Annotated in this window: 40 protein-coding genes and 1 pseudogene; 15 read left to right on the forward strand and 26 right to left on the reverse strand. The window is 68.8% G+C overall.

From position 1 onward, the window contains the following. Positions 1–72: 72 nt before the first annotated feature. The 4 genes from IRZ30_RS02675 to IRZ30_RS02690 form a co-directional block, all read right to left on the reverse strand. On the reverse strand, positions 73–1,011 hold the full coding sequence (locus tag IRZ30_RS02675) for an ABC transporter permease (protein WP_294082647.1): 939 nt from the start codon (positions 1,009–1,011) through the stop codon (positions 73–75). After that, entirely contained in the window at positions 998–1,948 is a 951-nt protein-coding gene (locus tag IRZ30_RS02680) for an ABC transporter permease (RefSeq protein ID WP_294082648.1), read from the reverse strand. The genes IRZ30_RS02675 and IRZ30_RS02680 overlap by 14 nt, the downstream gene beginning before the upstream one ends. Next, positions 1,945–3,594, reverse strand: coding sequence for an ABC transporter substrate-binding protein (locus tag IRZ30_RS02685; RefSeq protein WP_294082649.1), 1,650 nt, complete (start codon positions 3,592–3,594; stop codon positions 1,945–1,947). Before IRZ30_RS02685 ends, IRZ30_RS02680 begins: the two co-directional genes overlap by 4 nt. Positions 3,595–3,732: 138 nt before the next feature. Next, positions 3,733–4,587 (reverse strand): DinB family protein, encoded by an 855-nt coding sequence (locus tag IRZ30_RS02690; RefSeq protein ID WP_294082650.1) that lies wholly within the window; start codon positions 4,585–4,587, stop codon positions 3,733–3,735. A 360-nt stretch (positions 4,588–4,947) separates the two neighbouring features. Between IRZ30_RS02690 and IRZ30_RS02695 the strand changes: the two genes are divergently transcribed. Continuing rightward, a complete protein-coding gene (locus IRZ30_RS02695; protein ID WP_294082651.1) occupies positions 4,948–6,222 on the forward strand; it encodes an MFS transporter in 1,275 nt (424 codons plus the stop codon). Between the two features lie 342 nt (positions 6,223–6,564). On the opposite strand, the gene IRZ30_RS02700 is transcribed toward IRZ30_RS02695, so the two are convergent. Continuing rightward, positions 6,565–7,509 (reverse strand): universal stress protein, encoded by a 945-nt coding sequence (locus IRZ30_RS02700; protein WP_294082653.1) that lies wholly within the window; start codon positions 7,507–7,509, stop codon positions 6,565–6,567. A 184-nt stretch (positions 7,510–7,693) separates the two neighbouring features. Here IRZ30_RS02700 and IRZ30_RS02705 point away from each other — a divergent pair, with 184 nt between their 5' ends. From IRZ30_RS02705 to cofE, 5 genes are all read left to right on the forward strand, one after another. Beyond that, positions 7,694–8,080, forward strand: coding sequence for a spore germination protein GerW family protein (locus IRZ30_RS02705; RefSeq protein WP_294082655.1), 387 nt, complete (start codon positions 7,694–7,696; stop codon positions 8,078–8,080). Between the two features lie 30 nt (positions 8,081–8,110). Then, positions 8,111–8,779, forward strand: coding sequence for a flavin reductase family protein (locus IRZ30_RS02710; RefSeq protein ID WP_294082656.1), 669 nt, complete (start codon positions 8,111–8,113; stop codon positions 8,777–8,779). Positions 8,780–8,923: 144 nt separating this feature from the next. Further along, positions 8,924–11,035: an APC family permease gene (locus tag IRZ30_RS02715; RefSeq protein WP_294082658.1), complete on the forward strand. Its 2,112-nt coding sequence runs from the start codon at positions 8,924–8,926 to the stop codon at positions 11,033–11,035. 127 nt (positions 11,036–11,162) lie between these two features. Next, the gene (locus tag IRZ30_RS02720) at positions 11,163–11,558 is read left to right on the forward strand and encodes a PPOX class F420-dependent oxidoreductase (RefSeq protein ID WP_294082660.1); all 396 of its coding nucleotides are present in this window, start codon (positions 11,163–11,165) and stop codon (positions 11,556–11,558) included. A gap of 52 nt (positions 11,559–11,610) precedes the next feature. Then, the gene (gene cofE / locus IRZ30_RS02725; protein WP_294082662.1) at positions 11,611–12,366 is read left to right on the forward strand and encodes a coenzyme F420-0:L-glutamate ligase; all 756 of its coding nucleotides are present in this window, start codon (positions 11,611–11,613) and stop codon (positions 12,364–12,366) included. A 286-nt stretch (positions 12,367–12,652) separates the two neighbouring features. Here cofE and IRZ30_RS02730 read toward each other — a convergent pair whose 3' ends face one another. From IRZ30_RS02730 to IRZ30_RS02790, 13 genes are all read right to left on the reverse strand, one after another. Beyond that, complete coding sequence (locus IRZ30_RS02730; RefSeq protein ID WP_294082664.1) at positions 12,653–13,426, reverse strand: DUF6390 family protein; 774 nt, start codon at positions 13,424–13,426, stop codon at positions 12,653–12,655. After that, complete coding sequence (locus tag IRZ30_RS02735; protein ID WP_294082666.1) at positions 13,419–13,661, reverse strand: HypC/HybG/HupF family hydrogenase formation chaperone; 243 nt, start codon at positions 13,659–13,661, stop codon at positions 13,419–13,421. Before IRZ30_RS02735 ends, IRZ30_RS02730 begins: the two co-directional genes overlap by 8 nt. A 1-nt stretch (position 13,662) precedes the next feature. Further along, positions 13,663–14,346, reverse strand: coding sequence for a hydrogenase nickel incorporation protein HypB (hypB, locus tag IRZ30_RS02740; RefSeq protein ID WP_294082668.1), 684 nt, complete (start codon positions 14,344–14,346; stop codon positions 13,663–13,665). Beyond that, the gene (hypA, locus tag IRZ30_RS02745; RefSeq protein ID WP_294082669.1) at positions 14,343–14,687 is read right to left on the reverse strand and encodes a hydrogenase maturation nickel metallochaperone HypA; all 345 of its coding nucleotides are present in this window, start codon (positions 14,685–14,687) and stop codon (positions 14,343–14,345) included. Before hypA ends, hypB begins: the two co-directional genes overlap by 4 nt. A gap of 10 nt (positions 14,688–14,697) precedes the next feature. Beyond that, entirely contained in the window at positions 14,698–14,826 is a 129-nt protein-coding gene (locus tag IRZ30_RS02750; protein WP_294082670.1) for a hypothetical protein, read from the reverse strand. Between the two features lie 24 nt (positions 14,827–14,850). Continuing rightward, positions 14,851–15,369, reverse strand: coding sequence for a hydrogenase maturation protease (locus IRZ30_RS02755; RefSeq protein WP_294082672.1), 519 nt, complete (start codon positions 15,367–15,369; stop codon positions 14,851–14,853). Next, the gene (locus tag IRZ30_RS02760) at positions 15,366–16,691 is read right to left on the reverse strand and encodes a hypothetical protein (protein ID WP_294082674.1); all 1,326 of its coding nucleotides are present in this window, start codon (positions 16,689–16,691) and stop codon (positions 15,366–15,368) included. Before IRZ30_RS02760 ends, IRZ30_RS02755 begins: the two co-directional genes overlap by 4 nt. A 35-nt stretch (positions 16,692–16,726) precedes the next feature. Next, positions 16,727–16,954, reverse strand: a complete 228-nt coding sequence (locus IRZ30_RS02765) for a hypothetical protein (protein ID WP_294082676.1) — start codon at positions 16,952–16,954, stop codon at positions 16,727–16,729. A gap of 28 nt (positions 16,955–16,982) precedes the next feature. After that, entirely contained in the window at positions 16,983–17,624 is a 642-nt protein-coding gene (locus tag IRZ30_RS02770; RefSeq protein ID WP_294082678.1) for a DUF5947 family protein, read from the reverse strand. Then, entirely contained in the window at positions 17,621–18,493 is an 873-nt protein-coding gene (locus IRZ30_RS02775; protein ID WP_294082679.1) for a NifU family protein, read from the reverse strand. The genes IRZ30_RS02770 and IRZ30_RS02775 overlap by 4 nt, the downstream gene beginning before the upstream one ends. A gap of 33 nt (positions 18,494–18,526) precedes the next feature. After that, positions 18,527–20,266 (reverse strand): nickel-dependent hydrogenase large subunit, encoded by a 1,740-nt coding sequence (locus IRZ30_RS02780; RefSeq protein WP_366945314.1) that lies wholly within the window; start codon positions 20,264–20,266, stop codon positions 18,527–18,529. 65 nt (positions 20,267–20,331) lie between these two features. Next, positions 20,332–21,399: a hydrogenase expression protein HypE gene (locus IRZ30_RS02785; RefSeq protein WP_294082683.1), complete on the reverse strand. Its 1,068-nt coding sequence runs from the start codon at positions 21,397–21,399 to the stop codon at positions 20,332–20,334. Between the two features lie 197 nt (positions 21,400–21,596). Further along, positions 21,597–22,721, reverse strand: coding sequence for an acetamidase/formamidase family protein (locus IRZ30_RS02790; RefSeq protein WP_294082684.1), 1,125 nt, complete (start codon positions 22,719–22,721; stop codon positions 21,597–21,599). A gap of 226 nt (positions 22,722–22,947) precedes the next feature. Between IRZ30_RS02790 and IRZ30_RS02795 the strand changes: the two genes are divergently transcribed. The 4 genes and pseudogenes from IRZ30_RS02795 (at position 22,948) to IRZ30_RS02810 (ending at position 25,493) form a co-directional block, all read left to right on the forward strand. Continuing rightward, a complete protein-coding gene (locus IRZ30_RS02795) occupies positions 22,948–23,946 on the forward strand; it encodes an alpha/beta hydrolase (protein ID WP_294082686.1) in 999 nt (332 codons plus the stop codon). Next, complete coding sequence (locus tag IRZ30_RS02800) at positions 23,943–24,074, forward strand: redoxin domain-containing protein (protein ID WP_294082687.1); 132 nt, start codon at positions 23,943–23,945, stop codon at positions 24,072–24,074. Before IRZ30_RS02795 ends, IRZ30_RS02800 begins: the two co-directional genes overlap by 4 nt. A 12-nt stretch (positions 24,075–24,086) precedes the next feature. Then, positions 24,087–24,410 (forward strand): annotated as a pseudogene (locus IRZ30_RS02805) (redoxin domain-containing protein); the annotation flags it as partial. Between the two features lie 111 nt (positions 24,411–24,521). After that, positions 24,522–25,493 (forward strand): N(4)-(beta-N-acetylglucosaminyl)-L-asparaginase, encoded by a 972-nt coding sequence (locus tag IRZ30_RS02810; RefSeq protein ID WP_294082689.1) that lies wholly within the window; start codon positions 24,522–24,524, stop codon positions 25,491–25,493. Between the two features lie 96 nt (positions 25,494–25,589). Here the strand turns inward: IRZ30_RS02810 and IRZ30_RS02815 are convergent, their stop codons facing one another. From IRZ30_RS02815 to IRZ30_RS02825, 3 genes are all read right to left on the reverse strand, one after another. Further along, a complete protein-coding gene (locus tag IRZ30_RS02815) occupies positions 25,590–26,717 on the reverse strand; it encodes a VIT1/CCC1 transporter family protein (RefSeq protein ID WP_294082691.1) in 1,128 nt (375 codons plus the stop codon). A gap of 364 nt (positions 26,718–27,081) precedes the next feature. After that, complete coding sequence (locus tag IRZ30_RS02820) at positions 27,082–28,701, reverse strand: hydantoinase B/oxoprolinase family protein (protein WP_294082693.1); 1,620 nt, start codon at positions 28,699–28,701, stop codon at positions 27,082–27,084. Further along, the gene (locus IRZ30_RS02825) at positions 28,691–30,715 is read right to left on the reverse strand and encodes a hydantoinase/oxoprolinase family protein (protein ID WP_294082695.1); all 2,025 of its coding nucleotides are present in this window, start codon (positions 30,713–30,715) and stop codon (positions 28,691–28,693) included. The genes IRZ30_RS02820 and IRZ30_RS02825 overlap by 11 nt, the downstream gene beginning before the upstream one ends. A 464-nt stretch (positions 30,716–31,179) precedes the next feature. Between IRZ30_RS02825 and IRZ30_RS02830 the strand changes: the two genes are divergently transcribed. Next, complete coding sequence (locus IRZ30_RS02830; protein WP_294082697.1) at positions 31,180–33,675, forward strand: M14 family metallopeptidase; 2,496 nt, start codon at positions 31,180–31,182, stop codon at positions 33,673–33,675. Between the two features lie 44 nt (positions 33,676–33,719). Here the strand turns inward: IRZ30_RS02830 and nrfD are convergent, their stop codons facing one another. The 3 genes from nrfD to fdh are packed head-to-tail and all read right to left on the reverse strand — an operon-like array spanning position 33,720 to position 38,749. Further along, entirely contained in the window at positions 33,720–34,751 is a 1,032-nt protein-coding gene (nrfD, locus tag IRZ30_RS02835; RefSeq protein ID WP_294082698.1) for an NrfD/PsrC family molybdoenzyme membrane anchor subunit, read from the reverse strand. A 24-nt stretch (positions 34,752–34,775) separates the two neighbouring features. Further along, positions 34,776–35,648 (reverse strand): 4Fe-4S dicluster domain-containing protein, encoded by an 873-nt coding sequence (locus IRZ30_RS02840; protein WP_294082700.1) that lies wholly within the window; start codon positions 35,646–35,648, stop codon positions 34,776–34,778. Further along, positions 35,645–38,749 (reverse strand): formate dehydrogenase, encoded by a 3,105-nt coding sequence (fdh, locus tag IRZ30_RS02845; protein WP_294082723.1) that lies wholly within the window; start codon positions 38,747–38,749, stop codon positions 35,645–35,647. Before fdh ends, IRZ30_RS02840 begins: the two co-directional genes overlap by 4 nt. A gap of 403 nt (positions 38,750–39,152) precedes the next feature. Between fdh and IRZ30_RS17135 the strand changes: the two genes are divergently transcribed. The 4 genes from IRZ30_RS17135 (at position 39,153) to IRZ30_RS02860 (ending at position 42,961) form a co-directional block, all read left to right on the forward strand. Then, positions 39,153–39,512 (forward strand): peptidase inhibitor family I36 protein, encoded by a 360-nt coding sequence (locus tag IRZ30_RS17135; RefSeq protein ID WP_148220080.1) that lies wholly within the window; start codon positions 39,153–39,155, stop codon positions 39,510–39,512. Beyond that, positions 39,488–40,222, forward strand: coding sequence for an ABC transporter ATP-binding protein (locus IRZ30_RS02850; protein ID WP_012872927.1), 735 nt, complete (start codon positions 39,488–39,490; stop codon positions 40,220–40,222). The genes IRZ30_RS17135 and IRZ30_RS02850 overlap by 25 nt, the downstream gene beginning before the upstream one ends. Next, positions 40,219–42,717 (forward strand): hypothetical protein, encoded by a 2,499-nt coding sequence (locus tag IRZ30_RS02855; RefSeq protein WP_012872926.1) that lies wholly within the window; start codon positions 40,219–40,221, stop codon positions 42,715–42,717. The genes IRZ30_RS02850 and IRZ30_RS02855 overlap by 4 nt, the downstream gene beginning before the upstream one ends. A 64-nt stretch (positions 42,718–42,781) precedes the next feature. After that, positions 42,782–42,961 (forward strand): hypothetical protein, encoded by a 180-nt coding sequence (locus tag IRZ30_RS02860; RefSeq protein ID WP_294082716.1) that lies wholly within the window; start codon positions 42,782–42,784, stop codon positions 42,959–42,961. 297 nt (positions 42,962–43,258) lie between these two features. Here the strand turns inward: IRZ30_RS02860 and IRZ30_RS02865 are convergent, their stop codons facing one another. Then, positions 43,259–43,774: an AmiS/UreI family transporter gene (locus tag IRZ30_RS02865; protein WP_294082719.1), complete on the reverse strand. Its 516-nt coding sequence runs from the start codon at positions 43,772–43,774 to the stop codon at positions 43,259–43,261. Positions 43,775–43,874: 100 nt separating this feature from the next. Next, positions 43,875–44,259: acetamidase/formamidase family protein (locus tag IRZ30_RS02870; protein ID WP_294082721.1), on the reverse strand; the 385-nt coding region annotated here is incomplete at its 5' end.

Below are 44,259 nucleotides of genomic sequence, written 5' to 3' on the forward strand. Positions count from 1 at the left end.
GGGTAGGGGTGAGGGGTGTCGCCCCCTCTCCCCTTGTGGGAGAGGGGGTTGGGGGTGAGGGGTAGAAACCCCCTACTTCACCACCGCATCCTCCCGGCGCTCCTGCGACCGGGGATCAAGCGCGTCACGGAGCAGGTCGCCCAGGAGGTTGAGCGCGAAGACGGTGACGAACAGCATCGTCCCGGGGACGACCGCCACCCACCAGGCGCGCGAGAGGAGCCGCTGACCATCGCGCAGCATGTTCCCCCAGGTCGGCGCTTCCGGGTTGACGCTCGCGCCAAGGAACGAGAGTGACGCCTCGGCCAGGATGGCGTAGGCGACGATGAAGGTGGCCTGCACGATCAGCGGGGACACCGAATTGGCCAGGACATAGCGCCACAGGATCGCCCCGTTCGACAGCCCGACGCAGCGGGCCGCCTCCACGTAGGGCATCCGCTTGATGACGAGCGTCGTGCTGCGGATCAGGCGGGCCACCACCGGGGTGTACACCAGTGCCAGGGCGATGACCACGCTGTCGACGCCCGGCCCGAGGCTTACGACGATAGCGATGGCGAGCAAGACCCCAGGGAAGGCCATGACCCCGTCCAGCACCCGCATCAGGAGCCCGTCGAGCCACGAGAAATACCCCGCCAGCAGGCCGATCGCGGCACCGGCGACCACCGCGACCGCAGTGACGCTGGCGCCGACCAGGAGAGAGATCCGCCCACCGTAGAGCAGGCGGCTGAAGACGTCGCGCCCCAGATCGTCGGTCCCGAGCCAGTGCTCCGACGACGGCCCTCGCAGTCGCACGGCCGGGTTGGCCACCTCGGGATCGGCCGGCGCCACATAGGGCGCCAACACCGCCAACAGCACGACGCCGATGAGAAAGGCCAGTGCCAGCACGGCCACCCGTGAGGAGAGCAGCACACGGTACCAGGAGCGCCGCCGGTCTCGGACGTAGGTCGCGCGCCAGCCGCGCGGGCGCGAGCGCAGCCTGGCCCGGGCGACCGCGCCCGCTCTACCCGCCGGCATAGCGCACCCTCGGGTCGAGGTAGACGTAGAGCACGTCGACCAGGAGGTTGCACAGGAGGTAGATCCCGGCGAAGACCATGACGACCCCCTGGATCACCGGGAAATCGCGCCGGGCGATGCTGTTGACCACCAGTTGTCCCATGCCCGGCAGCCCGAAGACCGTCTCCACCACCACCGCACCGCCGAGCAGGTCGCCGAGCACGTAGCCCAGGACCGTGACCGTTGGCAGCAGCGCGTTGCGCAGCGCATGACGGAAGGCGACCGCCTCCAGGTCGAGCCCCTTGGCGGTCGCGGTCCGGATGTAGTCCTCTCGCAACACTTCCAGCAGTGTTGATCGCACCAGTCGCGCCGGGAGGCCGGCGATCGACAGCCCGAGTGCCATGGCCGGGAGCACCATCGACCGGAAGTGCCCCACTGGGTCGGCGCTGAACTCGACGTAGCCGCCGGACGGCAGCCAGCGCAAGGTCACCGAGAAGAGCAGGATCAGCAGGATTGCCAGGAAGAAGTCGGCGATCGCGGTGCCGCTGATGGCGAAGAGCATCAGCGCACGATCGAGCAGCCGATCCTGGTGCAGCGCGGCGACGACCCCGGCCGGGATGCCGACGGCGACCGCGATCAGGAGGGCGTACAGCGCCAGTTGCGTCGTCGGCGCGACGCGCTCCCGAATCGCCTCGGTCACCGGCTTATCGAGGAAGATTGAGGTGCCGAAGTCGAGCCGGGCGAGGCGCGCCAGCCAGCGCGGGTACTGCACCGCCAGCGGCTCGTCCAGCCCCATCCGCTCGCGCAGTGCCGCCACCTGCTCCGGCGTCGCCTCGGGGCCGAGCATGACCGCAGCCGGGTCGCCCGGGATGACGTGCAACAACAGGAAGGCGACGGTGCCGACCACGAGCGCGATCGGCACCAGCAAGAGGATACGCCGGAGCACGTAGGCGATCATGTCTCCAGCCAGGCGTTGGAGAAGTCAGGCTGCAACTCGGTCGGACCGATGCCCTGGAGCTGCGGCGAGCGCACGAGGATCCGGCGGCTGTCACCGATCTTCAGCCGCGGCACCTCCTCGTAGAAGCGCTGCTGCACCTGCGCCCAGATCTCGACCCGCTTCTCGAAGTCCGACTCGGTCTGCAATTGCGCCAGCAGCTCGTCTTTCTCCGGCGTGCACCACCACCCGGTCGCCGAGCAGGTCAGGTTGCGCAGCACCGGGTCCGGCCGGAAGCTCGCGAGCGCCGTGTACGCCTCCCACGCCTCCTCGTCGTTGCGCCGGTCGCTCAGGGTGGCGCCGTCGTAGACCTGGAGATCGACGGTGAAGCCGACTTGCTCCAGTTGCTGCTTGAAGACGACGGTGGCGTTGTACTCCTGCTGGATCTCCTGGGTCGTCAGCACCCGCAGCGGGGATCCGTCGTAGCTGGAGGACTCCAGCAGCCGCCGCGCCTCGTCCGGCTTCCGCGGGTTGAACCGGTCGGCCCCGGCGTCGGAGTACCAGGCGGCCGCGCCGGGCAGCAGCGTCGGAGTCAGCTCGTAAAAGCCCTCACCGAACGCGGCCTGGAGGATCGGCTCGTGGTCGAGCGCGAGCTGGATCGCGCGCCGGATCTGGAGGTCGCTGGTGATCGGCGAACGCAGGTTGAGCACGATGTTGAGCCAGGTATCGGGCGGCAGCATATCCACCGCGACGGCCGGGTCGTCCTTCAGCGTGGGGTAATGGTCGGTGCTGATCGTCTCCAGGTAGTGATAGTCCCCCGAGCGCAGCCCGGCGACGCGCGACGCCTCGTTCGGCACCGGAATGAACTCGATCTCGTCGAGGTACTGCCCCTTGTGGCCCGCATAGCCGTTCGTCTCACCCGGCGGGTTGGCGTAGCCGTCGAAGCGCTCCAGGAGGATGTGCCGGTCGGGCTGCCACTCGACGAAGCGGTACGGCCCGGTGCCCACGAACTCCGCCAGCTTGGTGTCGTCCGACCGTTCCAGCACCGACTTCGGGTAGATCGCGCAGCCCTGGAGCGCCCGCGAGAGCGCCGTCGGGAAGGTGCCGAACGGCTCGCGCAGCCGGAATTCAACGGCGTAGGGGTCGACCGCCGTCAGTGACTCGGTCACGGCCATCAGGCCCTGACCCAGGCCGACGATGCGTCCCCAGCGCTCGATCGACGCGATCACATCCTCGGCCCGCATCTCCTCGCCGTTGTGGAACGGAACGCCCTGGCGCAGGCGAACCAGGATCCGACGCCCGCCGTCGGTCACCTCGTGCGACTCGGCCAGCATCGGGACCGGCTCGTAGCGCTCGTCCCAGGTGAAGAGCGTCTCGTAGACGTGCCCGGTCACGAGGAGGACGATCGAATCGGTGGTCTGGTGCAGGTCGAGGTTCGGTGGCTCACCAGTCAGGGCCACGCGCAGGGTTCCGCCCCGACGTGGTTCCGCCCCCGTGGACTGGGTGGCCTGGTCCGGAGTCGAGGTCACCGACGTCCCGCCGCCGCCGTCCGATCCCGCACCGCAGCCGGCGAGCAGCGACGCAGCCGGCACCGCCAGCACCGCACCGCCAGCCAGCCTCAGCAGTGTCCGGCGATCGAGTCGTCTCCCGAACCATTGATCATGCCGCACTGGACCAGATCCTCCAATCATCTCCACCTCATTGCACCCTGCCCGCCGCGGCAATCGCAGCGGGCACTAGTGTCGTAAACGGCGACGTCTGACGCAACCCGATTATGAAACCGGCGGGCTGACCACTCCGACGACGCGTCAACGGCCGTGTCGCCGCCGCGTCTCGTTGATCTCCTCGATGTGATCCAGCGCGTGGCTGGCGAGCATCCCAAGGATGCGGCCGACCGGCGGCGATGGCCTCCCGGACGCATCGACCGTGTGGCGCTCCAACGCATCCGGCAAGCGGCGCACCAGTTGGAGCATGTGCGCACGGATCGCCGTGAAGAGCGCGACGGACGGGCCGATTTCCCGCCCGGTGTAGTCGAGACACTCAGCCCACACATCCTGGCTGTATCGGTTTCCATGATACACGCGCCCCGGCTCCGCAAGCGCGAACTTCGGTCCCCCCAGCGCCATCGCTTCTGCATCCGCCAGGTGATGCACGATCTGCCGGATCGTCCATGCGCCCGGCTCCCGCGCCAGATCCAGGTCCGCCTCGCTCAGCCCTTCCAGCGCCCGCTCCAGTGCGTCGACACCGGACGCGTAGAGATTCAGCAATTCCTCGGGGGGCCGCTCGACGATGGTCCAGAAGACCACGGTGTACCCGTCGGGATCGGTTACCTGCAGGTGCCGGTCGCCCCAAGGTCGCTCGATGAGCGTCGCCATCACCCCGCGCTCGGCGAGCATCGCCCGGCGGGCATCCAGATCGCCGACGACGAGGTGGACACTCCCGCCGGGTTTCACCACCTCCCCCTCGGGACGCAGCTCATGGGTTATGTCCCCTGCAGCCGGGCCGGCGAGCAAGATCGCGTACCCCGCCGCGTCCACCACCGCTAGGTCCGCCCCGGTGTCGTGCCGCACCAGATCACATCCCAGCGTGTCCACGTAAAAACGGAGGCTCGCGGCCACGTCGGCGACGCGCACCGCGATCATCGGCCGCCTGCGGTCTCGCATGCGATCCTCCCCTCACCTCACGAACCCCTGCGGAGTGCCGCGGTGACCCGCCGCGCAGCGCATAATCCCTGCGCGGTAAGCGCACCGACGGCGTCTGCGAAGGTCGCGCCGATCGAGAGCGCACCGCAGATCACGAGCGCCGGCCAATCGAGCCAGCTCCCACACGCCGATCTCAGCACCCAGTGCGAACCGCAGGGCATCGTGCTACCGGACGCGAATCATGGCAACAACGTCAGGCGCCGAGGCACCGGAAGACGATGTTCAGGTACTGGCGCATCGGTCGCAACTCTGGTACATTGAAAGGTACGCCAGGGGCCGGGCCGAACGCTCGGGCCCCGCGTCACTCGGGAGAGTACACGCTTGGCAGTCAGGAGACACGCGTCCGAGACGATAGCCCCGGCCAGCGACGCCGGGGCTGTGGTCGCGGAGCGTCAGGGACCCTTCGCCGCGTTCCGCGAGCGGCCCTACCGTATCCTCTGGTTGGGCATGCTCCCCTCTATGCTGGCCATGCAGATGGGCCAGGTCGCGGTAGGCTACGTAGCCTACAGCATCTCGGGCGAGGCGACCGCCCTCGGCTGGATCTCAGCCGGTTCTGGGGTTCCGATGCTCGTCTTCGCCCTCATCGGCGGCGTCGTCGCCGACCGGATGCCCAAACGCACCGTCCTCTTCTTCACACAGAGCACGATCGGGCTGGCCGCGGTGATCAACGCGGTCCTTGTTATCACCGGCGCCATTGAGGTCTGGCACTTGATCGCCGTGTCCGCGATCCAGGGCGTCGCGTTCGCCTTCAACATGCCGGCGCGGCAGGCATTCATCGCCGAGCTCGTCTCCCCTGCCCGCCTGATGAACGCGATCGCGCTCAACAACGCCGGGATGAACATGAGCCGCGTGGTGGGCCCGGCCCTGGCCGGGTCCCTGATCGCAGTCCCGTTCATTGGAGCCGGCGGCATCTTCGCCTTGATGGCATCGATGTACGTCATCGTGATCCTGATGCTCCTCATGCTGCCGCCGGGTCGCCCCGCCCGCACCGCGCGTGGGGCCGGCCTATCCGAACTGAAGGCGGGACTCCGCTACGTGTGGCGGCACCCGGTCCTGCGGATGCTGCTCGGGCTCGCCACGGTGCCGGTCCTCCTGGGCTTGCCGTACGTCCAGATCATGCCGGTCTTCGCGATCGACGTGTACAAAGTCGGCTCCGAGGGCCTCGGAATGCTCATGGCCGCCAACGGGCTCGGGGCGCTCGTCGGGTCGCTCGGCGTCGCCAGCGCGACCGGGCTGGGACGGAAAGGCCTCGTGCAGCTCTCGCTCGGCCTGGTATTCGGCCTGGCACTCGCCGTTTTCGCCCTCGGCGGGTCGTTCCCGCTGGCGCTGGCCGCGATCGCGGTCGCCGGAGCGGCGTCGTCAGGCTACTCCACGCTGAATTCGACGCTGATCATGCACCACACCGAGCATGAGTTCCATGGCCGGGTCATGAGCCTCTACATGATGACCTTCGCCATGATGCCGCTCGGCACCGTACCGATCTCGTGGCTGGTCGACCACTTCGGCGGGCCGATCACGATCGGTGTCGCCGGGCTACTCCTCGCCAGCATCATCGGCAGCGTCGCCGTCCTCAGCCCCAGCTACCGGAGGGTGTAGCCCCAGGCAGGGACTGCACGCCGGGAAAAGGTACCCGCCGTTAAAGCGGGCTGGGCTGCGCACGGCTGACACTCAGATGATACGGGTCCGACCATCCCGGCGCGTGCATTTACGCTATTCGTCAAACCCACTCTGTCCCCGCACACGCACCGAGCGGCGAACACCGTATCATGCGAACTTGAGACCAAGTGAGTACCAGCCCGCTTCAGCGGGCGTTCGTTGTCAGCCAGGCGGCTTTAGCCCCGGGCACTGACGACGGCGTGAGGGTCCTCACGTGGGGAACCTCACACCGCTCATACCCCGGGGCACGCATCACGCTGCGGAAACCTTGTCGACACGAGTTCACTGTCGGCCGGGCGCTTGCACGCGAATCATGAGCAGCGGCACGTGGGCATGCGTCAACAGCCGGTCGGCGACGCTGCCGAAGAACCAGCGCGCCACGCCCCCTCGACCGTGGGTGGTCATCACCATCAGGTCCGGCTGAGACGTGCGGGTGTAGTCCAGCAGCTCGTCCCAGGGATCGCCGCTGCGCACCTCGACCGTCACCCGGAACCCTTGCTCGCGAAGTTGCGACGCGGTCGCCTCCAGATACTCACGGGCCTCGGCTTCCAACTGATCGAAGCGCTCCAGGATCGCTTCGTACGAGGGCGTGCGGAGAATGGACCCCGGATCGTCGGGCAATTCGTGCCGGAAGGTCTCGGCCACGCGCACGAGGTGGAGCGTCGCGCCGGTGGCACGCGCGAGATCCCGTGCGATCGGCAAGGCCTGCTCGGCCTCGCGCGACCCGTCGAGCGGCACCGCGATCCGGGCAAAGTCGACGTGAGCCGGCTGCTCGTCCGTCTCACGCGCGCGGACCACGAGGACGGGGCAGGTCGACAGTTGCAGCACCCGGGTCGCGACGCTCCCCAGCAGCACCCGACCCAGCCCGCCGCGCCCGTGGCTCGCCAGCACGATCACCGGGTCCGCGTGCTGCTCGGCCTCGGCCAGGATCTCCTTGCGCGGGTCACCCAGCCGCACGATCGTCTGGGCTTGCAAGCCGAGTCCGGCCAGACGCTGAACCGCGGCCCCCAACAACTCCGGGGACAGGAGCTCCTGGCGCGGGTTCATGGGATCGATCCACACCACTTCCCGCCGCCGTTCGTCGTAGTAGGGCCGCATCTCCTCGATGACCCGCAGCAGCACGATCCCGGCGCCCGTGGCCCGCGCCAGCGCCGCTGCGTAGGGAAGGGCCGCCTCCGCGAGTTGCGAACCGTCGAGAGGAACGACGATCGTGCCGATGGATGTCATGGCCTCTTCCCTCCACTCCGGAACCGCGCCTGTGGCTCCTGTGGCTATTGTAACCGGCCACTCGACACGCGGGCTGCGGCGCGCGGACCAGGGGAGTAAGATGGGTGTCGAACCGGTCACGTACCGCACGCGGCCGGACACGCGGGTTGTCCCTGCATCCAGGGAACGTCGAGGGAGTGGCATCATGGAGATTTCGTCGACGATCAACGACCTCGCCCGCTCGGTGGTCGAACACATCACCAGCTCAGCCGGCTCGCAACTGGTCTTCGGTCCGGCGTACGAAGCCGCGGGACGCACGGTGATTCCGGTGTCGGAGGTACGCTACGGTTTCGGGCTCGGTGCGGGCGCCGGCTCGGGTAGCGCTCCGGACGGCCAGGGCCAGGGGAGCGGCGGTGGCGGTGGTGCCGGGGGCGGCGTGCAGGCACGTCCGGTCGGCTTCATCGACGTTACCGGCGAGCGCGCGGAGTTCTTCCCGATCGTGGACTACACGCGCATCGCGCTCGCCGGTCTGGTGGCGCTGACGACGCTGGTGCTGACCGTCAGCCGCGTATCGCGGCGGATGCGCCGCTAGCCACATCAGCAAGGAGGAGAGTAGCGCAGAATGGACCCCTCAGGACGCATGGAACCGGCCGCGCAGGCTCCGGCCGACCGAGCCGGGAGCGAGGTCGACCAGCTTGCGTTTCGGCGCACGCTGGGCCATCTGGCCACCGGTGTTACGGTCATCTCGCTCTACTGCGACGAGGGCGTCCATGGCATGACGGCCAACGCCGTGATGTCACTCTCGCTCGACCCGCCGTTGATCGTGGTCGCCATCGATCGCCGCGCGCGCACGGCGCGCTACGTTCAGACGGCGCGGGCGTTCTGCGTCAACATCCTGCGCGACACGCAGGAGCCGCTGTCACGCTTTTTCGCGCGCTCCTGGCGCCCGGCTACCCCACCCGAGCACCGCTTCGCGGAGTGGGCGGGCGTTCCCTACCTCGTCGGTTCGCTCGGCGGCATCAGTTGCCGTGTGGCCGAGATCCTGGACGGCGGCGACCACATCATGGTCGTGGGACGGGTGGTCGGCCTGCGGGTGGACGACCCGGAGGGGCGGCCGCTCCTGTTCTACCGGGGCCGCTACGCGAGCCTGGTCAGCCATGACGCCAGCCCGCCGGAGTTGCCCGAACTGACCTCGTCGGAACACATCCACGTCTACTACGGCGAATGGTCCCAGGACGAGAGCGAGCCGGCGGGGCGGCCGATCCCGGCACACCCCTGGACCGGCGACTGAGCCGTCCGGGGCCATCCGCGGGGATGCATTGGGGCACGCCCTCTGCTATCATCTGCCCTCGGTATTGCAGACCGCATGGGGGAGACACGTCCTACGAGCGAGCAGGAGCCGCACGAAACCGGAAACCAGGAACCCGCGTCGGGCGTGCCGGTCAAGAAGACGGTCCGCGGCACGCATCCGGGGGATCGGTACATCCGCGTCGTCCGCTCCACCGACCTGCGCCCCCGCTCGGCCGAGCCGCGCTACGTCGTGGCCGAACCGACCGAGCCCGGCAGCGGCATCGGGCGGTTCTACCGCCAGCTCCGTCGGCTGATCATCGGCCCACCACTGCGCACTGCCCAGGAAGCGCATGAGCGCCTGACCAAGGCAAAGGCGCTGGCGATCCTCAGCTCGGACGCCATCTCCTCAACGGCCTATGCCACCGAGGAGATCCTGCTCATCCTCGTCCTCGCCGGTGCGGCAGCGTACGGCTATGTCATCCCGATCGGACTTGCCATCGCCGCGCTGCTCGTCATCGTCGGCTTTTCGTACCGCCAGACGATCTTCGCCTATCCCCAGGGCGGCGGCTCCTACATCGTGACCAAGGACAACCTCGGCACCGGCCCGGCCCTGGTCGCCGGGACCTCGCTGCTGATCGACTACACCCTGACGGTCGCGGTGAGCATCTCCTCGGGCGTCGCCGCCATCACCTCGGCCGCGCCCGGACTAAAACCGTACCGGGTCGAAATCGCCGTGCTGGCCATCCTGGCTCTGGTGATCGGCAACCTGCGCGGCATCCGGGAGAGCGGCTCGCTCTTCGCCGTGCCTACCTACCTCTTCATCGCCGGCATGGCGATCCTGATCCCGCTGGGCATTGGCGCCGCCTGGTTCGGCCTGTTCGAGCCGCACCCGGCGAGCCATCCTGTCCCACCGGCGCAGCAGGGGATCACCCTCTTCCTCATCCTGCGGGCCTTCTCCTCCGGCTGCACGGCGCTGACCGGCGTTGAGGCGATCTCGGACGGTGTGCCCGTCTTCCAGCCGCCCGAGGCGAAGAACGCCGCACGTACCCTCGGCTGGATGGTGGCGATCCTCGGCTCGCTCTTCCTCGGCATCACCGTGCTCTCCTACCACTTCCACCTCACGCCGAGCGAGGATCAGACCATCCTCTCGCAGCTCGCACGCACCGTCGTCGACGACTCACCCTTCTACCTCTACATCCAGGCAACGACGGCGGGCATTCTGTTCCTGGCCGCGAACACGAGCTTCGCCGACTTCCCCCGCCTCGCCTCGTTCATGGCACGGGACCGCTACCTACCCACCCAGTTCCGTTACCGCGGGGATCGCCTGGCCTTCTCGAACGGCATCATCGCCCTGGGGCTCGCCGCCGCGGTACTGGTGGTGATCTTCCACGCCAACGTCAATGCCCTGATCCCGCTGTACGCGGTCGGTGTCTTCACCGCCTTCACCCTGTCCCAGGCCAGCATGACGTACCGCTGGTGGCGCCGCGAGCCACCCGGCCGTCACCGCACCATCGGTATGCTGATCAACGGGACCGGCGCCGCCGTCACCGGCGTCGTGACCCTCATCATCATCGCGACCAAGTTTCTGTCCGGTGCCTGGATCGTGATCTGCATCCAGCCCCTGCTCATCTGGCTACTGACCAGGATCCACGCCCACTACGAGCGGGTCGCCGCCCAGCTCGCCGTCCCAGCCGAGCCGGCCGCGTCCGAGCGGCCATCCTGGCCAGGACCGCTGGCGGCGGTGGTGCCCATCGCCGGGTACAACCGCGCGACGATCCGCGCGCTCGACTTCGCCCGCGCGATCACCGCGGACGTCACGGCGGTGCATGTCACCAGCGACCCGGTTGAGGCCGAGCAGCTTCGCCAACAGTGGCGCGACGCGGAGATCGACCTCCCCCTCGTCATCGTCGAGTCGCCATACCGCGAACTCGTCGGCCCGCTGGTGACGTTCATTGAGCAACTCCACGCCGAAAAGGGAGACACCCTGATGGTGGTGTTGCCCGAGTTCGTGCCCGCCCACCTCTACGAACTGCCCCTCCACAACCAAACCGCCTGGCGGCTACGCACCGTCCTCTGGACCCACCCCGGCATCATCGTCACGACCGTTCCCTACCACGTCGGGGCCTCGGTCGTCGGTACCGGCGATGCCTCAACCACGTCCACGTCCCCTGCCCGACCGGGCCCGGTTTCTGGTAGAGTGCGTGACCCGGAAGGGCCGGCAGACACCGGCCTGGGCGAGGGTGCCGGTGCGTATTAGTGCTGGCCGGAATGATGCGCAGAGACAATCGGTTGAAATCGGAGGACCCCCGGGGCGTATCGGGGATCGCGCCGTGGTACGCCCGCCGTATCCACGTGACACGAACGACGAGGAGGAGGCTTCCAGGATGATGTCAGAAGCGGTCCGCGCATTCCTCAACGAGCCGCGGTTTGCCGTGCTCGCCACCATCGGCCCCGATGGCATGCCGCACCAGTCGGTGATGTGGTATGAGCTGCGCGGCAACACCATCATGATGAACACCTCGGAGGGGCGGGTAAAACCGGCAAACCTGCGCCGCGACCCCCGCGTGTCGATCTGCGTTGAGGACGGCTACCGCTACGTGACCATCACCGGCCGCGCCGAGTTGATCGACGACCAGGAGATCGCGCAGGCGGACATCGCCGCGCTCGCCCATCGCTACCACGACCCCGAGACGGCCGAGCGGCAGATCGCGGAGTTTCGTCGCCAGCGACGGATCACGCTGCACATCTCCATCGAACGGGTGTCCGCCCACGGATTCTAGGCGCCGCCAGCCCTCGCAGGGGGCGGCGATGCGCTGAGGAGGCATCGCACTGATGAACGCCGAGGTCCGGATCATCGGCGTCGACCACGTGCCGGAGGCGCGTCCCGGCGACGACCTGGCCGACCTGATCGCCCAGGGCATCGAGCGGAGCGGGCTCACGCTCGCGGATGGGGACATCGTGGTCGTGACCCAGAAGCTGGTTTCCAAGGCTGAAGGTCGACTGGTCGACCTCCGCGAGATTGAGCCGTCGGCGCTGGCGCGGGAGTGGGGGGAGCGCTACGGCAAGGATCCGCGCCAGGTGGAGGTGGTGCTGCGCGAGGCGCGGCGGATCGTGCGCATGGCCAACGGCCTCATCATCGCCGAGACGCGACACGGTTTCGTCTGCGCCAACGCCGCGGTGGATGCCTCCAATGTCTCCGCCCCGGATCAGGTCACGCTCCTGCCGGTCGACCCGGACGCCTCGGCCGAGCGCATCCGCCGCGGGCTCGCCGAGCGCGCGGGCGTCGAGATCGCCGTGATCATCACCGACTCATTCGGCCGCCCCTGGCGCAAGGGCATCGTGAACGTCGCGGTGGGCGTGGCCGGGATGGAGCCGCTCGTCGACTACCGGGGACAATTCGACGACCAGGGATACGAACTGCGTGCCACCGTGATCGCCGTCGCCGACGAGATCGCCTCGGCCGCGGAGCTGGTCATGGGTAAGTTGGCGCGCCGGCCGGTGGCCATCGTGCGTGGCTACGCGTACCAGCCCGGCGACGGCGGCGCCCGCGCGCTCGTCATGGAGCCGGAGCGCGACCTGTTCCGCTAGGTGCCCCATCCCTGCCTGACCGAGGGCAGGTGAGGGGTGCAGGCACAGCACGGTGCCGCTGGCCCCAACCCTGTTACCCCGAGGCAGGTGATCGCTTGGGTGTGTCTCGTCCTGATCGCACCCACGTGAGCGATTATGTCACCCTGAGCGCAGCGAAGGATCTCGCGTCGGATCGGCCACGCAGCGAAGGATCACACGGCACTTACGGGCCTTCTGTGATGGCATGGTAGAGCGCCCGGTACGTCAGGTCATGTCGTCTTGATCGGACGCGGGGCCGACACCCTCGCTACAGCGTCTGGCTCGCCAGCGCGAGGTGGTGGGCGGTGTAGCGCGCGAGCGTGGCCTGCTGGCGCGGCGTCAGCACCTCGCACACCCAGCCCCAGTGCAGCGACACCCAGTCGCCCGGCTGGGCCGCGTCGGCGAAGCCCCGGCCGTCGACCTGGCGCGTCACCCGCACCGGCTCGGCCGGTCCAAGCGCCAGCTTTCCGGCCGCCAGGACCAGCGGCTGCCGGTCGACGATCAACTCAGCGCCATCGACCGCGCGCACACGTCCCCAACTGATGCGGCACTGGTCCATCGTCGCCAGCGAGTGCTCCAACTCCCCGACCCGGGCGTGCACGTCGAAGACGTGGAAGGTATGGTGCGGCCGCGCCCCGGCGGGCGCCTTGCCCAGTACCAACGCCCGCAGCCGGGGCGGGAGCTGCTTGCCGAAGCGCTCATCCAGCGCGTCGTACAGTTGCCTTGCCTCGACCCGCTCCAGCAGCTCGTTCCCGATCCAGTACGCCTCCACGACCCGCTCGTCGAAGGGGTCGGGGATACCGTTCTCGCGCGCGATGAGCCGGAGGTACGGCAGCGCGCCGGTGAAGCGCGCCAGCATCTGCTCCAGAGGCGGCTCGCGCACCATCTCCTGCGCGTAGTCGAACAGCGTGCGGTTGTCGTCGCCCCCGCAGTAGCGCAGGCGATTCGGCATGAACGCATAGCGGATGAAGCGCGTCGTCCCGACGATCGCCCGCGCCGGCCCGCCGGGCATCATCTCCACCCGCGGGGTCACGTCAGGCACGGGCGTCCTCCTCTTCCCAGAGCGTCGCAAGGTCGGCGAAGAAGGACAGTACGCGCTCGGCTTCCTCCGGGCTCACCACCTCGATGATCAACCCGCGGTCCAGCAGGACGTGCGCACCCGCCGCAACGTCCGGGAACAGCGCCGTGCTGACCTGGACGACGTCACCCTCGATCAGTTCGACCTCGGCCACGCCATCGCCCACGCTGCGGACGCGCGCCACCAGCGGGATGCACATCTCAGCCAACCTCTCCACCCGCGACCCGCGACGCCAGGCGCGCCCGGAGCCAGTCGACCCAGCCTCCGAGCCCGGCGCCGGTGCGGCATGAGCCCTCGAAGACCGGCGCATCCGGGTTGAGCGCACGAACCGCCTCGTAGAAGCGCGCCCGGTCGAAGTCCACCAGATCGATCAAGTCGATCTTGTTGAGCACAATCGCGTCGCTCCGCGCGAAGACATCCGGGTACTTGACCGGCTTGTCGTCCCCCTCGGCCGCGCTCACGAGGCATACCCGTGCGTGCTCGCCGAGATCCCAGTGCGTGGGGCAGATCAGGTTCCCCACATTCTCAACCATGAGCAGGTCGAACGCCCCCAGGTCCAACTCCTCCAGGGCGCGCGCCAGCATGCCCGCTTCCAGGTGGCACCCCCCGCCGGTGTTGACCTGCACCGCGTCGACCGCTCCCGCTGCCAGCACGCGCTCCGTGTCGACGCTCCCGGCGATGTCCCCCTCGACGACACCGACGCGCGCCGTCCCGGCCAGCGCCGCGATCGTGCGCGTGATGAGACTGGTCTTCCCGGCGCCCGGCCCGGCCAACAGGTTGACCGCGACCACCCCCGCTGCATCGCAGCGCGCGCGGATCGCCTCGGCAGCCCGATCGTTGGCGTGGAAGAGACTGCGCACCACCTTGACCCGCTGCACCGTCATGTTTCGATCTCCAGGCTCTCGATGAGCACGTCCGTGCCGTCGTCCACCACTCCGCCTACCGTCCCGCAGCGGGGGCAGCGGAAGCTCTCGGAGTCCGGCGTGTATGCGGCGGCGCAGGTGTTGCACCAGAAACGCATCGGCACCCGCCACAGCACCAACTGCGCCCCCTCCGCCAGCGTCCCCGGGCTCAGCAGTTCGAAGCAGAATCGCAGCGCCTCATCTTCGACGCACGAGCGCTCCCCCACGACGAGGTTGATCGTGACAACGCTCAGCGCGCCCGCCTCGCGCGCGTGCTCCTCAACCGACTCCAGCAGGTAGGCACTCAGGGCCAATTCATGCATCGCGCTGCCTCTACATCTGTCGCACGCGCAGGTAGCGGCGCACGTCCGCCTGCGACGCCACCAGCGCGATAACCAGCCCGACGAATATCAAGCCGACGATCAAGAGGAGGACATTGCGCAGCGCGCGGAGGACTTCCATCACCACGCTCCTCTCAAGAGCTCCCTACGCCGATGCCGGCGGCGCGACCGCCGGCCGGCCGCTGTGCAGGCGCGCAAGCAGGGACTCGATCATGGTCATTGCCTCGTCGACGGCGGCCCGCACCGGCGGGCTCAAGCCGTCGGGATCATCCGGCGTCGGGACAACCTGGCCCGGCTCGCAGCCCAGCACGAACAGCCGCGACGGGCATCCGCCGAGTGTCCGAGCCAGGGCAAGCACGGCCATCGGATCGACGCTGTGCGCCGCCAGGGCCGGCCCGGCGGCATCGGTGGATTCGGGGGAGTCCGGCTCGACCAGGTACAGCGTGCCGGGCGCGCCCCCGCGCGGCATCGCGTCGACCAGGATGGCGGCGTCGCAGCCGTCGGACAGCGCGTAGGCCAGGTCGAGGCCGCGAATCCCGAAGTCCCGCACCTCCACGCCCGCCGCCAGGGAACGCTGAGCCAGCCGCCGGGCCACCACGACGCCGAAGGCATCGTCGCCCAGGAAGATGTTGCCGATCCCGGCGACGAGGATGCGGGGCGTCATGGCGGCCCCTCCTCCGGCCCAAGCGGCTCCACCTCGTCGAGCCCGAAGTAGAACCGGTGCCCGAGCACGCCCGCCTGAGCCAGGTGGCGACCCGGGTCGTCCTCGATCGTCACCGCGAGATGGATGCGCTCCTCGTAGTCCTGCTCGATGGCCTCCACGATGGCGATCTTGCCGGCCAGCGCGAGGTCGAAGACGTCCCCGCCAGGCCGGGGGCGCAGCCGAACCCGGCTCCCCGACCGTACCTCCACATCCCCGATACGAACGCACTCCGGCGCGGGCGCCTCGAGCGCGGCGAAGGCCGGGCTGACGTCCGGCTCAGGCCGCAGCATCTGGAACTCGCGGATCGCTCCGTGCAGCCGCGCGAAATCGCCGGCCGTCAGCCGCTCGGTCCGCTCCAGGATCTCCCGCGCCCGAGGGTCGGCGGCACGCATCTCTTCCTTTTCCTCATCGGTGAGGCCGAGGATGCTGAGGAGGAGGAGCTGGTCGATCTCCGTCCCGTCGAACAGGTCGCCGGGGCTCTCCGGCGCCAGCCGGGGATAGTCGTAGAGGATGATGGGCGAGGCGAGCATGGTCCGGGCCGTTCCCGGCTCGCCCGCCAGGACCGGCCAGACGCCGGCGTTCTCGCAGGCCGCGCTCGCGGCTGCCAGCTCCGGCGGTGGGTCGAGGAGCGAGACGAACGCGCCGCCGTCGACCTCCAGAATGGCGTGCGCCGCGACGAACGTCCGCGCCAGCGCGCCGGACCGCTCGGTACCGTCCCAGCCCGACGTGTTCGCGAATCGCACGGTCAGCCGGAAGACCTCGGGTTGCACCGGAACGGCCGCGACATCCACGAGCCCATCCAGTGCCTCCCAGCGGCGCACCAGCGCCCCGGCGGCCGCACCGTCCGCGGCCAGCAGCGGCTCCCGATCCGACCCGGCCGGGATGTGTACCGGCACGCGGTACGGCGCCGCGAGCGTGGCGACATCGCGCGGTTCGATGCGGACCGCGTGCTCCCGCGCCTCTTCCCAGGAGACGTAGCGCGCGGCCCCCGCCCGCAATTCGTCGACGTCGGTCAGCGAGCCGTCGGTCTCCAAACGACCAACCTGCCGCGCGACGACCTGGAGGAAGCGGAGCGTGACCGTGACTCGCGGCTTCGCCCCGCGAACCAGGCACTCGGCCTGCACCCACCACCGGTCGGTGCCCCCACCGGCGACGCTGTAGGCGCGTGGGTAGATGCCGCCGATCGTCCAGCGCTGCCGGTTCTTCGTGGTCGAGCGCCGGTAGGGCCACAGGATGTAGCCCTCATAGAGCAGTGTCTCGGCCAGGCGCTGTACGTCGTCCATCACGTTCCCCGCATGACTGGCGCGCTGTCGCCGCACTACGGCGGCGGCAGGTTCGGGCTGCGCGGGTCGATCGGGTTGCGCGCGTGCGGGTTGATCCCGGTCGAGCGACGCGCGGTCACCTTCCCGCCCTCCAGCAGCCCCGGCGTGCTGGCGTAGCTCCCCGGCTCATTTCCCTCCCTCACACCGGGGACGTGCGACGGCAGGTCGGGCCGGACCTTCGTCTTGCCGACCCGGATGTTGGCGATAGTCCGCTCCCTGAACATCGCGGTTCCTCCCTCGGGCACCTGCCCGTCAGTCCACCGGCGGTGCCGGCTTGCTGCGGGAACGCAGCGCGGCGAAGAACCCGTCGATCTCGCGCCACACCTGGCTTCCGCCGCTCAGGCCGCGCCAGTGCTGGCGCACCACCCCGACCAGCGCGAAGCACTGGTCCAGCGGGACGATGAAGGCGTCGCGGGCGCCTCGCGCGCGGTTGACCAGCAGCGCCTCGATATCCGGCGCCAGCGTGCGCAGGATCGGTTGCTGCGCCACCAGCGCCTCCCATTCCGCCTCGTCCACCGCCGACTCAGTCGCGCCCATCGGGCTCGGGTAGTAGGCAAGCATCCGGCCCGCGGGCGAACTGTAGGAGAAGAACGCCATGCCGACCGGGACACCCAGCCGCGTCCACGCCGCGTCGTCGATCTGCAGCCCGCCCAGGTCCAGGTACCGGTCCGAGATGAGGCGGTACTTGCCGTCACTGGCCGCCTCGCGGTCGAACAGCAGGGAGCAGGCATAGCAGACGCAGAGGAACTGCCGCGCGGTGACGTCCAGGAGGTGGCGGTGCTCGGGAGGGATCGGCTCGGCGCAGAGGTCGCATCGCGCCAAGGGCTCCGGCTGGGCGTAGCGGCGCAGTGCGGCGAGACTCCCGCGCGTGATCGGCGTGCCACGGTCGCTCATGACGCCGCCTCCCTCGCCACGCCGGGCAGGGCTACCCGGACGATCCCGGCGTCGACCAGAAGCGGGACCGGCTCCAGGTAGTGCTCGGGTGCATCCAGGCACCGCCCCGCCAGGCGCGCGTCGAAGCGGCTCCCGCAGCCGGGGCAGGCGAGCACCTGGCCCGCGAGCCGCATCCCGGCCAGGGACGCGCCGCAGCGTGGGCAGCCGTCCCGATAGGCGTAGCGTGTGCCGTCGAGGTCGAGGACCAGCAGGCTGACGCCCTCTACCCGGCAGAGCCGCGCCTCGCCCGGGGGCAGCTCCAACCGCCCGACGGTCGTCCAGTCTCCGGCCGCGGCTCCGGCGGCTCCGTTCGCCAGGATCCCCGGCCCACTGGGTACGGGCGTGTCCTCAGTGACGGCTTCGATCCCATCCAGGTCCGGCGCCAGTTCGTGGACCGCGCGCTCGATGGCAAGCTGGAGCGTCACCGCCGAGGCCGGGCAGCCGCGGCAGGTGCCCCGCAGCCGCACCCGCGCCACACCGTCCGCGATCTCGAGCAGCTCCACATCGCCGCCGTGCGAGTGGAGGTAGGGCCGGACCCGGTCCAGCGCCTGTCCCACCCGCTCCTCGACCGGCACCGGGTGGAGCCCGTGCAGCAACAGGATGTGGGCGACCAGCTCATCCCCGGCCAACGCGTCGAGGAGCGCGGGGTCACGGGCAGCGAGGATCGCCAGCGCCCGCTGCAACCCATCACCGTAGAAGGCGAGCAGCGCCTGGATGGCGCCGAGCGCCTGATCGCGCAGCTCCGGCTCCGGGAACGACTCGATCCGGGCCAGCAGCGCATCGAGCCGGGCCGCGCGGTCGTCTGGGCGGGTGCCGGTGCGGCCTACCATGTCCCCGACCCTTCCACGGCGGGCACCGACCCGCTACCGACCGGCACCGAGGAACGGGGAGTGCCGCTGCTCGATCAGCTTGCCGTTTCCCAGGTACATGTGCACCCCGCAGGGCAGGCAGGGATCGAAGCTGCGCACCGTGCGCATGATGTCGATCCCCTTGAAGTTCTCCGGTCCGTTCTCCTCGAAGATCCGCAGCCCCTGCACCGCATCCTCGTAGGGACCGGGCGTGCCGTAGGAGTCCCGCGGGCTGGCGTTCCAGGGCGTCGGCGGGTACGGATGGTAGTTCGCGATCTTGCCGTCCCGGATCACCAGGTGGTGCGAGAGCACCCCGCGCACCGCCTCATGGAAGCCGCAGCCGATCGCCTCGTCCGGCACCTCGAACTCCTGGAAGACCCGAAGGTCGCCCCGACGGACGTGGTCCATCGCCTGCTCCAGGAAGTAGAAGGCGATCGCGGCCGCGTAGGCCACGAAGTAGGCCCGCGCACGGTCGCGCTCGATCGTGTTCGACCACTGGGGGACCTTCCACTCGAACTCCATTTCGGGGAAGGCGGCCGACTTCGGCAGGTTGATCCGGACGCTGTTGCCGGTGGCCTTGACGTAGCCGACATCGACCAACCCGGCCAACGCCGTGACCCAGAGACGGGCCAGCGCGCCACCGCCGGTGTCCAGCGCCAAGTGGTCGCCGGTGCGGCGGTCGTACCAGCGCGGGCTCATCACCCAGCTATAGTTCCCGCCCTCGAGGTCGCGCTTCTGCGGCTTGGGGATCGTCGTCTGGTTCCACGGATGCCGCCGGTCGACCGGGTTGCCGAGCGGGTCGTGGGTGACGAACATCTCCTGCTCGGTCCAGTCCTCATAGTAAGAGCTGCCGAGGAGAATGCGCATGCCGAGGTTGATCTCGACCAGGTCGGTGGTGATCAGTTCGCCGTCCACGATGATGCCGGGCGTCACATACATCGCCCGGCCCCACTGCGTCATGTGGTCGTAGCGGTAGTCGGCGAACTCGGGGTTCATGAAGGAGCCCCAGCAGCCGAGGAGGATGCGGCGTTGGCCCACCTCTTCGTAGCCCGGCATCGCCTCGTAGAAGAAGTCGAAGAGATCGTCGTTCATCGGCACGAGGCGCTTGACGAAGTCGAGGAAGCGCATCAGTCGCACGAGGTAGTCGGAGAAGAGCTGCGGGGATGGCATCGTGCCGACACCGCCCGGGTAGAGCGTCGAGGGATGGACATGACGCCCCTCCATCAGGCAGAACATCTCCCGCGTCAGCCGGCTCATCTGGAGGGCTTCCACGTACATGTCGCCGGTGAAGGGGTTGAAGGCGCGCATGATGTCGGCGATGGTGCGCTTGCCGTGGATGTCGGCGTGCGGCGCGGGGGTGGACTCGGCACGCTCCAGCAGCCGGGGATTCGTCTCCTTCACCATCTGCTCGCAAAAGTCGACGAAGACGAGGTTGTCCTGGAAGATGGTGTGGTCGAACATGTACTCGGCCGCCTCGCCCAGGTTGACGATCAACTCGGCCAGCGGCGGCATCTGGATGCCATAGGCCATGTTCTGGGCGTAAATCGAGCAGGTGGCGTGGTTGTCCCCACAGATGCCGCAGATGCGGCTGGTGATGAAGTGGGCGTCGCGCGGATCCTTCCCCTTCATGAAGACGCTGTAGCCACGGAAGATCGACGACGTGCTCTTGCACTCGACGACCTCACGATTCTCGAAGTCGATCTTGGTGTAGATGCCCAGGTTGCCGATGATGCGGGTGATGGGATCCCAGGCCATGCTGACGAGCTGGCGAGCTTCGGCCGGGGTCTCGCTTCGCGTCGCCACGAGCGCCGCTCCTTCCCCTAGCGTGGCCAGGTCGGGTTGTACCCGCTGGTGAGCGCGGGCCCCCGGCGCCGCCACTGCGGCTCCTTGTTCACCGTGTCGTTCGTGATGCTGCGCAGGCGGCGGATGACGTTGCCGTAGGTGCCGCTCAGCGCGGTCGAGAGGACGCCGCCGGGCGGCTCATCCATGAACGGCATGAACTTGTCAGGGAAGCCCGGCATGGTGCAGGCGATGCAGATGCCGCCCACATTGGGGCAACCGCCGATGCCGGCCATCCAGCCCCGCTTGGGAACGTTGCAGTTGACGACCGGGCCCCAGCAGCCGACCTTGACCTGGCACTTGGGCGAGTTGTAGTCGAGCGCGAAATCGCCCTGCTCGTAGTAGCCGCCCCGGTCGCAGCCCTCGTGGACCGTCTTGCCGAAGAGCCAGGTCGGCCGGAGCTTGTCGTCGAGCGGGATCATCGGCGCCTGCCCCGCGGCCTGATACAGCAGCCAGAGGAGCGTCTCCATGAAGTTGTCGGGCTGCACCGGGCAGCCGGGCACGTTCACGATCGGGATACCCGCCCGCGAGCGGAAGTCCCAGCCGAGGTAGTCGGCCAGGCCCATGCAGCCGGTGGGGTTGCCCGCCATGGCGTGGATCCCGCCGTAGGTGGCGCAGGTCCCGATGGCAACGACGGCCCAGGCGCGCGGCGCCAGGCGGTCGAGCCAGGTGTTCAGGGTGATCGGTTCCCCAGTGGCCGGGTCGTTGCCCATCGAGGTCCAGTAACCGTCGCCGTTGATCTCCTCGTTGGGGATCGAGCCCTCGACGACCAGGATGAAGGGCTCCAGCTCACCGCGCGCCGCCTGATGGAAGGCCTCCATGAAGGCCTCGCCGGTCTCATAGGCGAGCACCTTGTTGTGCAGGTGCACGCGCGGGAGTCCGGGGATGACGCCGAGCAACACGTCCTCGAGACTCGGCTGCATGGCCGCCGTGATCGAGACCGTGTCGCCATCGCAACTCATGCCTTCGGAGGTCCAGAGGATGTGGACGTCAGGCACTGCTGGGGTCGCACCGGTCGGCGTCGGGGAGGTAGCACCGGACGTGGACATGGACGCCGTCCCTTCGTTGTGGCCGGGGACCGAAGGTAGACAGCGCGCCGCCCGGCTGCGGTCGCCGGGAAGCGCGCTGGTGCGACAACCGCCCCTCGATCGCGATAGCTTCGACTACCCTAACCGTATTTCCCAGACTTGTCAAGCATTGGGACAAGGAATTCCGCGAGTAGCAACTCCTCGCCGACAGCCATACGTCAGATGAAGATGTCGAGCGGTAACAGCGCCGAGACGATGAAGTTCGGCACATCGACCACCTGACTCACGTGGAGGTCGACCGCCACGCTACAGAGCGCGTACGCCTGCTGCGGGTCGTAGCCACGCGTGCCCAGGTACTCAATCATTGCCAGTAGCGCGTTCCGCGCCGCCAGGGTGAGGTTCTCCGACTCGTTGACCCCGTCGGTGACCGAGAACCCCGTCGTGGCGTAGAAGCGCCGCGGCACCGCCAGTACTGGGTCGGCGAAGTAGTCGTCCCGGAAGAACTGGGGCGAGCGAATGTTCCGCCGCGCCGCCTCACCCTTATGCACCTTGAACTGGAGGTGCAGCGCCGAGCGGATCTCGATGGCCGTCCCGCACGCCTCACAGTCCCCCTGCGCGAAGTGGACGTCGCCGGTCGAAAAGAGCCCGCCCTCGACGTAGACGGGCAGCAGCATGCTCGCCCCTGGCGTCAGGTGCTTGATGTCGATGTTCCCGCCCGTCTCCCGCGGGGGAATGGTGCGCAGCCCCTGCTCCGCGATCGGCCCGTGTGGCGGCACCGCCCCGGCAGGGTCAGGCAGCAGGGCAAACCCGCCGCGCGCCGCCAGGTCCGCTTCACGCCGGGTGACCTCCCCCCGCAGCGCGGTGGACGGCGCCAGCCCGGCAATGCCCGGGAACGGCGCGGCGTGGATGCGGACACCCGGCAGTTGGGGCGATTCGGCGTAGTCGCCGTAGAGGTTCCAGTGGACGATGTATGGCTCGGGGAAGAGGTCGCGGAGGAAGCCGAAGCCGGGCACCTCGACGGTGTAGCCCCAGGCGTCCCACGGGTCGCACTCAATGTTGAGCAGCTTGATCTCCAGCAAGTCGCCGGGTGCCGCGCCGTTGACGTAGATCGGGCCGGTGAGCGGGTGGACCGGCCCCAGGTCCAGCCGGGCGACGTCGGCAGCGGTGGACTGCGGGCTAAGCTGGCCGTCGAAGGCGTCGCGCGTCTCCACGACCACCGTCCGCCCCGGGTCGACGTGGAGCACCGGGGTGACGTCCTCATGCCAGCGGTTGTGGCCCGTCTCGGCCTGGGCGGCGAGCGGCCGGGTGGGGTCGATCGCGATGCGCTGGATCGTGGCAGGCATGCTCCGCTCCTCTCGCATGGGCGCACCCAACCCGGCGCGTTCCGCCGCTTCGCCCGGCAGGCGAGGGGCCGAGCGTTGCCTGCGATGCGCCTGGCCGGTACGCATGGCCGATGGGTTGTCCATCTCAGCGTAGCGGCGCACACACGCTATGTAAAGCCCGGATCTGGCCAGATCACCGCAGTTCGGGGTAGGCTGAGCATGGCGCTCGTGAGAGGAGGCTCGTGGGATGCAGCGACGGACCCGGCTCGCCGCGCTCGCGCTCGGCGCGGCGGCACCGGTGGCACTCGTGACCGTTGCCCGCCGCCGCGCCGACCCGGCGCAGTCCCGCACGCTCCTCCCGCCGGAAGCGCTGGCGGACGACGACAGCACCTTCATCGATGTGGACGGGCTGCGGGTCCACGCAAAGGTTGCCGGCCAGGGTGACCCGACTGTAGTGCTGATCCACGGCTTCGCGGCCGGCGCCTTCATCTGGCGCCAGGTGATGCCGCCGCTTGCCCGTCGCGGCACGGTGGTGGCCTTCGACCTCCCCGGCTTCGGCCTGACGGCCCGCCCCGCTCCGGATGCCTGGCCGCGCGGCAACCCGTACGACCCCGAGGTCCAGGCCGACCTCACCGTCGCGCTGCTCGACCGCCTCGGGATCGACCGCGCCGTGCTCGTCGGGCACTCCGCCGGCGCCCGCGTCGCCATGCTCGCGGCGCTGCGGTACTCCGAACGGGTCAGCGGGTTGGTCCTCGTCACGCCCGCGCTGGACCCACCGTCTCTGCGCCGCTCGCTGGCGCTGCTCGTGCGTGCGCCCGCCTTGGACCGACTGCTCCCCCGCGTCGCGCAATCCGCCTCGGCGCGGGCCGCGTACATCCTGCGCTACGCCGTCTACGACCGCGCCGTCGTGACCGATGAGCTCGTCAAGGCGTATCTCACGGCGCTCCAGGTGGATGGGTGGGACGCGGCACTCGCCTGCGCCGTCCGTGCCGCCCGGCCGCTGGGTCTGCTGGACCGGTTCGGAGAGCTTCAGGTCCCGTTCATGGCCATCTTCGGGATGTACGACCGCATCGTGAACCCGCGCCAGGTGGTCCGGATGACCACCGTTCCCGACCTCTTCATGTTCGTCTTCATGGAGCACACCGGGCACCTGCCCCAGGTCGAAAAGCCGGAGGACTTCGTCGACTTCATCGAGGATTTCCTGAACCATCTCGAACAGCGCGCGAGCGAGAGGAGCACGTCGTGATCCGTCCCGAACACGAGACCACCGCCCCCGATTTCACGCTGCCCGACACGCACGGGCGGGACATCCGCCTCTCGGACGTGCTCCGGCGTGGCCCCGTCGTGCTGGCGTTGCTGCGCGGGCTCGCCTGACCGCACTGCCGCCGGCAGCTCGCGCAGTTGCGCGACCACTATTCGCAGTTCCAGCAGCGCGGCGCCGAGGTTCTCGCCATCGCTCCGGACCGCCCGGACGCCGTGCGCGCCTACTGGGAGCGAGAGCGCATCCCCTTCCCCGGCCTGATCGACTCCGACCACGCGGTAGCCAGGCGGTACGGCCAGCAGATCCGAGTGCTTCGTTTCGGCCGCATGCCTGCTGTGCTCATCGTCGACTCCGCGGGGGTGATCCGCCACCGCCACGACGGCCGGTCGATGCGCGACATCCCCACCGTCGACGACCTCCTCACGTGCCTCGACCAGCTCAACCAGTGACCGCCGCCCACCTCGACCCGCTTCGGCTACAATCCCGGCACGAGTTCGGAGCGCACGCGAAACCGCGCCTGGAGCACCTGGCGCGGCACCCGGAGAGGGAAGGGCAGCGAAGTGGGAAGCGGTGCACAGGTCGGCGTGATCGTCGGGAGCTACAACGCCCACGTCGGGTTCCCCGCGGCCATGGAGATCCTACGCGCGGGCGGCAGCGCGCTCGACGCCGCCGTTGCAGCGGTCAAGGTCATCGAGGACAACCTTGAGGACCACAGCGTCGGCACGGGTGGAATCCCCAACATCCTCGGGCAGGTTGAGCTCGACGCCAGCATCATGGATGGCACGACCCTCGCGGCGGGCGCGGTCGGCGCGGTCAAGAACTACCCCCACCCGATCGAGATCGCCCGCAAGGTCATGGAGGTCACGCCCCACGTGATGCTGGTCGGCGAGGGTGCCGAGCTCTTCGCCCGCGTCCACGGCTTCGAGACCGCCAACCTCCTGACCGAAGAGGCGGAGCGGGAGTGGCGGCGCCAGATCCTGGGTGAGGACGGCGCACCGGGTGAGGGCGACTCCTGGGAGGACCAGTACAGCCTCTACATGAGCGTCGTGAAGGACTGGACCAAGCTCCTCCATAAGGAGATCTTCGGCACCACCAACGTCATCGTCCGCGATACCCAGGGCAACATTGCCAGCGCCGTCTCCACCAGCGGCTGGGGCTTCAAGTGGCCGGGCCGGCTGGGCGACTCACCCATCATCGGCGCCGGCAACTACGCCGACTCGCGCTTCGGCGCCGCTGCCTGCACCGGGCGCGGCGAAATGGCGATCCGGGCCGCCTCGGCCCACAGCGTCGTCACCTACCTGCGCCAGGGTATGGCGCTGGAGGACGCCCTCCGCACGGCCATGCTCGACCTGCGTGCGCTGGTGGACCCCTTCGCCGAGCGCGATAACATCATGAACATCGTCGCCATGGACCGGCACGGCAACGTCGCCGCCGCCTCCACCAGCCTCGCCGCCCGCTACGTCTTCCAGACCACCGAGATGGACGACTTCGAAGAGCGCCCCCGCATCCACGTTCCCCTGCGCGACGAGTAGGACGGCTCACAACCAACGAGCGACAGCATGTCAGGGGGCGACGGCATCACACCGTCGCCCCCGCTTACCGGCAGCCTTATCGAGCAGCGCGCCCCGTCAGCCGACCATGTTGACGCCGACGAGGCGGCCGATTGCGAAGGTCACGGCTGCGGCGGCGGTGCCGATGGCGACCTGGCGCAGGCCGGAATAGAGCGCGCTGCGGCCGGTGATGACGGTGATTCCGGCGCCGATGAGGAAGAGCGCGAGCATCGTCAGTCCGAGGCTGATCCCCACGGCGGTCAGGCCGCCGGTGACGAAGTAGGGGATGACCGGGACGATCGCGCCGACGGCGAAGAGCAGGAACGAGGAGATCGCGGCTTCCCAGGCGGAGCCGCCCAGCTCCTCCGGGTTGATCCCCAGCTCCTCGCGAGAGAGGGTGTCGAGCGCGACAGCGGGGTCGCCGGTCATCCGCTGGGCCAGCTCGCGGGCGGCCGCTTCATCCATGCCGCGCGACCGGAAGATGAGGGTAAGTTCCTCGATCTCTTCGTCCGGGAAGGCTTCCAGCTCTTCCCGCTCGACCGCGATCTGGTGCTCGTAGAGCTCGCGCGCGCTCTGGACCGAGAGCCACTCGCCCATCGCCATGGAGAGCGATCCGGCCAGCAGCCCGGCCAGGCCGGTCACGAGGATGCTCCGGGGTGCCAGGTCGGCACCGGCCACGCCCATGACCAGGCTGACGTTCGACACCAAGCCATCGTTGGCCCCCAGCACTGCCGCACGTAGGGCGTTGCCCCCGGTCGCCCGGTGACGCCCTTCGAACTGGGCGATCGCGCTGCCGGGCACACCCGACGGCGTCACCCGCCCGATCATGCGGAACAGGCGCGCGTGCGAGCGCTCGTCCGTCGCCAGGCCGGCGCTGCGGGCGTCGGGTTGTGTGTCGTACTTGTGGCTGTCGCTCTGCTCGTTGCCGATCACGGTCGGCAGGACCAGAGCCGGACCGAACCGCCGCGCGAGCCACATCAGCAAGCGGGTACGCCAACCGATCCCCGGCTCAGGACCGGTCGCACCGGCCTCACGCAGCTTGTCGCGCCAGTACGCGGCGTGCCGCTCCTCGGTCTCGGCCAAGCGCGTATAGACCGTAGCCAATTCCGGCGACGACTCGACCTCGCTTAGCGTCCGGTAGAGCGCCGCCCCTTCGATCTCTGCCTGGAGATTGCGCCGGTAGCGCTCGATATCTGCCGCCGTCATCGGTCCTCGCTCTCGTGATCGGGTCCGCAGGCCCATGATAAGCGCACAGCAGGCAAGTCGGAAGACCTAGCGTGATTCAGCATGCGTCAACAACACGCTCACGTGTGGGACGACTTTTTCGCATGAGTCATCTGAGCGGCAGATGTCATCCTGAGTGGAGCGAAGGATCTCAGTCGGGCTTGGCAATCCCAGGCGCAGATCCTTCGCTCCGCTCAGGATGACACACGGAAACGAGCGCAGGATGACACGAGCGCATGCGATCACCCTCCCTCGGTATCAGCAGCCCGCGTCACGTGCACGCTAGGTGGAAGGAAGTGATCCGCCCGCACCGGTGCGCGATGCGGGCGGCTCGTGCGTATCAACGTCAGTCCTGGGCCTGACCCGTGGGGTGTGCGGGCTTGCCCCAACCGCCGCCACCGGGGGAGCGGATCACGAGCCGGTCGCCCGGCCTTGCGGTGAAGCGCACTTTGCCCGGGAGTTTGGTGACCTCTCCGTTGCGCACGAGTAGGTTCTCGCCGGGCGCGCCCGGCTCGCCGCCCTGGAGCCCCCAGGGGGCCAGTCGACGCCGTTCGGTCAGGAGCGTCACCTCGGTCGGCACCAGGAAGTCGATCTCGCGCTCCAACCCGTCGCCGCCGCGGGCCGCTCCGGCCCCGCCGGAGCCGTCGCGCAGCCGGTAGGCGCTGATGCGCATCGGGTAGGCGTACTCGAAGGCTTCGACCGGGGTGTTGAGCGTGTTGCTCATGTGCACGTGGACGCCCGAGAGCCCGTCGAGCCCCTGGCGCGCGCCCATGCCGCCGCCCATCGTCTCGTAATAGGCGAAGGGCTGACCGGTGCGCGGGTCGATCCCTCCGGCCGTCACGTTGTTCATCGTCCCCTGGCTGGCTGCCGGGATGACGCCGGGCAGCGCCTGGGCCAGCGCCCCCAGCACGGCGTCGGTGATACGCTGCGAGCACTCGACGTTGCCACCGGCCACCGGCCGTGGCGGCCGGGCATTGACGACCGTCCCCTCCGGGGCGTGGACCGTCACCGGCGCGAAGGTGCCGTGATTCATCGGGGCATCGGGCGGCATCAGGCAGCGGACCACGTAGTACACCGCCGACTTGGCGACCGAGGCGACGGCGTTGATGCTCCCCTCCGCCTCCGGGGCGCTACCGCTGAAGTCGACCGTCAGCGTCCCGCCCTCGACCGTCACGGTCGCCACGATCGGCAGCGGGCGCCCGTTGATCCCGTCGTCGTCGAGATAGTCGGTGAAGCGGTAGACCCCGTCCGGGATCTGCTCGATCGTGGCCCGCGTGATCCGCTCGGCGTAGGCGATGAGCGCCTCGCCGTGGGCCTCGACCGTCGCCAGCCCGTAGCGCTCGACCAGCTCTTGCAGCCGCCGCTCGGCGGTGCGGTTGGCCGCGACTTGGGCGGTCAGGTCGCCGCGGCGCTCGTCAGGCGTGCGCACGTTGCGCAGCAGCAGCGCCAGCGCCGCCCGGTTCGGATGCCCCGCCTCCCACAGCTTGATCGGCGGGATGATGACCCCCTCTTGGTAGATCTCACTGGCCACCGGCATCGACCCGGCCGACATGCCACCGACATCGGCGTGGTGCGCCCGGTTGGCCGCGAAGCCGGCCAGGACCGACTCGCCCTCGACGGTCACGTAGATCGGGGAGATGAGGGTGATGTCGGGCAGGTGGGTTCCGCCGGCGAACGGGTCGTTGAGCGCCACGACGTCACCCGGGGCGAAGCTGTCGAACGCCGCCAGCGCCGCCGCGACCGAGTCGGGCATGGCGCCCAGGTGAACCGGGATATGGGCCGCCTGGGCCAGCAGCCGCCCCTGGCGGTCGAACAAGGCGCAGGAGAAGTCGCGGCGCTCCTTGATGTTGGGCGAGTAGCCGCTGCGCGTCAGCACCGCGCCCATCTCTTCGGCGATCGCCGTCAGCGCACTGCGGAAGATCTCCAGGCTGACCGGATCGACCAGCACCTCCGGCTCAATCGCCATCGCGCGCCCCCTCCTCCGGCATCGGCTCTAGAATCAGATTGCCCACCGTGTCCACCCGGCCGCCCCAGCCGGGCGGCACGACGGTCGTCGTGTCATACTGCGTGACCACCGCCGGGCCGCGCAGCCGCGCCCCCGGCACCAGCGCAGCCCGGTCGTAGATCGGCGTCTCCCGCGTCTCCGGCCCGTCGGCCCCGGCGAAGACGACCGGCCGGTGCATGACCGGCTCGACGCGCGCGTTCGGGTCGACCTCACGCCGTGGCAGGTTCGGCCGCTCGGCGAGCCCACGCGCCTTGACCCGGCAGTTGACCACCTCGACCGGCTCGCCAGGGTCGCTGTAGCCGAAGCGCCGCTCGTGGGCCGCGTGGAAGGCCGCGACCGCCGTCGTCATGTCGCCCTCGTAGGGAACCACTAGCTCGTACGACTGGCCGACGTAGCGCAGGTCGAGCATCCGCTCGATGGTGATGCGCTCGTCGGGCAGCCCCTCGGCCAGCAGATCCGCCCGGCCCTGATCGGTCAGCTCTGCCAGCACCGGGTCGACCACCTCGGCGGCCCCCGTCGCCGGGACCATCACGGTGCGCACGTAGTCCTTGACCACGTCGGCGGCGAGCATCCCGAGCGCCGAGAGCACCCCGGGCGTCGACGGCACGAGCACCCGCGGAATCCGCAGGTTGGCCGCCAGTTCGCAGGCGTGCAGCGGACCGGCCCCGCCGAAGGCGACGAGCGTGAATCGCCGCGGGTCGTGCCCCCGCGCCACGGAGATGACCCGAATCGCCGCCTCCATGTTGGCGTTCGCCACCCGGATCACCCCAAGGGCTGCCGCCTCCGGGCTCGTCCCCAGGCGCTCGGCAACCGTCCCGAGCGCCCGCCGCGCGGCATCGACATCGAGCGCCATGCCCCCTCCGAGGAACCCCTCGGGGATCAGCCGGCCCAGCACGACGTTGGCGTCGGTGACCGTCGGCGCCTCGCCCCCACGTCCGTAGGCCGCCGGGCCCGGATCGGCTCCAGCAGAGACCGGACCGACGCGCAGCGCCCCGCCGGTGTCGAACCAGGCGATGCTGCCGCCCCCCGCGCCGACGGTGTGGATGTCGATCATCGGCAACTTGCTGGGGTAGCCGCCGATCTTGCCGTCGGTCGTCTCGGTGATGGCGCCGTCGATCAGCGCCACGTCGGTCGAGGTGCCCCCCATGTCGAAGGTGATCGTCTGCTCGAAGCCGGAGGCGCTCGCGACGTAGGCCGCCCCGACCACCCCGGCCGCCGGGCCAGACAGCAGCGTGCGCGCCGCCTCACGCCGGGCCGTGGCCGCTGAGATCGACCCACCGTTCGACTGCATGATCCGCAGCGGCACGCCGCGCGGCAGCTCGTCCTCCAGCCGGCGGAGGTAGCGGTCCATCAGCGGGGCAACATACGCGTTGAGCACCACCGTGCTGGTGCGCTCGTACTCCCGGAACTCCGGCAGCACCTCGTGCGACGCCGAGACATGCATCCCGGCCGCACGCACCGCCTCGGCCACCGCCGCCTCATGCGTCGGATTGGCAAAGCTGAAGAGGAGGCACACCGCAACCGAGGTCACCCCGGCCTCCTGGAGCGCAGCGACCGCCGCGGCCACCGACTCCGGATCCAGCGGCGTCAGCACGCCGCCCCGCTCATCCAGCCGCTCTACGACCTCGAACCGGCGCTCGCGCGGCACCAGCGGTGGCTCCCGCTCGACCCGGAGGTCGTAGAGCGCCGGGCGGGTCTGCCGCCCGATCTCCAGCACATCGCGGAATCCGGCCGTGGTCACCAGCCCGGTCGGCACCCCCTTGCGCTCGAGCACGGCGTTGGTCGCCACCGTCGAGCCGTGGACGACCGCCGCCAGCCCCTCCCCGACGCCGAGCTCCTCCAGCCCCTGCAGGATCGCCCTGGCCGGGTTATCCGGCGTCGACAGGACCTTGTGGACCCGGACCGTCCCGTTCTCCACCAGCACGAAATCGGTGAACGTCCCGCCCGTATCGACGCCGACGAGCACCTGTCCCATCTCTCCCTCACCTCGATCGGCCCGCTCCGCCGCACGGGGTCGCCGGGGCAGGCCCAGGAGAATCACGTCTCAGCGCAGAAGGGGCCGGCGCCTCAGCGCCGACCCCGGAAATCCTCGACGCTTCGTAGCCAGCCGTGCCGCGCGTAGTCTATGCCTCCCCGGGTGGCAGGCGCAAGCGTGATCTCGGGCACCCTGCGGCGGCGCGCGACCAGGACCGTCCGATCATACCGGCACAGCGGACCGACCTGCGTGTCGCAACCGGCATCGGCGCATACCCGATCCCCGGCGTCCCGGCGGCTACGTGGCACCCAGCCTGACGCTGCTGCGTGGAACGTTCGCGACTGACGGCGGTTCGCCGGTCCACAAGTCGTTCGCTCGGTGCTACAGTATCCCCGTCGCGCTGGATTCGAGGGCGGTGCCGCGCCGCAGGCGGAAGCACGCCCGCCTGGGAGGAGGCGTTGCCGATGGCTCAGTCCGCCGCCACGATCGTTCCGCCCGATCAGCGCTTCCGCTTCCGACCGGGCGACGACCGGCGGCTGATCCGCTGGCCGGACATGCGGCGCTACTTCGCCGATGTCGCCGCGTGCAGCCCGCGGGTGCGGTACGAAGAGCTGGGACCGGACACCGGCGGGCAGCCGATCGCGCTCCTGACGATCTCATCGCCCGACAACCTGGGACGGCTCGATGAATTGCAGGCGATCCAGCGGCGGCTGGCCGACCCGCGCGGCTTGGCGTCTAACGAGGCGGAGCGACTGATCGCCGCTGCGCGTTGCGTGGTCTTGGTCACCTGCGGTATCCACGCCACCGAGGTCGGCGCCGTTCAGGCGACGCCGGAGCTGGTGTACGAGCTGGCCACCCGCGACGACCCGGAGATCCACGAGATCCTCGACAATGTGGTGTTGCTCCTCGTCCCCTCGCTCAACCCGTGGGGAATGGAGGTTGTCGCCGACTGGTACCAGCGCACGCTCGGCACAGCCGCCGAGGGGACCGCGCCCCCTACCCTCTACCACCCCTACACCGGGCACGACAATAATCGTGACTGGTTCATGTTGACTCAAGTCGAGACGCGCGCGGTGGTCGAGAAGGTGCACAACCGCTGGTTCCCGCGCATCGTGTTCGACTTGCATCAGATGATGGCCAACGGGCCGCGCTACGTGCTGCCGCCCTTCATCGACCCCTACGACCCAAACGTCGACCCGCTCATGGTCGCCGAGATCGCCGCACTCGGGACCAGCATGGCGGCGGCACTGACCGCCGAGGGGAAGGCGGGCGTCGCCACCGGGGTGATCTTCGACGCCTACTCCCCCTCCCGTGCCTACCAGCACTACCACGGTGGGGTACGCATTCTGGCCGAGGCGGCAAGTTGCCGGATCGCAAGCCCGGTCGAACTGAAGCCGGCCGACCTGCGGGAGGTGCGTGGGTTCGACCCGCGCGTCGCGCGCGCGAACCACCCTGTGCCCTGGACCGGCGGCACCTGGCGGCTGCGTGACATCGTCGACTACCACAAGACCGCCATCTACGCCTGCCTGTGCCACGCCGCGGCTTTCCGTGAACGGTGGGTACGCGGATTCTGGCACGTCCAGCAGCGCGCGGTTGCCCATGCCACGCCGGTCGCCTTCGTGGTGCCGCCCAGCCAGCGCGACCCGGTCACGGCGGCGGAGATGCTACAGATCCTGCAGGACGGTCTGGTGGAGGTGCACCGGGCGCGGGCACCCTTCCGGGCCGATGGTGTCCACTACCCGGCCGGATCGCACGTGGTGCTCCTGGCTCAGCCTTTCGGACGCTACGCCAAGACGCTGCTCGAGACTCAGCACTACCCGGACCTGCGCGTCTCTCCCGGCGGGCCGCCGCGCCCGCCTTACGACATCACCGCCCACACCCTCCCGCTCTACATGGGGGTGGAGGCGATCCAGATCGACACGCCGTTCGCGGCGGACCTCGAACCGGCCACGCGGGTCGAGCCGCCGCTGGGGAGCGTCAGCGGGACGGCGCGGGCCGGGTACCTCCTCGGCTGCGAGACGAATGCCGCCTACCGGGTGGTCAACCGGCTGCTTGAGGCAGGAGCCACGGTGTGGCGGACCGGTGCGCCGCTCCGCACAGGGGGCAGGGAGTGGGCCGCCGGGAGCTTCATCATCGAGGGGCTATCCCGCGACGACGCGACGGCGCTCGCCTCCGAGGCACACGTGCACCTGCACGGGTTGCCATCCCGACCCGCCGTGCCGCGTCGCCGTTTGCACGCGCCCCGCATCGGGCTCTACCGGAGTTGGCGGCCCAACGCGATCGACGAGGGTTGGACCCGGTTCATCTTCGAGCAATACGCCTTCTCGTACGTCACGCTGCGCGACCGCGACCTGCGCCAGGGTGACCTGCGCGACCGCTGCGACGTGATCGTGCTGCCGCAACAGCCGGCCCGTGACATCTTGGAGGGGAACGACTCCGGGGAGTACCCGGCCGAGTATGCGGGGGGCATCGGCCAGCTCGGCGCCGCCAACCTGCGCCGGTTCGTCCAGGCCGGCGGCACGCTGGTGGCGCTCGATTCCGCCGGGGAGGTGGCCATCGAGCACCTGTACCTCCCGGTGATGAACGCGGTGCAGGGATTGCCTGCCGAAGTCTTCTACGCCCCCGGCGCGCTCCTGCGCCTCCTGCTCGATCCCCACCACCCGGTGGCCTACGGGTTCGAGCGTGAAACTGCCGTGCTCTCGGTCAACAGCCCTGTGTTCGAGCCGCTCAGCGACGATGTCGGCGTCGTCGGACGCTTCCCGATGACCAACCAGCTCCTCTCCGGCTGGCTGCTCGGCGCCAACCACCTGCGCGGCAAGGCGGCGCTGCTCGACGTGCCGGTTGGCGCGGGCCGCGTGATCCTCTTCGGCTTCCGGCCGCAGTTCCGCGCCCAGACCCGCGGCACCTACCGCCTGCTCTTCAACGCGCTCTACTACGCGACGCTGGAGCCGGCGGAATGATGGGCAGCCGCCATCAGCATCCTGCGCACCGCGCTCGCGGCGGATCAGGAGCGGCGTGAGCCGTTCTCGCGTGCCCGCGTCAGCTCGAACGTCGCCTGCGGATCGTCGGCCGAGCGATGGCCGGCGGTGACGATCAGGTAGCGGAAGAGCGCCCCGCCGATCAGCGTCAGGAGCGCGGCCAGCACCGTCACCCCACGCGGCAGGCGCCGTCCCAGCCAGGCGCCCGGCGCCTGGACCAGCAGCGGCAAGCCGAGCCCGGTGCCGAGGACGCCGACGCGGTAGATGCGGCCCAGACGGCCTTCGTGCATCGGCCGAGCGATGGTCTTGCCCGAGTTGAGCCGCAGCGCCGCCAGGAGCAGCGCCTCAACTCCCATCACGACCGTCTCGAACCGTTCCAGCCGTCGCAGCGACCGGTGGCTGGTCCGCCCGGCCACCGTCAGGATCAGCGTGATCGCCGCCAGGGCGTTCGAGAGTGCGGAGGCGAGGAAGAGCGGCCCCATCAGGAGGTAGTTCCTGGTCCAGAGCGGCACCGCGGTGGCGGCGAGTAGGACCCCGGTGTAGCCGCTGACGAAGAAGGCCGGGAACTGCCCGAGGAAGGCGATCGCCCGCGACGGCAGCCGGAGGAGCAGGCGCGCGACCAGTGTGCCGCGCCCGAAGAGGCCGTCCTCCGCCGCCTGAATGAGTGCCGACAGCGTCGAGAAGGCGCCGAAGACTACCAGGCCCCAGGTTCCGACCGACATCGGCGAGCGGACCTTGAAGACCCGCAGCATGTGGTGGAAGCGCTCCGGCCGGCCCAGGTCGAGGATCAGCAGGATGGGACTGGGGATGAGCGCCGCGAGGGACAGGTACCGCCCCGCGCGCACGACGGGCCGCTCCTCATCGCCACCGAACACATGGGCGATGCCGGCGATGACGTAGCTGGCCCCGGCGATGCCGCCGAGGAAGAAGTAGGTCGGGATCTCCCAGCGCCACGGCGCTCGGTGGATCACCGGCACACCGTAGTAGCTCTCCCTCGCTTCATCCCCGGCGCTACGCCCGCCGCGCCGCCGCGTCTCCCATCGCCGCTCGTACGCCATCCTCGCCTCCGATCCTCCCCGTCCTCACTTCCGCCGGAGCGACAGGATCGCCCCCACCGCGAACGCCACCGCCGCGAGGGCCGTGCTTACGGAAGCCGGAATCGTCTTGCGCTGCGGCAGCTCGGGCTGAGCGGGCAGGTTGTAGACCTCAGGCGGCGCGGTCAGGATGAAGAAGGCGTTCAGCCCCTCGATGCCGCCGGTGCCGCCCACCGCTCGGTCGCCGTAGATGTGTGCCTCCTCCACGCCCTGCGCACGCAGGTCGGCTACCCGCTGCTTCGCCCGGTCCATCAGGTCCTCGACCAGCCCGAACTGGATTGAATCGGTCGGGCACGCCTTGGCGCAGGCCGGCTCCAGGCCGTCGCGCAACCGGTCGTAACAGAGCGTGCACTTGTGGGCCTTGTGGTCGCCGACGCGCGCCCGGCCGTCGCCCAGGTCGAGCGCGATGACGCCGAAGGGGCAGGCCGGCACGCAGTAGCCGCAGCCGTTGCAAACGTCCTGCTGCACCACCACGGTATCGAACTCGGTGCGGATGATCGCGCCGGTCGGGCAGGCTTCCATGCACCCGGCGTTGACGCAGTGCTTGCAGACGTCGCTCATCATCAGCCAGTTGGACTGGAAGGCGCGCATCGTGGTGGGGCGCCGCCCCTCGCTGTCGCTGATGCGCTCGATGAAGGCGACGTGCCGCCAGGTCGTGGCGCTGAGGTCGCCCGTGTTGTCGTAGCTGTAGCCGGTGAACCCGAACTCGTCCATCGGGAGTTGGTTCCACTGCTTGCAGGCGACCTCGCAGGCCTTGCAGCCGATGCACAGCGTGGTGTCGGTCAGGAAGCCCACCGCCCCGGGCCTGGCGCCGGTCGTACCCGTCCGGCCCGGCTGGTCGCGGATCACTGTGGTGCTCATCCGCGCCCCTCCTCGTCCGTGCTGTGCGTCAGCCGGCCCTTGCGGAGATTGCAGGTAAACGCCTTCGCCTCGTGGATGCGCGAGTTCGGGTCCTCAACCAGTGCGCTCAGGTCGTTCGCGATGCCGCCCTTGGCGATGCCGCTGTAGCCAAAGTGCCAGGGCATGCCCACCTGGTGGATCTTCTTGCCGTCGATCACCAGCGGCTGCAGGCGCTCGGTGACCAGCGCCCGGCTCTCCGTCTCGCCCCGGAGGGTCGAGATCACGACCCAGTCGCCGTTGTTGATCCCCAGTTCCCCTGCCAGCTCCGGACTGATCTCGACGAACCCGTGTGGCTGCAACTCGGCCAGCCAGGGCACGAAGCGCGTCATGCCGCCCGCCGTGTGGTGCTCGGTCAGGCGGTAGGTGGTGATGACATACGGGAAGCGCGGGTCGCCGATCTCATGGTAGCGGTTGTCCGGGCGCTCCAGCAGGTTGGCCGCCGGGCTACGCGGGTGCTCGGGATAGAGCGCGTTGCCGACCGGCGTCTCCCACGGCTCGTAGTGCGTCGGCAGCGGACCGTCCCGCAACCCGGAGGCGGCGAAGAGCCAGCCGCGGCCATCGGCCATGTTGACGAAGGGCGCATCGCCGGGATGGGCGTCGAGCCCGACCGCGCCCGGAGGGGGTACGTAGTCCGGCGGCTTGGTGACCGGGAAGTCGGGCGTGTCGAAGCCGGTCCAGCGGCCTTCCTTCTCGTCCCACCAGACCCACTTCTTGCGCTCGCTCCAGGGGCGGCCCTGCGGGTCAGCCGAGGCCCGGTTGTAGAGCAGGCGCACGTTGCGGGGCCACGAATAGCCCCACTCCAGCGCCGCGCGCTCGTCGCCGCGGCGGTCTTTCGCCCGGTTGCGGCCCTCCTCCGGCATGATGCCGGAGTAGATCCAGCAGCCGCACGCGGTCGACCCGTCGTCTCGCAGCGCGCTGAAATCCGGCAGCAGCCGTCCGTCGGCCACGGTGTAGCCATTGATCTCCCGGACGATCGCCTCGACGACCGGCTCATCGTGCGGCCCCTCCGTGGGGTACTCCCAGGTGAGCGCGGCGATCTGCCGGCCCTTCGGCGTGTCGTCGCCCTGGTACAGCTCCTTCAGGCGGCGCCCCAGGTGGTAGACGAACCAGACCTCGGAGCGCACGTCGTCCGGCGGATCGATCGCCTTGTCGTGCCACTGGACCAGCCGTTGCGTATTGGTGAACGATCCCTCCTTCTCCCCTGGCAGCGCGGCCGGGAGGAAGAAGACCTCGGTCTTGATGTCCTGCGGGCGCACCTTGCCCTCGCGGACCTCCGGCGCGTCCCACCAGAAGGCGGCCGTCTCGATCTCGTGCACGTCGCGGACGACCAGCCAGTCGAGGTTGGCCAGCCCCTCCCGGGCCAGGATGGCGTTCTGACCGCCGACGGCCGGGTTCATGCCCATGACGAACAGCCCCTTGATGATCCCGTCCTTCATCATCGGGATCATGGCCTGGAAGGACGCGTCGCCGTTGATCTTCGGCACCAGGTCGTAGCAGAAGTCGTTCTCGGGCGTGGCCGCGTCGCCGTACCAGGCCTTGAGCAGGCTGATCAGGTAGGCCGGGGTGTTGTACCAGGCACCGGTCATGGGCCGATTCCGGCGCAGGTACGCCTCGAGGTTCTCGTCCCGCTCCAGCGCGGTCGCCATCGGCATCGGCAGGTAGCCGGGCAGGAGGTTGTACAGCGTCGGAATATCGGTGCTGCCCTGGATGGTTGCATGGCCGCGGAGCGCCAGGATCCCGCCGCCCGGCCGGCCGATGTTGCCAAGCAGGAGCTGCAGCAGCGCGCAGGCGCCGATGATCTGGGTGCCGTTCGTGTGCTGGGTCCAGGCGACCGCGTAGCAGAAGGCCGTGGTCCGGTCACGCCCGGAGTTCGCCAGGATCGTCTCGGCCAGGCGGATGAAGACATCCTGCGGGATGCCGGCGATCCGCTCCACCATCTCCGGCGTGTAGCGCGCGTAGTGGCGCTTGACGATCTGGAAGACGCAGTTCGGGTCTTGCAACGTCGGGTCAAGACGGGGCGGCGCGGTGAGGTTTCCGATATACTCCGGCCGCGGCTCGGCCGTCTGCGCCTTGTCCTCGGACGCCGCCGGTCGCTCATCCTGCCCGGCGTACTGCCAGGTGTCCGTTTCGTAGCGTCGCTCCTCGGGGATGTAGCCGGAGAAGAGGCCGCCGAGATCCTCCGGGCCCTGGTACGCCGGGTTGATGATGACCGGCGCGTTGGTGTAGTGGGTCACATACTCCTTGAAGAACGGGTCGGTGTTCCAGCGCTCGCTGTTGATGACGTAGTTGATCAGCCCGCCGAGCACGGCGAGATCACTGCCAGCCCGCAGCGGCACGTAGAGGTCCGCCAGCGCGGATGTGCGCGAGAACCGCGGATCGACGTGGATCACCGTCGCCCCCCGGGTCTTGGCTCTCACGACAAAGCGGAAGCCGACCGGGTGGTTCTCCGCCATGTTTGAGCCCATGATGACGATGCAGTCGCTGTCCGCCAGGCTCTGCAGCGTCGTCGTCGCGCCGCCGCGACCGAGTCGGGCGCCCAGACCGGGCACCGTGCTGGAGTGTCATATCCGCGCCTGGTTCTCGATCGGGACGATCCCGAGCCCGCCCGCGAAGAGCTTCTTGATCAGGTAGTTCTCTTCGTTGTCCAGCGTCGCGCCGCCGAGGTGGCCGATACCGAGGGTGCGATTGACGACCGTGCCCCGCTCGTCCCTTTCTTCGTACGTCTCGTCCCGGGTCTTCTTGACGAGCTGGGCGATCCGCTCCATGGCCCAGTCGAGCGGGCGTTCCTCCCAGTGATCGCTGTAGGGCGCCCGGTACTTGACCTTGGTAATCCGGTTTGGGCTGTACACCAGGCCATAGGTCGCCGCGCCCTTAGGGCACAACGTACCGCCGTTGATGGGGCTCTCGTAGTTGCCCTCGATGTCGATGATGCGCCCATCCTTGGCGTAGACGAGCTGGGAGCATCCAACGGCGCAGTAGGGGCAGACGCTGACGGTCACGTCGGCACCGCGGATGCGCGAGCCGACCTGGCGCGTCTTCGCACTGATCGGGTTGGGAACCATCCCGACGTAGTTCTTGAGCCGGCCACCGATGCCCATGGGTCCCTCCCTGCGCTCATCCAAAGGTTGGCGCCTGCCAGCGGTGACGGTGGAAACGACGGAGCCACGAAATACCGTGGGGATGGCCCGCAGTCCCTGTGCCGCGCCGACGCGGACATTGTACGCGACAGTGCGGCGGGATAGAGCACGGAACCGAAGCACAGTAGTCGCTCAGACTAGCACCGCTTCAATGAAGCCCCTCGTATCACCCAACAGCAAGTTCACTCATTGACTTATCAGTATGCAGCAGGTTATCATGTCATCGTCCTATTATCACTGCATGCTGAATGGAGGTGTTCACGATGCGCGCCTGATGCAGGTCATGCGCCTTCTTTGGCTATCGGTATTCAGACATTAGAGGGAAACTGTGCACAAGAAATCCCTACTCGTAGCGCTCGCACTGGCCCTCTCATCCGTTGCCGCGGCTGGGAGCGTACAAGCAGAACTCGAGGAATGCGATAGCGGACATGTGTGCATGTGGGGAAACACTGACTTCAACTGGCTGATTGGTGAGCGCCCGAGCGGGGGAGGTCTAGTAGCCCTGTCTGGCGCCGCGAACAACCAGATGGACTCTTGGGCCAACGGCAGCAACACCAATGCAGCGGGATACGACAACTGGGATGGCACAGGAGACTGCCAGACGTTCCATGCATTCGGACGTGATAACAACGTTGCCTTCTGGAACAGCGATGAGGTCTCTTCATGGCGAACCAACAGAGGTTGCTGACCACGACCGGGAGTCTCGGCCCGCCTGCCCTGCTCGACGTCTCGGGGCTGCACAGGGCATTCGTGACGCCGGCGGAGACGGTGTGTGCGGTCCGTGACGTGACGTTCTCCGCGTATGCAGGCGAGTTCGTATGCATCTACGGCGCTAGTGGCTCGGGCAAGTCCACGCTGCTCAACTTGATCGCTGGGCTGGACGTGGCGGACAGCGGGACGATCCACGTGAACGGCGTCGATGTCGGCGCCCTCGACGAGGGGGGCCGGGCACGCCTGAGGCTGGAGACGATTGGGGTCGTCTTCCAGGATCACCTGCTGATCGATGAGTTCACCGCCTGGGAGAACGTGGCACTGCCACTGGAGGTACGCGGTTTCACAGGAGCGGAGGCCAGGGCCTCAGCCCTGGCCGAGCTCGAGCGCGTCGGGCTGGCCGGTCTTGAGGACCGGCTGCCCAGCCAACTCTCGGGAGGGCAGCGACAGCGCGTCGGGATTGCCCGGGCACTCGTCGGCCAGCGCCGCGTCTTGCTGGCCGACGAGCCAACCGGCTCCCTGGACTCAGCCAACTCACGCGCGCTGTTCGCCCTGATCCGCAAACTGTGCGACCAGGGCACGCTGGCCGTCGTCTGTTCGCACGACCCGATGTGTCAGGAGTTCGCTGATACGGTGTACGAGATGGTAGACGGGCGTTTGCGTCAGCGGGAGGTCGCACGGCTATGAGAGGCGTGGCCACCCTGCGCGTCGGACGCCGGTTCATGCGCAGCCGCTCTTTGGCGACATCCACCTGGTTAATGGCGGCGGTCAGTGCCACCGTGGTCGCGCTCTTCATCGGGATGAGTGCGCTCACCCTCTCCGGCGACCAGATCGTGGAGCGGGAAATGGGGCGCTTCGCCTTTCGGTCGTATCTGGGCAATACACTAACCCTGACCCCCAAGAACGCCTCGATCGCAGCCGAGATTGAGGCGACGGCACTCGCAGGTGGTGCGACCGCACCGATGGTCACGGTGACCTCGGTAGACGTGGAGCCAGCTCAGGTTGACCCACCAACCACGTGGTTCACCGAGGCCGACTGGGAACGCAGTCCATTCCCCAACCGGTATGTCCTCCTCCGCGGTCGTTGGCCCGAGCAGCCCGGTGAGGTCGTCGTGGCTCATACCTCGAACGGATCGCTCGCAGAGCTCTGCGAAGAACTTGCCGTGCTCGCCGGGCATGAGCGGTTCACCGTGGTTGGCATCGTTGACGACCGCTACGGCGACTACCACGCGATCCTGGCGGCACCGGGCACCTTCGCCAGCATCGGGGAGGCAGCTCTCCGCAACTTCCCATCCATTAGCGCAATGTTGACTCTCTTTTGGGAGGGAAGCCAACGCCAGTCGGTCATCGACGCGGTGAGCGACTTCCTCTCCCGCGAGCTCGGTCAGCCGAGAGATGACGTGGCTCTCGCTGTCGCGGCGACAACCCAGGATCGATCGGACGTCAGTCGCACACGGCGGACTCCCTGGATTGAGCGGATTCCAGCGAGTTACGGGATCCCGGCTCTGCTGCTCCCCTTCTTGGCATCGCTGGCGACCTTTGGACTCAGCCAGCGACGGCTCCACCGGAGCGGCACCCTGCTCGTGGCCCTTGGGCTGCCACCCGGCCGTGCGGCGAAAGCTATCGGCATAGCAGTGACCGGATGGCTCATGGCGTCGCTTGCAGCCGGCGTGGCAGTGGGTGCGGTAATTGGGCTCATCGCCCGCGGCGTCTTATCACGCTTTCACCTGTGGGCACAGCCGCTCAGTCCCTTCCCCAGCCTGCTCGATCCGATACTCAGGCTCGGTATATCCGCCGCCGCTGCATGTCTTGTCGGCACTGTGTGGATCCGGTTCGCCGTGGTCAACCGGCAGCCATCGTCCGTACCGGAAGCACCGACCGCGCGCCCCTCAGCGTCGCGGGCCCGACGCTATGGAGAGCACGCCCGGCACGGTGCGGCGACGCTCGCCGCTTGCGCCGCGATCCTGCAGACGCCTCACGTGGACACCGCCGCCGACCCCATGGTCCTCGCTGGTACTATCGCCGTCGGAGTCCTCCTCTTAGTCCCCGAGGTCGTCGACCAGGCAATGCGTCTGCTTCCGAACACAGGCCCGCGTCTGCGTCTAGCCCGCCAGCAGCTCGTGCATAACCGCAGCCGCACTACGATCGCGGTCGCTGCGCTGGCCGCCGTGCTCGGTCTCCCACTGGGGTATGTCATCCTCTTCGACGCCATGATTAAGACCGGCCAGGAAGGACTCGCTCCGGATGTCGCCCCTCACCAGGTCCTGGTGAGCGAGACTGGTGGAAAGTTCCAAGCCCCAACGCCTGAGGTACTCGCGGTGGTGCGGGAACAACTCGGGGTATCGCGCCCGACCGTGCAGATCCGCTATCTATGGGGAGAGCACGGGCCAGTAGCGGTCGATGGCAGCGGTCTCGGCGCGGTACTCGCGCTCGACACGTTGGACGACGTCAGCCGGCTCATCGGGCGCCCCCTGACCGAGACGGAGCAGACAGTACTTGTTGACGGCGGCATGCTCGCATGGGACGACCGCGAGGGCCGCGAGCGCGTGCTCGTCACACCCACGGCAGTGGGAGCGGAAGAGGTGCGCCTCCCCGCGGTCGCGGCGAGCCTCCATCCTGCCTGGCGGATGAGCACCAACGGCGTCCTGCTAACCGCGACCGCGGAGCGGCTCGGCCTACCGATCATGGACGGTGGGATCGTGTTCACCGATGTCTCAGACGCCGACGCGCGGGCCGCGCGGCGGGCGGTTCTCGACGCGGGACTGGACCCGCGTCAGGTTGTCCTCTACGAGACGGTCAACCCCTTCGTGCCACGGGCATACTTCACTGCCGCCGCCGGGCTCATGCTCGTCGTGCTGCTCTGCGCCGTCGCAGTGGCACGCGCCCAGGTGCTGACGCTGCGGCGCTACCTGGGTACGCTGATCGCGATCGGGCTGACGCCGACCTGGGCGCAGCAGGTCGTCCTTGCCCAGAACACGTTCTTCGTCGCCGTGAGCACCGTCGTCGTCCTGGCGCTGGCGATCCCCCCGGTCGTGGTCACGGCCATGGTCATGCCCAACTTCGTGCTCAGCATCCCCTGGCGAGTCATCGGCGTGGTGATCGCCGCCTTCTACCTCGCCGTGCTGCTCGCCACCGTCCTCTCCTGCCGCCAGATCCGCGCGTCGGATCGCGTCGCGCTGTGAGGGGGCAGAGCGAGCAATCGGCGGGGATGACTGGCCCCGCCATTCGTCGAAGGGAGCCTGACGGGTGCTGGCGAAGATCGGAGTCACGATTCTGATCCTGGCGACCGCGTTCGCGCTCCTCTTGCTGCTGGGACCAGCCATTGGGGCGATTGGGTCGATGGAACTCGGCATCGGCCTTCTGCTTGTCGTGATCGCACTGGTGGTCGCGTTTACCTTGATCGACCGCCGATCAAGGAGACCATGACGCTGAGCACGATGCCGAAGTCCGACGGTTGAGCCGTTGCAGATAACCTCACCCGACCGTCATGCGCCACCGAACGCATGACGGTCGGGGCGATCTCGGCGGACACCAACCCGCTCGCGGACTGGGCTACCGCTGCGGACGCGGCGTGCTCCCGTCCGGTCAGGGTCACCGCATTGAAACCTTCGGGGTGACACCCCGCGTGACGATCCGTGCCCTCTCCTGAGTGGCGATGCTCATCCGCCAGTCAGGGCCGACGGAGCCTCACCGACTCCGTGCGATGCCCGCGCTCCCGACGCCCTACAGCGCCATGTAGCCGCGCAGCAGCAGGTAGGCCGGCAGCCAGGCGGTGGCGATCCCGACGGCCAGCGTCAGCACGCCAACGAGTTGGACCCCGACCCGCTTGGGCACCAGGAGTGCCCAGTAGAGGAACCACAGGACGGCCCAGGCGAGCCAGTTCAGCCCCAGCCAGTAGTCCCAGGTGGTGGTTGCACCCCGCAGCAGCTCGATGCTGATCGGGAGTGCCGTGATGGCCACGAACAGGCTGTACCAGCCGAGACCTCGCCCATCAGTCTGGAGGAAGCGATTTATCCCTATCCAGATGTAGGTGAACGAGAACAGGAGGACCAGCGCGCCGAAGCCGATGTCGTCGAGGCTCGCACCGCCGCGGAGCGCGCTTGCCAGCGCCGCCAGCAGCGTCACCCCGCCGACGAAGAGGTTGATCACCCCGATCTCTTGGTCACTCACCCGGCCCAAGAGCCATAACCCGTTGAGGAAGAGAACCGCCCCGACCCAGAGGAGAATCAACGCGATCATCGGTCTCCTCGCACTTCCCTTTGGCAGCGGTCACGGCGTGTTCCGTTCGATCACGAGGGAAGGGCGCGACCCCGGCTGGGCCGCGCCCAAGGCGCCACGACTACGTCCGGGCGGCCATACCACGGTCGGCTGAAGTCGGCCCCTGCGCGTTCGGTCGGATGTCGAATTCGAAGATCTCGACCGGCAGGTAGAGCGAGCAGCAGGCGTTCGGGATGTCGACGACCCCGCTGATCCGCCCCTCGATCGGCGCGGCGCCCAGTAGCAGGTACGCCTGCTCGCCTGAGTAGCCGAACTTCTTCAGGTACTCGATGGCGTTCAGGCACGCCCGCCGATAGGCGACGGTGGCGTCGATGTAGAGGTTCTCGCCGCTGTGCTCGTCCACCGAAAAGCCGATGAACGAGAGGAAGGTCGAGTACCGCGGCTCCACCGGCCCCGGGATGAAGACCGGGTTGGTGGTGATGCCGTACTTGTTCATGCCGTCCTTG

Source organism: Sphaerobacter sp. (assembly GCF_019683595.1).
Lineage (GTDB): Bacteria > Chloroflexota > Chloroflexia > Thermomicrobiales > Thermomicrobiaceae > Sphaerobacter.

Excerpts from the sequence above, each read along its gene's own strand:
- IRZ30_RS02675 (WP_294082647.1), bottom strand. The coding sequence starts at position 1,011 with ATGCCGGCGGGTAGAGCGGGCGCGGTCGCCCGGGCCAGGCTGCGCTCG.
- IRZ30_RS02680 (WP_294082648.1), bottom strand. The coding sequence starts at position 1,948 with ATGATCGCCTACGTGCTCCGGCGTATCCTCTTGCTGGTGCCGATCGCG.
- IRZ30_RS02690 (WP_294082650.1), bottom strand. The coding sequence starts at position 4,587 with ATGCGAGACCGCAGGCGGCCGATGATCGCGGTGCGCGTCGCCGACGTG.
- IRZ30_RS02700 (WP_294082653.1), bottom strand. The coding sequence starts at position 7,509 with ATGACATCCATCGGCACGATCGTCGTTCCTCTCGACGGTTCGCAACTC.
- IRZ30_RS02705 (WP_294082655.1), top strand. The coding sequence starts at position 7,694 with ATGGAGATTTCGTCGACGATCAACGACCTCGCCCGCTCGGTGGTCGAA.
- IRZ30_RS02710 (WP_294082656.1), top strand. The coding sequence starts at position 8,111 with ATGGACCCCTCAGGACGCATGGAACCGGCCGCGCAGGCTCCGGCCGAC.
- IRZ30_RS02720 (WP_294082660.1), top strand. The coding sequence starts at position 11,163 with ATGATGTCAGAAGCGGTCCGCGCATTCCTCAACGAGCCGCGGTTTGCC.
- cofE (WP_294082662.1), top strand. The coding sequence starts at position 11,611 with ATGAACGCCGAGGTCCGGATCATCGGCGTCGACCACGTGCCGGAGGCG.
- IRZ30_RS02735 (WP_294082666.1), bottom strand. The coding sequence starts at position 13,661 with ATGTGCATCCCGCTGGTGGCGCGCGTCCGCAGCGTGGGCGATGGCGTG.
- hypB (WP_294082668.1), bottom strand. The coding sequence starts at position 14,346 with ATGACGGTGCAGCGGGTCAAGGTGGTGCGCAGTCTCTTCCACGCCAAC.
- hypA (WP_294082669.1), bottom strand. The coding sequence starts at position 14,687 with ATGCATGAATTGGCCCTGAGTGCCTACCTGCTGGAGTCGGTTGAGGAG.
- IRZ30_RS02750 (WP_294082670.1), bottom strand. The coding sequence starts at position 14,826 with ATGGAAGTCCTCCGCGCGCTGCGCAATGTCCTCCTCTTGATCGTCGGC.
- IRZ30_RS02755 (WP_294082672.1), bottom strand. The coding sequence starts at position 15,369 with ATGACGCCCCGCATCCTCGTCGCCGGGATCGGCAACATCTTCCTGGGC.
- IRZ30_RS02760 (WP_294082674.1), bottom strand. The coding sequence starts at position 16,691 with ATGGACGACGTACAGCGCCTGGCCGAGACACTGCTCTATGAGGGCTAC.
- IRZ30_RS02765 (WP_294082676.1), bottom strand. The coding sequence starts at position 16,954 with ATGTTCAGGGAGCGGACTATCGCCAACATCCGGGTCGGCAAGACGAAG.
- IRZ30_RS02770 (WP_294082678.1), bottom strand. The coding sequence starts at position 17,624 with ATGAGCGACCGTGGCACGCCGATCACGCGCGGGAGTCTCGCCGCACTG.
- IRZ30_RS02775 (WP_294082679.1), bottom strand. The coding sequence starts at position 18,493 with ATGGTAGGCCGCACCGGCACCCGCCCAGACGACCGCGCGGCCCGGCTC.
- IRZ30_RS02780 (WP_366945314.1), bottom strand. The coding sequence starts at position 20,266 with ATGGCCTGGGATCCCATCACCCGCATCATCGGCAACCTGGGCATCTAC.
- IRZ30_RS02785 (WP_294082683.1), bottom strand. The coding sequence starts at position 21,399 with ATGTCCACGTCCGGTGCTACCTCCCCGACGCCGACCGGTGCGACCCCA.
- IRZ30_RS02790 (WP_294082684.1), bottom strand. The coding sequence starts at position 22,721 with ATGCCTGCCACGATCCAGCGCATCGCGATCGACCCCACCCGGCCGCTC.
- IRZ30_RS02795 (WP_294082686.1), top strand. The coding sequence starts at position 22,948 with ATGCAGCGACGGACCCGGCTCGCCGCGCTCGCGCTCGGCGCGGCGGCA.
- IRZ30_RS02815 (WP_294082691.1), bottom strand. The coding sequence starts at position 26,717 with ATGACGGCGGCAGATATCGAGCGCTACCGGCGCAATCTCCAGGCAGAG.
- IRZ30_RS02820 (WP_294082693.1), bottom strand. The coding sequence starts at position 28,701 with ATGGCGATTGAGCCGGAGGTGCTGGTCGATCCGGTCAGCCTGGAGATC.
- IRZ30_RS02825 (WP_294082695.1), bottom strand. The coding sequence starts at position 30,715 with ATGGGACAGGTGCTCGTCGGCGTCGATACGGGCGGGACGTTCACCGAT.
- IRZ30_RS02830 (WP_294082697.1), top strand. The coding sequence starts at position 31,180 with ATGGCTCAGTCCGCCGCCACGATCGTTCCGCCCGATCAGCGCTTCCGC.
- nrfD (WP_294082698.1), bottom strand. The coding sequence starts at position 34,751 with ATGGCGTACGAGCGGCGATGGGAGACGCGGCGGCGCGGCGGGCGTAGC.
- IRZ30_RS02840 (WP_294082700.1), bottom strand. The coding sequence starts at position 35,648 with ATGAGCACCACAGTGATCCGCGACCAGCCGGGCCGGACGGGTACGACC.
- IRZ30_RS02850 (WP_012872927.1), top strand. The coding sequence starts at position 39,488 with ATGGCGAACCAACAGAGGTTGCTGACCACGACCGGGAGTCTCGGCCCG.
- IRZ30_RS02855 (WP_012872926.1), top strand. The coding sequence starts at position 40,219 with ATGAGAGGCGTGGCCACCCTGCGCGTCGGACGCCGGTTCATGCGCAGC.
- IRZ30_RS02865 (WP_294082719.1), bottom strand. The coding sequence starts at position 43,774 with ATGATCGCGTTGATTCTCCTCTGGGTCGGGGCGGTTCTCTTCCTCAAC.